This window comes from Mesorhizobium sp. WSM4840, from assembly GCF_055811755.1.
The window spans coordinates 1-56,712 of the sequence record NZ_JBVVQD010000008.1 but is presented as its reverse complement, the minus strand read 5'-3'; the positions used below and the strand labels follow the sequence as shown (position 1 = coordinate 56,712).

Sequence of the window (56,712 nt, the reverse complement as noted above, 5' to 3'; positions counted from 1 at the left end):
TGCCGGCCTAGGGGTCGCTTAGAAAAACGCCTGCAATCCCGTCTGCGCCCGCCCGAGGATCAGCGCATGCACGTCATGCGTGCCCTCATAGGTGTTGACTGTCTCCAGGTTCTGCGCGTGGCGCATGACATGGTAGCCGATCTGGATGCCGTTGCCGCCATGCATGTCACGGGCCTGGCGGGCAATGTCGAGCGCCTTGCCGCAATTGTTGCGCTTGACGATCGAGATCATCTCCGGCGCCATTTTGCCTTCATCCATCAGCCGCCCGACCCGCAAGCTGCCCTGCAACCCAAGCGCGATCTCGGTCTGCATGTCGGCGAGCTTCTTCTGGAACAGCTGCGTGCCGGCCAGCGGCTTGCCGAACTGCTTGCGGTCGAGGCCATATTGGCGTGCCCGGTGCCAGCAATCTTCGGCCGCGCCCATCGCGCCCCATGAGATACCGTAACGCGCCCGGTTGAGGCAGCCGAACGGCCCCTTCAAGCCCGAGACATTGGGCAGCAACGCATCTTCGCCGACCTCGACGCCTTCCATCACCACTTCGCCGGTGATCGAGGCTCGCAGCGACAGCTTGCCGCCGATCTTCGGCGCCGACAGCCCCTTCATGCCTTTTTCCAGGACGAATCCGCGAATCTCGTTGTCATGCGCGGCCGATTTCGCCCAGACGATAAACACGTCGGCGATCGGCGCGTTGGAAATCCACATTTTCGAGCCGGAGAGCTTGTAGCCGTTCGCCGTCTTCTCCGCCCGCGTCTTCATGCCGCCGGGGTCGGACCCGGCATCCGGCTCGGTCAGGCCGAAGCAGCCGATCCATTCGCCTGACGCCAGCCTCGGCAGGTATTTTTTGCGCTGCGCCTCCGAGCCATAGGCATGGATCGGATACATCACCAGCGACGACTGCACGCTCATCATCGAGCGATAGCCAGAGTCGATGCGCTCGACCTCGCGCGCCACCAGCCCATAGGTGACGTAGTTGGCGCCGAGCCCGCCATATTCTTCCGGGATGGTAATGCCGAGCAGACCCGCCTCGCCCATCTCGCGAAAGATCCCGGCATCGGTCTTTTCCTCGAGATAGGCTTCCTCGATTCTGGGGGCGAGCTTGTCGGCGGCGAATGCCGCTGCGCCGTCGCGCACCATCCGTTCGTCTTCCGAAAGCTGGTTCTCGATCAGGAAAGGATCATCCCAGACGAATGCATTCTTGTCAGCGGCCATGGCCTCGGTCTCCCAAACTCTTGCACGTCGCCCAAAGCTTGCCCTCGGGCCTGACCCGAGGGTGTTCGGCGGTTTTGGATAACGGCATGCAAATCTGAATGCCGGCTTATCGGCTTCCAGCTCGAAAAAATCAAACGAAATTGCTTCGGCGATCAATGAGCGTTAGTAATGGATAATGAATGTGCAGCGTCGCCTTTTGCCTGGTATCAGCGCCCTTGCCGCCTTCGAGGCGGTGGCCCGGTTGGGCAGCTTCACCGCCGCCGCGCAGGAGCTTGATCTCACCCAGGGCGCCGTTAGCCGGCAGATCAAGCTTCTGGAGGACCAGTTCGGCCGCCGGCTGTTCGATCGCAACAGCCGCAATGTCAGACTGTCCGTGGCAGGTGAGATTTATGCCGAAGCGGTGCGCGCCGCCCTTGGCCAGCTGCGCGATGCAGCGCTGGGATTGATGAGCAATCGGCATAGTGGCATCTTGAACCTGGCCATCCTGCCGACCTTCGGCACGCGCTGGCTGATGCCGCTCATCCCGGATTTCGTTGAAAACAACCCCGACATCACCATCAATTTCGTCACTCGCATCGGCCGCTTCGACTTCGCCCGCGAACGACTCGATGCCGCCATCCATTTCGGCCTGCCCGACTGGCCGGATGCCGACTCGACGCTGCTGATGCGCGAGAGGGTGGTGCCAGTGGTCTCGCCCGAATTTCTGGCCGGCCGGGATCTTGCCACACCTGCCGATATCGGCCGCCTGCCGCTGTTGCATATGGCGACGCGGCCCGGCGCATGGACCGAGTGGTTCGAGCATCAGGGTTTGAGCGCACCGACCGGACCGGGCATGCAGTTCGAGCAATTCGGCACCGCCGCCCAGGCCTGCATGGCCGGGCTCGGCGTGGCGCTGCTGCCGCAGGTGCTCATATCAGGCGAATTGCAGCGCGGCCAGTTGGTGCCGGCACCAGGCCGGCCGATGCAAAGCCGCAGCGCCTATTATCTCGTCGTGCCGCACGACAAGCGCGGCCATCCGCCGGTCGCCAGTTTTCGCGACTGGCTGCTGGGTCATGTGCCGCCGGAGAAATAGCTACTTACGCTTCAACGCATCGGCCAATGCGGCGCCGAATGCGCCCTGTTGCGCCGGCCGCTCCGGCTGGCGCAGCGGCGCCGGCGTGCGCGGCACCGGTCTGTTGCCGTTGTCGCGCGGCTTCGGTGTACCGCCGTCACCATCCTTGCGCATCGAAAGGCCGATGCGCTTGCGCTTGATGTCGACGTCGACGACGCGCACCTTGACCACGTCGCCGGCTTTCACCACCTCATGCGCGTCCTTGACGAAACGGTCGGCCAGTTGCGACACGTGCACAAGTCCGTCCTGGTGCACGCCGATATCGACGAAGGCGCCGAACGCGGCGACATTGGTGACGGTGCCTTCCAGCAGCATCCCCGGTTTCAAATCCTTGATGTCTTCGACGCCGTCGGCGAAGGTCGCGGTCTTGAAGCCGGGGCGCGGGTCGCGGCCGGGCTTTTCCAGTTCCGCCAGTATGTCTCGCACCGTCGGCAGGCCGAACCGCTCGTCGACGAAGACACGCGGATCGAGCGCCTTGAGAGCGGCACTGTCGCCCATCAGCGAGCGGAGGTCGCGCCCGCAGGCAGCGACGATCTTTTTCGCCACGCCATAGGCTTCCGGATGCACGGCCGAGGCATCGAGCGGTTCGGTGCCGTTGGGAATGCGCAGGAAGCCGGCGCATTGCTCGAACGCGCGGGGTCCGAGCCTCGCCACCTTCAACAGGTCACGGCGGCTGGCGAAGGGGCCCGCCGCGTCACGGTGCGCAATGATCGCCTCGGCCAGCGAGGCGCCGAGACCCGAAACCCGCGCCAGAAGCGGCGCCGAGGCGGTGTTGAGGTCGACGCCGACGGCATTGACCGCGTCCTCGACCACCGCTTCCAGCGACCGGCCGAGCCGATACTGGTCGACGTCATGCTGATACTGGCCGACGCCAATCGACTTCGGCTCGATCTTGACCAGTTCGGCGAGCGGATCCTGCAGCCGCCGCGCGATCGACACCGCGCCGCGCAGCGACACGTCGAGGCCGGGAAATTCCGCCGCCGCCGTTGCCGAGGCGGAATAGACCGAGGCACCCGCCTCGCTGACGATCACCTTGAGCGGCTTCGGCCCGGACTCGGCAGGCATGTCGGACAGCATGTCGGCCACCAGCCTTTCCGTCTCGCGGCTGCCGGTGCCGTTGCCGATGGAAATCAACTCGACCTTATGCAGGCGGATGAGCTTCGCGAGTTCGGCTTGCGTGCCGCGCACATCGTTCTTCGGCGGAAACGGATAGACTGTCGTCGTCGCCAGCAGCTTGCCGGTGCCGTCCACCACCGCCACCTTGACGCCGGTGCGGATGCCGGGGTCGAGCCCCATCGTGGCGCGCGAGCCGGCCGGTGCGGCGAGCAGCAAATCCTTCAGATTGCGGGCGAAGACGTGGATCGCCTCCTGCTCGGCCCGCTCGCGCAGATCCCGCATCAAATCGAGCGTCAGGTGCAGCGACAGCTTTATGCGCCAGGTCCAGCCGGCCACCTCCATCAACCAGCGATCGCCCGGCAACTGGCGGCCGATGGCGTAGGCGTCGGCAATCATCCGTTCGACCGGCTTCACCGGAGACGCGTCGTCTGCATCGACCTCGATGTCGAGCGACAGCACCTCTTCGTTGCGGCCGCGCAACATCGCCAGCGCGCGATGGCTCGGCACGTTGGCCCAGCGCTCGACATGGTCGAAATAGTCGGAGAATTTCGCGCCGGCTTCCTGCTTGCCGTCGACGACGCGCGACCGCATGAAGGCCCGTTCCTTCATGTAGGTCCGCAGTCTGCCGACCAGATCGGCATTCTCGGCGAACTGCTCGGACAGGATGTCGCGCGCGCCCTCGAGCGCCGCCTTGCCGTCGGCCACCTCTTCACTGATGTAGGCCAGCGCCAGTTCGGCGGGCACCGCCGCGCGGTCGGCAAGGATAGCGTCTGCCAGCGGTCCCAAGCCACGCTCGCGCGCGATCTCCGCCTTGGTCCGGCGCTTCGGCTTGTAGGGCAGATAGATGTCTTCGAGTTCCGCCTTAGTGACGGCCGCTGCGATCTTGGTTTCAAGCTCTTCGGTCAGCTTGCCCTGCTCGCGGATCGAACCGAGAATGGTGTCGCGACGCGCGTCGAGTTCGCGCAGATAGGCGAGCCGTTCGGCAAGCAGGCGCAACTGCGTGTCGTCCAGGCCGCCGGTGACTTCCTTGCGGTAGCGCGCCACGAACGGCACCGTCGCACCTTCGTCCAGCAGCCCGATCGCCGCCGCGGCCTGTTCGGGCCGGGCAGTGATCTCGGCTGCGATGATTGCTGCGATGCGCTCGGATGCCATGTCGTTCCCCTGTCGAAAAGAGCGGCGACCATAAGCGCAGAGCGTCGCTCCGCCAACCGCGGCGTCTTCAACCGCCCAATAGCTCCACAGGAAAGCTGCCATCGCGGTCGGCCTGGATCGGCTCAGACCATCCGGGTCAGTGCCTCGAAGAAAGCAATCATGTCGAGATCGAGCGGCTCGTCGACCGGCTCCGGCTGCGACGACATTTTTGCGATGACGACCTCAGCCTTGGGGTTGACGTAGAGCCACTGGCCGTGGATGCCGATGCCGCAGAATGCGCCGCTTGCCGCGCCCGTCTGGTACCATTTGTTGCGGTAGCGGCCTTTCGGGAAGAGGAATGCCATAGTGCCACGCTGCCAAGCCTCGGTGTCTCCGCCTGTGCTGGTCGTGTCACGCACCCAGGCTTCCGCCACGATGCGGCGCCCATTGGCCCTGCCGCCCTGCCGCATCATCTCGCCGACCCGCGCCAGATCGCGCGGCGTCACCGAAATGCCGCCGGCCGTGCGCGCGGTGCCTTCCCTGTCGACCGTCACCGACGCTTCGCTCGTTGCACCAAGCGGCAGCCACAGTTTCTCGCGCATCAACTCGGCGAAGCGCTGGCCGGATGCGCGTTCGAGCAGGATGCCGAGCAGGTCGGAATTGGGCGAGCGGTAGCGGAACGTCCGGCCATGCGGCTCGGCAAGGCGCTGCAGCGTCAGGATGAAGTCGGCCAGGCTTTCCGTGCCGCCGCCCGGATTCCACAGCGTCGCGCGGCGATAGCGGGCAAAGGCGCTCTCCGGATCGAGATAGGCTTCTTCGAAGTCAAGGCTGACGGTCATGTCGAGCACATGCCGCACGCTGGCATCGCCATAGGCCGAGCCGGCAGCTTCCGGCAGATAGCGGGTCACCGGAGCCCGCGGATCAAAGATCCCCTCGCCTTCCAATATGCCGGCCAGAATGGCGGTCAGCGACTTGCTGATCGAGAAGATGATGTGGCGGGCGCCGAACTCCATATGCGGTGCAAACCAGTCGCCGACGATCTTGCCGGCTTTCATGATTGTCAGCGCGTCGGTATCGGAACGCGTGAGAAAGGCCGCAACGGTCTCCGGCCCGCCGGCCAGCGCGACCTTTTCGTCAAGCAGCCCACCGAAATTCTGAACCGGTATTTCGCCACCGCCCGGCACGGCTGCCACGCGTGCGCTTGGCACCAATTCTCCGACATTCTGGAACGACCACCGGCTGAACGGGCTTTCGCGCCAGTTGCCGAGCAGCACCTGGTTGCGGGCAAAGCCATGTCTGGTCTCGAACGCGGTCTTGCCGGTCATGGTGTTTCCTCTCGATTTTTTTAGGAAGTTAGAGACTGTTTCGAAATTCGCTCTGGCGAGTCATATGGTGGTGGTTTCGAGAACCGGCGCGCAGCGGACATTTGGGTCCGTGAGCACCGGAAGCGCAGAAAACGCCATCAGATGGCCGCCAGAGTAGAGTTTCCAAACGGTCTCTTAGGCCAGCGCGGCAGCGATCGCGTGGACGGCTTTCATCGTCGCCACCGAATAGGCGACGTCGGTGAAATCTGGATAGCTCGAAAGCTTCACCACGACCATTCTTGTGTTCCAGTCGATATGGATCAGCTGCCCGAACACGCCCCGACACATCAGCGCGCGTGAGCGCGGATCCTCGATCCAGAACTGGTTGCGGTAGCTGCCTTCCGGCAGGCTGGGATTGAAGTCGGGGCCATGCCCGCCCATGCGCGTCGCCTCGATCCAGTCGGCCGGCACCACCCCGTCGCCATCGTCGAGGATCAGCTGGCCGAAACGGCCATAGTCGCGCAGCGTGGCGTTGAAACCGCCATCGGCGACGGCGTAGCCGGCGCTGTCGACGGTGAAGCAGGCGCTTTCATCCGCCCCGAGCTTTTGCCAGAGCTCCTCGGAAACCAGCTGCGCCAGCCGCTTGCCGGTCACGCGTTCCATGATGAAGGCGAGCACGTCGGTCTCGATCGAACGATATTCGAAGGCGGCGCCATGCGGCCGGCTTGTCTCCTTGAGCCCCAGGATCAATTCGAACATATGCGACGGCCACTCGAAGGCCGGGTCGCTGCCCGGCGGCACCGGTTTCCAGCCGCTGGCGACATCGACCTGACCGATGTCGGAATAGCGGTCGGTGTATTCCTCTGAAAAACGCACGCCTGTCGTCATGTCGAGCACATGCTGCACGCTGGCGCCGGCCCAGCCGGTGGCGCCGAGTTCCGGCAGATAGGTCGTCACCGGCGAGGCCGGATCGATCAGGCCGCGCCCGGCCAGTATGCCGAATACCGAGCCCGTGACCGATTTCGCCATCGACTGCGACAAATGCAGCGTGCGGTCGGTCATGCCGTTGAAATAGCGCTCATAGGCGATCTTGCCGTCCTTGAGCACGAGAAGGCCGTCCGTATAGGTTTCGTCCAGCAGCCCGGCCAGCGTCGTCGGCTGCCCCGTGCTGTCGCTCACCGGCAGCGCATCGAGATCGATTTCAGCTCGCTCGAACCGGCGGCGATGGCCATTGCCGCGCCAGACTTCGACGGTCGGCAGAATTTCGCGGATGTGTTGGAAAGCCCACCGGTTCCAGGGTCCCCTGTCCCAGTCGAGCTTCGGCGGCACCATCTTGGGCGGCGAGGCCTGCATGATCGGCGGCACCTGTTCGGTGTTGCGGTAGGAAGTCATGAGATGCGTCCCGGCAATATGAAAACGGACCCGGCGGCGCCCGCCGCCGGGTCCGTTAACGATGCGATCACTTCTGCAGTTCGGTCCAGATCCTGGTGTAGAGTGCCTGCACGTCGGGCGCGCAGTTCAGCATGAATTTGCCCTTGTCGGCGAACTCGGCGGGGATGTTGACCTCCGGCGCCGTTTTCATGTCCTCAGGCATGAAGGCTTCCGATCCCTTGATGCCGTTGGCGTAGCGCGCGAAAGATGAGATCAGCGCAGCGTTCTCGGGATCCATGATGAAGTTCTGGAACAGCTTGGCGTTTTCGACGTTCTTGGCGTCCTTCAGCACCGCGAGATTGTCCATCCAGATCGGATAGCCCTCCTTCGGATAGCCATAGACGATGTCCTTGTTCTGCAGGCGGGACCGGAAGGACGCGCCGTTCCAGTCGACGCTAGCTGCGAAGTCGCCCTTGGCGAACTTCTCGACCGTGCCGTAGTCCATGGAGATCCATTTCGGCTTTGCCGCCACCAGCGCATCGCGCACCTTCTTCAGCACCTCCTTGTCGCCGGTGCACGGCTCGCCGCCGATATATCTGATGGCGAGATGCATGACGTCGGCCATTTCGGGCACGACATTGACCTTGCCGACCAGTTCCGGCGGCGGGTCCATGAAGATGGCCGAGGTGTTGGGATCACCCTTGTAGACCGAGGTGTTGACCGTGACGCCGGTCGTGCCCCACTGCCACGGCACGGTGTATTTGCGGCCCGGATCGAAGGGAACATCGACCCATTTCGGATCCATGTTCTTGAAGTTCTCCATCTTGTTCGGCTCTGTCTCCAAGAGCAGCCCTTCCCCGATCCAGATCGGCACGAAGCTCGCCGAAGGCACCACGATGTCGAAGCCGCTGCCGCCTTGCCTGATCTTGGCGAGCGCGGTGTCGTTGGAATCGTAGTCGGTGACTGTCACCTTGACCTTGTATTTTTCCTCGAATTTCTTGATGAGGTCGGGGCTGGTGTAGTTGCCCCAATTGTAGATGTTGAGTTCGCCATCGGCGCGGGCGAGACCCGCCGAGGCGAACAGCGCGGCGCTGAGTGCCGTCGCAGTCAGTTTCCACTTCATCGTTTCTCTCCTGTCACTCCTGATCCTTTTTCCTGCTGATGAAAAAGAAGACGGTGACGATCAATATCGAGATCAGCAGGAACACCGTCGAAATCGCGTTGATTTCCGGCGTGATAACGCGCCGGAATTGGCCGAGCATGTAAGTCGGCAACGTGTCCTGGCCGCCGGACTTGACGAACTCCGTGATGACGACGTCGTCCAGCGAGATGACGAAGGCCAGCATCAGCCCGGCAAGAATGCCTGGCCAGAGCAGCGGAAAGGTGACGCGCCGAAAAGCCTTCCAGGGTGTCGCGTAGAGGTCGGCCGCCGCGATCTCCAACGACAGGTCCATGTTCTCGAGCCGCGCCCGGATCGGCAGATAGGCAAAGGGAATGCAAAAGGCCGTATGCGCGGCCATCAGGTAGCCCAGCCCCGAATAGCCGGTCCAGATCTTGATGCGCGAAAAGAAGATCAGCAGCGCCACCGCAGTGACGATCTCCGGCACCATCAGCGGCTGGTTGATGAAGGCGTATTTGAAGCCGAGGCCGGGATATGGCTTCGTCCGGGTCGTGGCGAGTGCAGCCATGGTGGCGACGATCGTGGCAATAGTCGCGGCGACCGAGGCGATCTGCAGCGACCGGATCGAGGCATCGACGACCTGGTCGTTGTTCCAGGCCTGGTAGAACCAGCGCAGCGACACGCCTTCCCAGATCGCGATCGAATTGCCGGCGTTGAAGGCATAGACGACAACCGTGACGATCGGCAGGTACAGCGCGAAAAAGCAGATCATCGCGATGGTCGTGAAGCCGGTCTGCCGGCGAATGTCGAAGCGGCTAGCCATGCGCGCCGTCCTGGCGCCCGGCGGAGCGGACATAGAAGAGCAGCGCGACCATCACGATCGCCATCAGCGACAGCGACAGCGCCGAGCCGAGCGGCCAGTTACGGCCTTGCCCGAATTGCAGCTCGATCAGATTGCCGAGCATCATATTCTTCGACCCGCCGAGCACGCGCGGGGTGACATAGGCGCCCAGCGCCGGGATGAAGACCAGGATCGAGCCGGCGACGATGCCGGGCTTGACCAGCGGGATGATGACCCGCCTCAGCACCTGGAACCGGTTGGCATAGAGGTCGTAACCCGCCTCGACCAGCCGGAAGTCGATCTTTTCCATACTGGCATAGAGCGGCAGCACCATCAGCGGCAGATAGACATAGGTCATGCCGACCATCAGCGCGAAATCGGTGAACATCATCTGGATCGGCTGGCTGACGATGCCGAGCTTGATCAGCACCGTGTTGACGATGCCCTCGTTGCGGATCACCTCCTGGATGGCGAAGGTGCGGATCAGCAGATTGGTCCAGAACGGGATGGTGATCAGGAACAGCCAGATGTTGCGCTGTCGCGCCGGCCGGGTGGCGATGAAATAGGCGGTCGGGAAGCCAAAGAGCAGTGTGAAGATCGTCGTCAGGAACGACAGCTTGGCCGAGCGCCAGAAGATCGACAGATGCGCGTCGGCGAAGGCCAGCGTGTCGTCGAAGATGTCACGCTGCATCAGCACCGACAGCCAGCCGTCCGTGGAGAATTTCCACACCACGTCGCCATAGGGCCCCGGCGTCAGGAATGAGTAGATCACGACGATCAGCAGCGGGCCGGACGCCGCGAGAAAGATGATGATCAGTGCCGGCGCCGACAGCAGCCAGCGATCGCGGATTTCACGGCGTTCGGCGTCCATGGCGACTTCTTCCGCGCTCGCCATCAATCCCTCAGCACTTGCGCGGCGTCGTTGCCGATCGAAATGCCGACCTTGTCGCCCCGCTCGAAGCCGCAGCCGGCGCTGCGCGTGTTCTGCTGGCGCACGGTGAAGGCCTCGCTGCTGTCCAGTCGAACATGGATATGCGTGTCGGTGCCGAAATAGACGATGTTTTCGACCGTGCCTGACAGGTCGCCCTTGCCGCTGGTCAGCTTGGCATGTTCCGGCCTGACCACCACGGTGGCATTGTCCTTCGGCTGAAAGCCCTCAGCCACGGTCGCGTCGATCGTCGCGCCGGATTTGAGCGTTGCGCGTGCCTTGCCGTTGCCCATGCCGGTGATGGCCGCCGTGAGAAAATTGGTTTCGCCGATAAAGTCGGCGACGAAGCGCTCCGCCGGCTTGTCATAGATATCCCAGGGCGTTCCGACCTGCAGGATCTTGCCCGACGACATCACCGCGATGCGGTCCGACATGGTCAGCGCTTCTTCCTGGTCGTGGGTGACGAAGATGAAGGTGATGCCGGTCTCGTGCTGCAGCCGCTTCAGCTCGATCTGCATCTCCTTGCGCAGCTTGAAGTCGAGCGCCGACAGCGGCTCGTCGAGCAGCAGCACTTTTGGCTGCGGCGCCAGAGCCCGCGCCAGCGCCACGCGCTGTTGCTGGCCGCCGGAAATCTGGCTGGTGCGGCGGTTGCTGAGCGCCTCCATCTTGACCAGCTTCAGCATCTCGGCGACCCGCGCCTTGACTTCGGCCTTGGGCTTGCCGAGCATTTCGAGGCCGAAGCCGATGTTCTCGGCCACCGTCATATGCGGGAACAGCGCATAATTCTGGAACACGGTATTGACCGGCCGCTTGAACGGCGGCAGCGGCGCGATGTCCTGGCCATGCAGCAGGATCGCGCCGGCGCTCGGGAAATCGAAGCCGGCGATCAGCCGCAAAAGCGTCGTCTTCCCGCAGCCGGACGGACCAAGCAGCGTGAAGAACTCATTTTCGCGGATCGACACTGAAACCGTGTCGAGGGCGGCGACCTGTGACTCCCCGGTACCGAACACCTTGCGGACGCCACGAACTTCAATTGCACTTTTACCCGGTTGTTCCGGCACGATTACCCCAATCTTGTGTCCGCTCTTAAGGGCGAATCCAGTTCCCACTCGATTGTCAGCACACGGCGCATGGCTTGGCAAGCACACATCCGAATGTCGATTCAGAACGCAATTCCCGTGCCACCGTCAGACCTGATAAGTGACCTTGCCGCCGCAGATCGTCGTCACCGGCCGTACCGTATGCAGCGCTTCCGGTGCGGTCGCCTCGATGTCGCCTGAGAGCACCACGAGATCGGCCATAAAGCCTGATTTCAGGCGGCCCTTGCGATGCTCCATGAACTCGGCATAGGCGCCTGCCACCGTATAGCCCGCGAGCGATTCATGCAGCGAAAAACTCTGGTCGGGATCGCCGTCTGCCCATGGTTTGCGCAGCACTGCCGCCTGAATGCCCAGGATCGGATCGATCGGCGACACCGGCCAATCGGAGGCGAAGACGACGCGCGCGCCGGCATTCTTCAGCGTCCGCCAGGCATAGCTCAGCGGCCAGCGGGCGGACCCGATGCGCGACACCGTCGGCTCCAGCGGCAAGCCCATGCTGCCCGGCGGATGCGGCGGCTGCATCGAGGCAATGGCGCCAAGCTTTGCGAAGCGCGGTATGTCGGCGGCGGTGACCACCTCGATATGCTCGACCCGGTGCCGGCTGTCGCGCCTGCCATTCGCCTTTTGCGCCGCCTCATAGCCGTCGAGCACGGCGCGCACGGCGCCGTCGCCAATCGAGTGCACCGCCATCTGCAGCCCGCGCCTGTCGACGGCCACGGCAAGGTCGATGAATTGCTGCGGCGTGAACAGCGGCTCGCCCACCCAATCCGGACGGTCCGCATAGGGCTCGACCATCACCGCCGTCCATGAATCGAGCACGCCGTCGTAGAACACCTTGACCATGCCCTGACGACAGCCATTCGCCAGCGTAGCGCTCAGCCATATCAGAGGCTTTGTCGAGCATGTCGAGCGTCATGAAATTCTTATAGTGGAACGGCACCTGCACGCGGCACAGCAAGCCGCCCTCGGCCTCGATCTCCGACAGGAGTTCGAGCTGGTGCAAATTGCCGTCCATGTTCTGGATCGAGGTGATGCCGTGCCTGGCACACCATTCCAGCCCGCGGCGCATGATCGCCCGGTCGGAGGCCTGCTCCGCCGGCGTCGGCTTCGGGTCCGGCTCGCCGCCGGTGGCCAGGCCGAGCCGCACGCGATCCTCGCCGGCCAGCGCGATCAGCGGCCCAAAAGCCTCGCCCTCGCGCAATTCGCCACTGGCCAGCCCGTCGTCGCCCATGACGATCTCGTTGCCGGGACCAAGCCGCTTGCCTCTAAGCAGGCCGGCCAGTTCCAGCGCCTTGGTGTTCGCCCACATTGTGGTGGTCGGGCGCTGCCATGACGAGGGGCCGGTCCGGCAGGATGCGGTCGAGGTGATGGCGGCTGACCCGCTCCGTCGCCGACAGGATGGTATAGTCGGCGCCTTGCGCCTGCAGGACGGATAGATCCGGCCGCTTTGCTGCATAATGGCGCACAGCATCGCAAAGCGCATCGAAACCGTGGATGCCCATCAGCTGGAGGTGATCGAGTTCGGCCGCGCCGGCGAAAAGATGCATATGCGCTTCGATGAAGCCGGGGACGACCGAGCCGCGGCCGGCATCGATGACGCGCGTGCCGGGTCCCTTGTGCTCCAGCACGGTCGCGCGATCTGCGATCGCAATGATTTCGCCGCCCTTGACGGCTATGGCTTCGGCGCGGGGAGTATCGGGATCCATTGTCAGTATGCTGGCGTTCTCGACGATCAGATCGGCCGATGGCGGCATAAGTTTCTCCCGTTTGAGCTTAGGCTAGCAGAGTCTTGGCGTCTGGCAAGCTGGCCGCTGCCACTCGCAACAGCGGTCCGGAATGCCTCTTGGCGGCGCTGAAACTCTCTGCCACAAAGCCGTCCGTCAATGACAGATGCGCAACTCGAAGAGCGAGCCGGTCGCCCAAATGAAGACTGTTTTCTCCCCTCTCCACGCCGGTCATGCCGGCAATTTCGAACTGATTTCAGGCGCCATTGTGTCGGCCTTCGAGAAGCCCTCGCGCGCCGAGTTCATCAAGGCGAGGGTGGAGAGCGAAAAGCTCGGCCCGATCCTGCCACCCGAGACCCACGACCTCGCAGCCGCCAGGAAGGTGCATACCAGCGACTACATCGATTTCCTGCCGACCGTATGGCCGCTCTGGGAAGCGTCGGGCCGAACAGGTTCGGCCATCCCCTTCACCTGGCCGACGCGCGGCTTGCGCGGCGATGTGCGCCCCCAAACCATCGATGCGCTGCTTGGCTTTTATTCCTTCGACGGCGGCGCCACCTTCGTCAAAGGCACCTGGGAGGCGATCAAGTCGTCCTATGACGTGGCGCTGACCGCGGCCGCTCTGGTCAAGGGCGGTGAGACGTCAGCCTTCGCGCTCTGCCGCCCGCCCGGCCATCACGCCGGCGCTGCCTTCATGGGCGGCTATTGCTACATCAACAATGCCGCCGTTGCCGCGCAATGGTTCCGCGACCACGGCGCCAAACACGTCTCGATCCTCGATGTCGACTACCATCATGGGAACGGCACGCAGGAGATCTTCTACAGCCGCGGCGACGTTCAGGTGCTGAACCTGCATGGCGACCCGATGACCGAGTATCCGTTCTTCCTTGGCCATGCCGACGAGCGCGGCGCCGGCGCAGGCGAGGGCTTCAATGTCAACTATCCCCTGCCGTTCGGCACCGCATGGGATGCCTGGAATGGCTCGCTGGAAGACGCCTGCGCGAAACTTGCGGCTTACGCTCCCGATGTCGTTGTCGTCTCGCTCGGCGTCGACACGTTCGAGAAGGACCCGATCAGCAAGTTCAAGCTGAAAAGCGCCGACTATCCCAAGATTGGCCGTCGCATCGCCAAGCTCGGCCTGCCGACGCTGTTCGTCATGGAAGGCGGTTATGCCGTCGAGGAAATCGGCATCAACGCCGTCGGCGTGCTGACCGGATTCGAAGATCGGTAATGCATGTCGCCCAAAGGGCTGCCCCGGGGCGTTCGACCCGAGAGAGCGGAGCGGCTTTGGGCAACGACATTCGTAAAAATCTAGGCCGTAGACTCATAGCGCGGAGCCAAAGCCGCATTGAGTTCTCGCCGTCGTGCGCAGCCGTGATACTCTCCATCAGTCGGCCCCACACGCCTGCCTTCCGCCATCGCACGAAGCGGCTGTAGCAGGTGGTGCGGGCCATAGCGCTCGGGCAGGTCGCGCCAAGGCGCACCAGATCGCAGCACCCAGAAGATGCCGTTCAGCATGCGCCGCAATGCGAGTGGTCGGATTAGTTCTGTTGGCAGCCTATGACCGAGGAAGCACATCCTGCCATTCCGGATGACGGTCGATCTGCGCTTTTGCGAACGGACAAAGCGGAATGATATTGACTCCTTCGCGTCGTGCATCCTCGACCGCCTGGCGCACCATTTGCTCGCCGACCTTGCGGCCCCGCAAGGCTGCTGGAATTTCTGTATGGTCGATGATGATCAGTCCCTCGCCGGCGCGGCTATAAGTCATCTCGGCTTCGACGCCATCGATGACCATCCGGTAGCGTCCCTTGGATGCGCCATCCTCCCGTTCAACCTTTTCGTCGGTCGATGAAGGGGCCTTCTTCGGCAGCTCGGCGTGTGGTGGCCGCACCTGCCCCGGCCGCCCTTGCAGGCACTCCAGCAGATCGCGGTCCCATCCTCCGAGATCGGCGGCGGCCTCGTAGGTCGAGACGAGAAACGCCAATAGGGTCTCGTCGCCATCGGCAGCCGACTGCACGGCATCGTAGGGCAGGATGAACTCCGACAGGCCGTCATGCCAGAACGCCGCATCCGGCCGGACCGATGCGCCTCGAAAGCCGTTCGGCGTTGGATAGGCGTAAGCGTAGAAGGCGGGATAATCGATGCCGCCGCCGCCCGGCCCTGCCGAGGAGACCTCGCGGTCGTAGGCCTCCTGCGTCACGTGGTCCGGCAATGCCGGAATTCCGCCCGGATGGAGAGGAGCACGCCTCCCTGAGAAGCGCGTGACGGCCAGATCGAGAGCGCCCCAGAACAGGTGAACCGGGCTGGACTTGCCGAGAAAGGAGGTCCGGAACGTTTTGAAGACCCTGTCGACCGCCATCGACGCGTGATGGAAGCGTTGAACGGCGTCGCGGTCATAGGGCCGTTCGCGATGATCCTCGTTGAACGGCACCGGGTTCGGCACTTCGTTCGGTTGGCCGTTGAAGGTCGGCGTGCCGCCGAGTTCGGAAACCAGCCGGACGAAGCTGGCGTGGAACGCCGCGACCGTAGTCGGCCCGAGCGCAAAGGACGCCTTGCGGCCGTCGCCGCTCGCGCCAATCACCATGTGGTCTCGAAGGTCGAACAGGATCTCGATGCCAGGGCCGTCGGGGATCGGCGAGGATGTCAGGCCGTTAGGCGTGACATAGAAGGTCGCGTTCCAGGAATGGTTGAGCCACGGGGTATGAGCCAGCCGATACTTGCCGGCGATCTGCAAGTATAGATGCAGTGCGGAACACGTCTCGCGCCAACTGAGGTAGTCGAGGTGGGGCCACTTGTTGCTCATTTTCGCTGTCTCCATCCTGCATTCAACGGCACGCGACATCGTTCATGTCGTCGTCGACCGCCCGAGCCGCGTCCGCGCGATCATCTTATCAGCGCCGGTCAGTCCGGAAGAGAAATATGCGGTCATCGATCGGGAGATCGAAGCGTCCCTTGCCCCAGTTCTCAGCGCGCCATTCGACCTTGGCCTCTTCGATTCGCTCCCGGGACGAGGCGACGAAGTTCCACCATATATAGCGCGGTCCGCTGAGCGTTGCGCCGCCGAGCATTATCAGTTGCGCGCCTTGGCGGCCGGCCGCGACCGTGATCCTGTCGCCCGGGCGAAGACCATCATCTGAGGTGCCTCGTAATCCTGGCCGGCGATCGATATCGAGCCTTCGACGATGTAGATGCCTCGCCGAACCTCGAAACCGCCAAGGTCGCGGGAACGCGGAACGATGAGGGTTTCGATCGCGTCGAGGCCAACCTCATCGGGGCAGCCTCGCCCCTCGCCGATGAGAAGGCGCATGCCCGGTCTCCGCCAATCTGCACAGCGTGAGCGGGTCGAGTGCTGCCCACCCGACGACGGCCCGAACTAGCGAGCGGCCGTCTCCGCAACTAGCCACGCAATGCGCCAAGCTGTGTCGCGGAAAGTGGAACGTGCAGGCAATAATGCCGCCGAGGCCGGTGGCCCGCAGGCGAGCGCGTCGTCTGCCAAGGCTTCGCGGATGTCAGTGCTTTAACGGTCGAGACCCCAGAGGTGGGGATTTCGTTCGAAATGCTTGATCAGCATTTCGGTGACTGTGCGTATCTTGCGTGCCGGGTGCTGCCCCGGCGGTCGGATGACATATGCACCCGCCGGCGGTGGCGGATAGCGTGACATGATCGGAACGAGCGCGCCGGAGGCCACATAGTCATAGGTGATGCAATCGGGGAGCCAGGCGATGCCGAGTCCTGCTGCTGCGGCGGCGGCGAGCGCCGTAGCGTTGTCGGCCTTGAACCTGCCCTGCGGCTGAACCGTGACGATCTTGTCGCCATCCATGAGTTGCCAGGCTTCGGTTCCCTGCATGAGGGACTGATGGGCAGCGAGCTCAGCCGGCGTCTCAGGGGAACCGTGCGCACTGATATAGTCCGGGCTGGCGACCAGTTTCCCATAGATCGGCCCGACACGTCTCGCGATCAGGTTGGAATCCTGAAGGTAGCCAACCCGGATCGCACAATCAAAACCTTCGGTGATGAGATCGACGAAGCGATCGCTGTAGGAGGCATGGATGTGGAGGTGCGGGTGGTGTCGCGCCATGTCCGCGAGCACGGGGGCGAAGTGAGTCGGGCCGAAAGAAAGCGGCATGGCAACTCTCAGGCGGCCGCGCAGCTCACCTGTCGGGAGGATCGTTTCCCTGGCTGTGTCGATCTCGGCGCTGGCTCGGGCCGCATGGTCCCTGAACGTGATCCCTGCTTCCGTAAGCGCTGCCCCGCGTGTCGTTCGTGCAAGCAGTTGGACGCCAAGCTCCGCTTCGACCCGAAAGAGTCGCCGGCTGACGATTGACTTGGAGACGCCGAGCCGGCGCGCGGCGGCCGATACGCCCCCTGCATCGGCCACTGCGACGAATGTTTGTAGATCTTCGATGTCCAATTCAGTGTTCCTGTTTCTGCGACACAGCTTGGCACAACGGAGCACTATCGCATCCCGTATAGGAACGGCAATACCACCTCCAGACAGCGCCGCAGTCGGCGCATGTCTCTTGGCGAACCAATCTCACTCAAAATGGCAGCAGAGGTACTCATGACTTTTCGTAACGGCCTGGATTCGCTTCTTCGTCCCGAAGATTCGGTACTCGTTCTCATCGACCACCAGCCTTACCAGCTTGCGAACCTGAACAGCCACGATCCACAGATGGTGGTGAACAATTCAACGGCGCTGGCGAAGGCAGCCAAGGCCTTCGGCGTCCCCACCATCCTGACCAGCGTGATTGCCGACCGGGGCGGTCTGCTCTTCCCCCAGATCACCGATGTGTTTCCTGGACAGGAGGTGATCGACCGGACGTTCATCAACACCTGGGAGGATAAGAAGGTCGTGGACGCGGTCAAGGCGACCGGCCGCAAGCAGCTCATCATCGCCGGCCTGTGGACCGAGATCTGCGTCGCCATGCCGGTGATCCAGGCGCTGGGCGAAGGCTGGGATGTCACGGTCATCACTGACGCCTCGGGCGGCACGTCGGTCGAAGCGCACGAGGTCGCCATCCAGCGCATGATCGCGGCCGGCGCGAACATGATGACCTGGCTGGCGCTGGCATCGGAGTGGCAGCGCGACTGGGCGCGCACCGAGCACGCCAGCGAGCTGACGGAGGTGCTTAAGCAGCACGCCGCGGGCAGCGGCATCGCGTACCTCTGGGAACAGCAGCTGCTCAACACGCCGGTGCCGAGCGCCGCGAGCTAATCTGAATAGGGATGAAGAGCATTCAGAACGATGCGTCGCAAGGAAGTTGAACACGCATCGGGCCTCGTCATCCCACGGCACTTGCCATTCAGATATAGAAGCGATGAACGGAAAACCTGCACCCGCTGGGCCCGGCTGGCCTGAAATCATCGTTTGTCCCGTCTGCCTGACCATACTGGCTATCGGCGGGGTGACTGCCTGGTTCGGCTGGATCTTGACCCGGTGGTGCTTGGCTTGATTCTGACGGCGCTTTCAGGCGTTGGCGGCATGGCTGGCTTTTTCGCGGCCTTCCTGCTGCGCATCCGGTCCTGGACGGCCTTCGGCGTGCGTCGCACGACCTAGCGCTGGATCGTGATCGGTGCCGGGGTCGGCGTCGTCGCCTTCTTCGCGAAACTGGCTCTCATGGTCCTTACAAGTGCGGCCACATGATCAAGTTCAGGATCATGGCGGAAAGTGCCTATCGGTTTGTTGAGTAGCAACGGCTGGATCACGCGCCATTCGAAGTCTGTCAGGTAATATCGGCTCATGGTGAGCCCTGAATCAGAATCCGGCGCGATGTGAAAGCAGCTAGTCGGCAACGCCCCCAATTCAGCTGTTCCGAGCTGGCCGCGCCAAACCTATAAGCGGTCAATCACAATTTAAGGTGATGGCAGCTACGCCCCTTGGCCGTCGATCGTCTGGAGCGCGCCGCTTCCCCAGGACCTCCCATTTCGACAAGCCTAGTTGACGGGAAAGAGCGGATCGATCGTCATTGTCTGCTCTCCGGCGCGTAATGGAGGATGACAACACCTGACTTGAGCGTCTTCGTCTCCAGATGCTTCAGGGGTATCCGGTTCGGGCCGCCCTTGAAGAGCGGCGTGCCTCTCCCGAGAATGACGGGGTTGATCCCGAGGTGATACTCGTCGATCAAGCCGTGCTCCATCAGGGTCGCCGTCAGGTCGGCGCTGCCGAACACGAAGATGTCTCCGCCGTCCCTGGTCTTCAGCTTGGAGACTTCTTCCGCGACATTGCCGTTGAAGAGCTTCGTGTTGTTCCAGTCGGCGCTTTTCAGCGTGCGCGAGAAGACCACCTTCTCGATCTTGTTCATGAAGTCCGCGATCCAGCCTTGCTCGGACGGCCAATAGGCTGCCATGAGCTCGTAGGTCACGCGGCCGAAGATCAGAGTGTCGGCCTTTTCCTGGGTCTCACGAATGTAGTTCTCGAGTTCTTCTTCGAAGACGAACCAGCTGATGTCCCTGTCCGGACCTTCGAAGAAGCCGTCGACGGTCACCATGTCCCATATGATCAGTTTTCTCATAGAACCCTCCTCTTCGTGTATCCCTTTGTGAACTCTCGGCCCTATCCCGCGAAGCGGAAGCGCATGTTGGTGATCTGCCCCGCTTCCGAGACCTCGGTCTTCTCCAGCCTGACCGGCTCCATGCCCTCCTGACTGAAGAGGCGGATGCCGTCGCCGATGAGGACGGGCGCGACATGGATGAGGACCTCGTCCATAACCTAATTCGGGCCGACGGGAAGTCGCAGCATTTCAGCGGGATGAGACGAAGCGTTCCAGTTTGCCCAGAGTTTGCAGTCCCAGTTCCACGGCACCGAAGCCCTTCGCCTCCTGGAACTCGGCAGCCGTGCTGAATACCATGCCCAGCGTTACCTTCGTTGCCCCGTCCTGATCCTCGAACGAGGCCCAGGCGTCGGCATGTTTCGGCCCGTTTTCGCCCCAATGCAGCGTATAGCCGATCCTCTCCTCGGGCCGGACCTCGTTATAGAGATGGTGGTTCGGGAAGACCGTGCCGTCAGGCGCGATCATGTCGAATACCCACTCGCCGCCCGCTCGCAAGTCGATCCTCTTCGTTCGACAGGAGAAGCCTTCCGGCCCCCACCATTGCGGCAGCGTTTCAGAGTTCATCCAGGCGCCCCACACGATGGATCGCGGCGCCTGAATCACCCGCTGCAACACCATGGTTCGTTCAGCCGCGCCCGCGAGGTTGTCTAGTCCCGCGCCGAAGCCTTCTCGATAGCCTGCCTCCATGTCCTCAGCCAGCGAGGAAAGCTGCACCGTCACGACCAGCCGGCTGCGCTCGTGCGTTCCCGAGATATCCGCCGTCACCAGCGCGACCGATTGCGTTACGCCTTCGGATGAGATCACCTCGTAGTTCACGCTGCACAGCGCCGGCTGCAACGCCAGCCAGCCGCACTCGCAGCGGATGTCCGGATGGCCCTCTACCTTGCAGAGCGAGACCTCGCGTCCACCCACCCTGGTATCGGCCTCCAGGAACTCCACGGTGACCGAGGGTGATGGCGCAGCCCAGATCGCCCGCGCGGCCGGCGCCGTCCATGCCTCCCACAGCACGGCCAATGGCGCGGCCACATCCCGTTCGAAGGTGAGCGTCGCAAAGCGGCCCTTCCTATCATCAGGCACCGCACGGGTCGCACCGTTTGTAGCGAGGTTCTGTGTCATTCTTCGCCTTCCTTCATCACATTCACCACAAATGCATCCAACCGGTCGAGCCGAGCCTCCCAGATGGCGCGCTGTTCATCGAGCCATGTCCGCACCGGATCCAGGGCCTCGGGCACGATGGCGCAGGTGCGTATCCGCCCGTCCTTGGACGTGGTGATCAACCCTGCCTCCTCCAGCACGGAAAGGTGCCGCATCACCGTGGGCAGCCGTAGTCCCGTGGGGCCAGCCAAATCCGTCACCCGCGCAGGTGTTTCGGCGAGCCTGGTCAGGATCGACCGGCGGGTCGGATCAGCGAGCGCATGGAAGAGCAACGAGAGAGCAGGATCATGCTTAGCCATGTCGCTAACTATCGCCGAATTTGCCGGTGGCGCAAGCGAAAACTTCGTCAAGTCGCTAAGTTTTTTTGCCCAACGCGCCGAGTTCTTGGAGCAGGCGTCTGTTGCCGAGTCCGCTGAGAAGTTGCTCGCAGCGATGCTCGCACAGGCCGATGCCTGCAATCGAAGACAAATTCCTGAAGCCGCCAGTCCGCTCCCCACCAATCTCAGCCGTTCGCGTTTTATGGGTTCACGGCAGAAGGCAGCGGGGCGCGGCGGGCGGAAAGTCGGCCACCTTACCGAAGCGCTTCACGCGGCCTGCAAGAATGGCCGCTGACCTGTTCCAGCCACCGCTATCTTATTGTTGGACCATGATCTTCTTTGAAAAGGCGTTCGCCCTTTGCGAAGTCATGCTCTACTTCTAGGGGACGGCATGAGGGCACCGATTCTGGAAGAACGCAGCATTTGAAGTCGGGGAAGCATCCATGATCGACGACGAGCCGGACAGCGAACGCGTCTCGGCGCTGGCGCCGTTCCGGCACGGCATTTTCCGCGCCGTATGGTCCGCCAGTCTGGTTTCGAATTTCGGCGGCTTGATCCAGGGCGTCGGCGCCGCCTGGATGATGACCACGATCGCCACCTCGTCCTATCAGGTTGCGCTGGTCCAGGCGTCGACCACCTTGCCGATCATGCTGTTTGCGCTCGTTGCCGGCGCCATCGCCGACAGCTTTAACCGGCGCAAGGTCATGCTGATTGCCCAGATCTTCATGCTGGTCGTCTCGGTTCTGCTGACCGTGTTCACCTACCTTGGCTTGATGACGCCGTGGACGCTGCTCGCCTTCGCCTTCCTGATCAACAGCGGCACCGCGCTTTACAACCCGTCCTGGCAGGCTTCTGTCGGTGACATGGTGCCGCGCGCCAAGCTGCCTGCGGCCGTCGCGCTCAACTCCTTGGGCTTCAACCTGACGCGCAGCGTCGGCCCGGCGATCGGCGGCATCATCGTTGCCGCCGCGGGTGTTGCAGCGGCCTTTGCCGCCAATGCGCTGAGCTATGTTGCGCTTATGATCGTGCTTGCCCGCTGGAAGCCGGACCTGCCGGCCTCGACACTGCCGCGCGAGACGCTGGGCGCGGCGATGGGCGCCGGCCTGCGCTACGTCGCCATGTCGCCCAATATCGGCAAGGTGCTGGTCAGGGGTGCGGCTTTCGGCTTCAGCGCCGGCGCGGTTCTGGCGCTGCTGCCGCTGGTGGCGCGCGATGTCGTCAAGGGCGATGCCTTGACCTACGGCATCATGCTCGGTGCGTTCGGCATCGGTGCCGTCGGCGGCGCGCTGATCAGCGTCCGGCTGAGGCAGATCCTGTCCAGCGAGACGATGGTGCGCATGGCATTCGCCGGCTTCGCGCTCTGCGCCTTCAATGCCGCCGTCAGCGAACACGCCTGGCAGACGTCGCTCGGGCTGCTCATCGGCGGCGCCTGCTGGGTGATCGCGCTATCGCATTTCAACGTCACCGTGCAGATGTCGACGCCGCGCTGGGTGGTCGGCCGGGTGCTCTCGGTCTATCAGACGGCGACCTTCGGCGGCATCGCGCTCGGCAGCTGGATTTGGGGTGTCGTCGCCGATGCGCATGGCGCCGAATTCGCGCTGATCGCGGCCGCTGTCGCGATGCTGGCGGGCGGCGCGGTTGGCCTTTTGTTGCCGTTGCCGCAGCAGGCGGTGCTCAACCTCGATCCGCTGAACCGTTTCAAGGAGCCGCATCTTGCGCTCGACCTAAAACTGCGCAGCGGCCCCATCGCCATCATGATCGAGTACATTATCCGCGAGGAGGACGTGCCGGAATTCCTAGCCACCATGGCTGAACGCGGCCGCATCCGCCGCCGTGACGGCGCCCGCAACTGGACGCTGGCGCGCGATCTCGAAAATCCCGCAATATGGATCGAGCACTATCACACGCCGACATGGCTCGAATACATCCGCCACAACAAGCGGGCCACCCATGCCGACGCTGTAATCGGCGAGCGCGTACGGGCGCTGCACAGCGGCGACGAGCCGCCGCGCGTCCGTCGCATGATCGAGCGTCCGACAACCGCCGGCACCACGATCGTCATGCCGAAAGGACCGATCGAGCATTAGGCCGTGCCGGTGTGTCCAGTTGGATGAACACATGACGCTCCAATCCATGCGCCAAGCTGATGGGTAACACCGTACACTAGTCGGCGCAGCCCCCACCCACGCCTTAGGATGCAGCGCGCAGGCTCGTACGGACGCGCCGCCTGCTTGTGGCGCGGGTCTTCTCCGCCACGACACCGGTGATCTCGACCACGCCGTTCTCATGCGGCCTGGCGTTTGTGACCTTGTGGAGACGCTCATAGGGCAACAGTTCCTTGACCCGAGCATCGAGCAACGCGACTTCGGCTCGCAGATCCTCGCATTCCTGCCTCTGGACATCGAGCTGTATCTGTTCGGATGCCTGCTGCAGGGAAAGCTGCGAAAAATTCGCGCTCACCGTCGAGAGGTGCATCTTGTCGTTTTCGTTCTCCTTTCTGAGAGCGGACAACCTTTCCTCCGCAATTTGCTTTTCGGCCACAGCGTCGCTGCATTGAGCCTTGAGATTGGCGATCTCGCTGGCGGCTTGACTGTTCTCGTTCGAGGCAACTTCCAATCGTGATTGGAGGTTGCGAATTTCAGAACGCAGGCCGCCGATCTCCGTGAAACTGCGCGTACGCTCGGCTTCCCTGTCACCTTCCATGATACGGGCCGCTTCCGTCATTTCCGACAGCTTCGCTTGCGCGACATCGAGCGATTTCTGCAGCCGCATTTCCTCTTTCTCGCTCTTGCCAAGCGCAGCCAGCAGTTCCGAAAGTCGCGCCGCGTCATTGGCATGAATCGTCGAGAGTTCATCCAGCCTGTGCCGCGCCTCAGCTTCCCGTTTCAGCGCCTTGTCGAGATCGATCGACAGGCTGACATGTTTTTCCCTCAGTATCTCGTTCTCGCGTGCGCATCTGTTGGCCTCGGCCGTTCTGGCCGAAAGCGTCTTGACGAGGTCGCCGAACTCCGCTTCGCGTTCTGCGCTCGCATTGCCTGCCCTGACGAGTTCCAGCCTTGCTGCAGCCAGCGCACCGCGAAGTGCCTCCTTGTCGTCGACCAGGCTTATCTCGCGCTGCTGCAGGGCCTCGACAGCGCTTTCACCTTCGCGCTGCTTTCTGGTCGCGTCGTGGAGCTGCTCCGACAGCACTCTTTGCTGTGTGGTCAGGCTGACATTTGCCAGTTCCAGCTCGTTGGCGCGAAGAATGTCCCCGTGAAGCAGCTTCAGGAATTCGCCTGTCAGATGATGCGAGGTCGCGATTTCCGACAGTTTCGTGTTGATCTCCTCCAGATACTCCCGTGCATCGTCAAAGAGCCCATCAACGGCATTTAACGCAGCCAGTCGGGTTTGTGTATGGGAAGTCAGCCGTAATGCGATCTCGGGAGTGTCCGCATCGTCCTCAGGCTGAGAGTTGTCATTCTTTGCCGCGAGATTCTCATCCGGGACGTCATTCAACGGCGATTGGTAGTCTAGGTTCAGACACTCATCGAATGCATCCGCCAAATCGGCTTCGAGCTCCTTGAATGCTCTGTCCACCTTCTCGGCACGCTTGATCAGACTTTTGATTCTCATGACTGAACGTCCCCCCCTTCTAGCGCCACCACGGAGTCTTGATCCTCGCCTGCCGGATACGGGTTCATCCTACCTCCCCTGACGCGGTCGCCGCGTGAGACGACCGCTCTTGAACCTGCTGTCATGGTCCCGTTTACACCACCCTGAGCGCAAGAGGCCGAGTCCACGCTAGGGACAGGCTTGGCCACTGTCCTCGTCTGTTTGAATGATGCAAACTGTAACTGCCCTGATTGCCGCCGGCTTTCGGGCAAACAACAACCTCCGGAGGAACGTCCGCCGGAGTTCAAGACCTTGGGTACCGACAGCTACTGACCGCGCATCCGCGATCATCGTCGTGCCGCTATCGGGAGAGGACGCGAATGCGGCTCTGAAACTCACCCCGATCGACATAGCATCCCCGCAGATGTCTCAGCCCGTGTTTGGGTTGAACGATTGGCGGCCGTGAAGCACCCGGCGATTGTCGAGGACCGCCATTTCGCCGGCCTTGAGGGCGGTAGACTTCTGATAGAGCGTTCGCGGATGTTGCTGGAGCTGAATGACGAAATATTCGCGACCTTGCACGCGCGGGGCACGCACGGTTCGGTCCGCCTCGGGGCCCCCGAAGCCTACGCGCATCTCTTTGTGCCACAGGTTCTCGCCCGTTTCGCGGCGACCAACCCCACAATGACAATCGAACTTTCTCATGCGCCGTCGTGCCAGCTCGTACCCCAGCTCAAGGCAGGTAACATCGATTTGCTGCTCTGTGTCGGGGGCCACGAGCCACGCCAGTGGCCGGTCTCCGAATTGTGGCGCGGTCCGTTGAAGTGGATCATGTCCGCACAGCATTCGGCCCATTTGCAAGACCGCTCCCGTTGGCCCTTTCTCCAGGGGACTGTCCATGGCTGCCACCATGGCTGGATGGGTATTTGTGGCGCGGCACCGCTCTTCGCGCTCTTGAACGAGCCGGCCGGCGTTACAAAATCGTGTCTACGGCCACAACAGTCGAAGGTCAGCAGGCTGCTGCCTTGGGGGGTCTCGCCGTGGTGATCTTGCCGGAAGCAACGCTGGTGCCCGGACTGCGGGCTGTAGGGAGCGACGAGGGCCTGCCCGACCTGCCGGAGACTGCCGTCTTGTTAGTCAAGGCACGGGAGGCTCGCCAGCCCGAAACAGACACGCTTGCTACAGTGATCATGGATACATTCGAAACGATAAGGGCCGCCGCACGACGAGAACCTGTTGGGCAGCCGAAATCCTCGTAAAACAGGTAATGCCCTGCGCGACCTTATCTCTCCAGCCACGCAAACGCGCACCGGGCAGCATCGACGGGGCAGCTTCGCTGCGGCGATAAAACCCATTCTCATCTCGGGGAACCGCGTTGACGTAAACGTCAACCCAAAGCTATATGCGCCAGCGACCGTGATCGCGAAATGCGCAAGACGGCGACTTCGGCCAGACCGAAGTGCCAATCTGCGACAAACGCAACGAGACGAGGAGAACGGCCATGGGCGTTCAGGAAATTGCCGACAAGATCAGTGCGCGCGTGGCGAGTGCCGGGTTCGATCGTTCGGTGAAATTCGATACCGGCGGCGACGGTGTCATTGTCATCGACGGCGCCACCATCTCGACCACCGACGCGCCGGCCGACTGCACCATAAAGCTTTCGCTCGACGACCTGGAGTCGCTGATATCAGGCGATCTCAACCCGACCATGGCGTTCATGTCCGGCAAGATAAAGGTCGAAGGCGACATGAGCGTCGCCATGGCGCTGAGCCAGTTGATCGGCTGATCCAACCAATCGGGATGGAAACAAGCCGCCGCCCGATGGGCGGCGGCTTGTTTCCGATCCGTCAGGCCGCGAGCGGCAGTCGCTGTGACTTCAGCTTGCGCCCCGTCGCCTTCAGCGTGCCCTGCGCGCCGGCGAGTACGCCTTCCACCAGCTCCAGCGCCAACAGGCGGTGCCGCTCATAAGGGCCCGGCATGGCAAGCGAGCCGGTTTTTTTCGCCGAGAACCCGAAGCGCTCATAATAGGGCGCGTCGCCGACCAAAAGGATCGCGGCGTGACCGAGACGCGCGGCTTCAGTGATCGCATGGCGCATCAGCGCCGAGCCGATGCCGGCATTCTTGATTGTGGGATCGACGGCGAGCGGGCCAAGCAAAAGGGCTGCCCGACCGCCCTCGCCCAGCACCACGTCCCAGAGCCGTACGGTGCCGGTGACGGCACCCGTCGCATCACGTGTGACAAAGGCCAGGCCTTCCGAAGGCCGGCGGCCGCGCCGCAGCTTTTCCGACGATTTTTTCCGGCGCTTCGGCCCCATGGCGCGATCGAGCAAAGCCTCGCGCGCCGAAACGTCAGCAGCGGTTTCGGCGGCGATGACGAAAGCGCCAGCAATCTCCCCCCTCGAGGGGGAGATGTCGCCAAGGGCGACAGAGGGGGTCGCCGCGCGTGAAGCGCCGGCCCCACACAGTCCGAGAGAGGTCGCGACAGCTGAGCCGACCCTCTCTGGCCGCTTTGCGGCCATCTCCCCCACAAGGGGGGAAATTTGCCGGCTCACGCCGCCCTCAACAATGAAATCCAAAACGTCCATTTCCGCGATCCTTCACGAGCGGATTGTTCCACAGGCGAACCGAAGCGGGCGATCTCGTCGCCCGCACCGGGTGATCTGACCGGCTCTTGCGAGCCGTCAGATCACGTAGGATCGGAGAGGCTCAAAGCCGTTGAAGGCGACCGAGGCGTAGGTCGTCGTGTAAGCGCCGGTGCCCTCGATCAGCACCTCGTCGCCGATGGTCAGCGACAGGGGCAGCGGATACGGCGTCTTCTCGTACATCACGTCGGCCGAATCGCAGGTCGGGCCGGCGAGCACGCACGGAGCAGTCTCGGTGCCGTCATGCGCGGTCACGATCGGGTAGCGGATCGCCTCGTCCATCGTCTCGGCGAGACCGCCGAACTTGCCGATGTCGAGGAAGACCCAGCGCACATTGTCGTTGTCGGCCTTCTTCGAGATCAGCACGACTTCCGATTTGATGACGCCGGCATTGCCGACCATGCCACGGCCCGGTTCGATGATCGTCTCGGGAATCGCGTTGCCGAAATGCTTGCGCAGTGCCGAGAAGATCGCCTGGCCATAGGCCTGTGCCACCGGCACATCCCTGAGGTAACGGGTCGGGAAGCCGCCGCCCATATTGACCATCTTGAGCACAATGCCTTCCTCGGCGAGCGTCGCGAACACCTTTTTGGCGTCACCGAGGGCGCGGTCCCAGGCGGTCAGGTCGGTCTGCTGCGAGCCGACATGAAACGACACGCCATAGGCGTCGAGGCCGAGCGTCCTGGCATGGCGCAGCACGTCGACCGCCATCGCCGGCACGCAGCCGAACTTGCGCGACAGCGGCCATTCGGCGCCTTCGCCGTCGGTCAGCACGCGGCAGAACACACGGGCGCCGGGTGCAACGCGGGCGATCTTCTCGACCTCCTCGACGCAGTCCACCGCGAACAGCCGGATGCCGAGCTGATAGGCGCGCTGGATGTCGCGCTCCTTCTTGATGGTGTTGCCGAAGGAGATGCGGTCCGCCGGCGCACCGGCGTCCATCGCCATCTCGACTTCGGCAACGGAAGCGGTGTCGAAGGACGAGCCCATCGCAGCAAGCAGGCGCAGGATTTCCGGCGCCGGATTTGCTTTCACCGCATAGTAGATTTTCGAATCGGGAAGCGCCTTCTCGAAGGCGCGGAAATTGTCGCGCACGACGTCGAGATCGACGACGAGGCAAGGGCCGTTCGGACGTCGGGTGGCGAGGAAGTCAAGGATGCGCTGGGTAGCCATCGGGGTCTCTCCATCAGCGCCTTTCGGCGCGCACAAAGGCTGCGGGACGCGGGTCATCGACCTCGCGAACACGCGGTGGACAAAGGCGGGACGTCAATCCATGGAACCAGCCGGTGGAGACCCCGGAACCATGAAGCGCCGTCTCGCGGCGGTGAACCTTGGCCTTGCCCGGCCTCGGTTCGCTTTGTCTGCCTTGGCTTGGATGGGAGACCCGTCCGCACTGCCGGCAATGAAGGTGTGCCTCTTCAGTAACCCCGGTCTTTGGACGACCGGCAGAACACCAGAAAGGCCCGCACCGTCGTTGCTTCAAGGTGTCCTCGGTCTGGCGGTTGGCCGCTAAACCGACTGGAGGGGTTAGCTCCAGTTACCTTACCGATATCCCTCACCATTTTGAGGATCGGCGGACACCCACAGGCACGTGCGACTTTGGGCAAGCGCGATATAAGAGCGAAGGGTTTCACAATCAATAAAAATCGTATGGCAGGTTGTAAAATTCCTGGCACCGAACAATGTTGCAACAACTGTATCCGGATATCGAACGCATGACAGGCACTCGCGGCCCCCTGAACGCTTTTCTCGACCTCGACGATATCCCGGTATCCAATGCGCAATCCGGCCTGCTTGCCGGCCTGCGGCTGGCCGTCAAGGATATCTACGACGTGGCCGGCTACCGCACCGGCTGCGGCAATCCACAGAAATACCAGGAGGCTTCACCCGCTTCGGCGACAGCGCCGGCCGTCCAGGCGCTGCTTGATTCGGGCGCGCGCTTCGTCGGCAAGACGCAAACCGACGAGTTGGCCTTCTCCCTGATGGGGCTGAACGCGCATTTTCCGTCGCCGGTCAATCCAGCAGCGCCGGACCGCATCACCGGCGGCTCGTCCTCCGGTTCCGCCGCCGCGGTCGCCGGCGGGCTGGCCGACATCGCCATCGGATCCGACACCGGCGGCTCGATCCGCGCGCCGGCAAGCTTTTGCGGCCTGATCGGCCTCAGGGTCACGCATGGCCGCATCTCGCTCGACGGCACCATGCCGCTGGCCCCCTCCCTCGATACGTTCGGGTGGTTTGCCAAGGATATGGCCACCTATGACAAGGTCGGCGCGGTGCTGCTTGGCAATGATCTGCATCGCGACGAATTGCAGAGTCCGCTCGCCCTGGATGTGCTGGACGGGCTCGTGCTCGGCCCGCGGGAGGCGGATGAATACCGCGGCATGGTCCGCCATGTCTCTTCGGTAATGGGCACGCCGCGGGTCATTGCGCCGCTCTCGCATTCCACCGACGAACTTTACTGGTGCTTCCGCACGCTGCAGGGGTACGAGGCGTGGCAAAATCATGGTGCCTGGATCTCGCAGGGTGACCGGATGCTCGGCCCCGGCGTCAAGGGGCGTTTCGAGCATGGCGCGACCATCGACGTCGCAATCGCGCAACGTGAAACGGAACGTCGCGTTTCGTTTCGTCTTGAACTTGTCGACCTGCTTGGCGATGACGGCGTCCTTGTGCTGCCGACCGTTCCGGGTGCCGCCCCGCTCAAGACCGATTCCTTCGATGATTTGCAGACCTATCGCGAACGCGCGCTAAGGCTGCTGTGCCTCTCCGGCGTGTCGGGCTTTCCGCAGATCACCCTGCCGCTGGGCCATGTCGACGGCGCCCCTTTCGGCCTCTCGCTGCTCGGACCTGAGAACAGCGACCGGCAGTTGATGGCGCTTGCCGCGCGCATCCTTTCAGCCCACCAAAGGAGCGCATGACATGGATACGCTGACCCGCATGCGCGCCTTCATCGACGTGGTCGAGGCCGAAGGTTTTTCGGCGGCAGCGCGCAAGATCGGCCGCTCCAAGGCGCTGCTGTCGAAATATGTGCGCGAGTTGGAGGACGAGCTCGGCGCGTTGCTGCTCAACCGCACCACCAGGCAGTTCTCGCTAACCGAGGCCGGCCACACCTATTACCGCCGCGCCTCGGAAATCGTCCGCGAGGTCGACAGCCTGGCCGATGCGGTGCGCGAATCCTCCGGCGACGTGCGCGGCAGGATCAAGCTGTCGGCACCGCGCACTTTTGCCGACGCACCGATCGGCCAATCGCTGATCGACTTCGCCAAGCAACATCCCGACATCGTGCTCGACATTCATCTCGACGACCGCTTCGTCGATCTGGTCGAGGAAGGTTTCGATCTCGCTGTGCGCATTTCGCGGCTGGAAAGCTCCTCGCTGATCGCCAGGCGTCTGGCGCCGTTCTCGGTGCGGCTCTGCGCATCGCCCGAGCTGATTGCCAAGCACGGCATGCCGGTGCGGCCGCAGGACCTTGGCCGCGTGCCCTGCATCATCGACACCAATGGCCGCTGGCTGACCAACTGGCCGTTCAAGGGCGACAGCGGCGACACGGTAACCGTTTCGGTCTCCGGTCCGATCGAGGTCAACAGTCCGATGGCGGCAAGGGCCGCCGCCGTGGCGGGATTGGGATTTTCCATCCTGCCGGATTTCATCGCCGCGCCCGACATCGAAAGTGGCCGGCTAGTGACCGCGCTGAATGACCGCATCCTGCCGGGTGGCGGCATCTTCGCCGTCTATCCGCACCGACGCTATTTGCCTGCGAAAGTTCGCGTCTTTGTCGATTTCCTGGTGCAGTGGTTCAAGACGATTGACAATGCATGAGCTTTTAGCCGCCGGGAGTCCCATTTTCGCCCCCTTTCTGGTAACTCTCGATATTTACCCAAGCTGATGGAATCGCGACCGAGAATGCACCTGAAACGGCAAGCAATCATGATGGCTTCGGCCATGGCGGCGACATTTGCCACGGTCGGGCCAGCAAATGTGCATCCCCACGTCTTCGCCGAGGCTCGCCTCGAAGTGATCCTCAGCCCGGATCACCAAAGTGTGAAGGCCTTGCGCCATGTCTGGCGCTTCGACGATTTGTTTTCGAGCACGGTGATGATGGAGTTCGATAAGAATTCCGACCTGAAGCTCGACGACAAGGAGCTGAAGGAAGTCGCCGACACCGTCCATGCTTCGCTGGCGGAGTTCAATTACTTCCAACTCGTCACCGTCGACGGCAAGGACGAGGCGATGAACCCGCCGCCGCAACTGATGGCAAATTTCGACAACGACCAGCTCATCATCCTGTTCGAATCCGAACCGAAGGCGCCGACCAGGCTGGCCGGCAAGATCGATATCGGCGTCTATGACCCGACCTTCTACACGGCGATCGATTTCACCGAGGACGCGAATCTGCAGGTCGCCGGCTTGCCGTCGACATGCACGAGCAAGGTCGTTCGTCCCAACCCCGACGAGGCGCTCGCCGAGAACCAGAAGACCCTGACGGACGCCTTCTTCAACGATCCGACAGGCACCGATATGAGCAAGATCTTTGCGACCAAGCTCGAACTGAACTGTCAGCCAGAAGGATAATCCGGTGACGAAACCGTCCCTGCGTTTGGCTTTCGGCCTTTTGGCAGCCGCCCTTGTGATGACGCACGTCCTCGGCTCCGCCCACGCACAGAGCTCGCTCGGCATCGGCACCAATGACGGGATAGCTCCCACCACCGGGCCGTTCGCCCATATCCTGATGTGGATCAATCTGCGTCAGCAGGAATTCTACCGCGCGCTTGCCGGCGCGATGAAGGCAATGCGCGAGGATGGCGGCAAGCTGTGGTTGCTTATCGGCCTGTCCTTCGCCTACGGCATTTTCCATGCCGCCGGCCCCGGTCACGGCAAGGCGGTGATCTCGTCCTACATGGTGGCGAACGAAGTCGCGCTCAAGCGCGGTATCATGCTGTCCTTCGTCTCGGCCCTGCTGCAGGCGCTGACGGCGATCCTGGTAATGATGCTCGCCTACTTCGTCCTGCGCGGCACCACCATATCGATGACCGACGCGGCATGGTTCCTCGAAGTCATGAGTTTTGTCTTCGTCACCCTGTTCGGCGCCTGGCTTTTGTGGCGCAAGGCCGGCCCCGCTATCCTTCGCCTGTTCGGCGCGAACCCTGCCTACAGCCTGTCGGCGGCCCATGCCGGCCATTCGCAAACAGGCCACTCACATTCCGCCGATGCTCATTCGGCGCATTCCCATGCGCTTCACGCACATGGCCATGATGGCCACAACCATGATCATGGCGCACACGACCATCACCATGACCATGGCGGGCACGATCATCATCACCATGCGGGCGAGGTCTGCGAGACGTGCGGACATTCACACGCGCCCGACCCGGCGCTGCTTTCCGGCGACCGCTTCGACTGGCGCACCGCCTGGTCGGCGGTGGCTGCGGTCGGTATCCGCCCCTGCTCGGGCGCGTTGATCGTGCTGAGCTTTGCCATGCTCAACGGGCTGTGGTTCGGCGGCATCCTGTCGGTGCTGGCGATGGCGCTCGGCACCGCGATCACGGTCTCGATCTTGGCGACGCTGGCGGTGACGGCCAAGAACTGGGCAGTCTATTTCGCCGGTGACGGCCGCATGGGTAACCGCATCCATTCGATCGTCGAGATCGGCGGCGCAGCCTTCGTGTTTTTGTTCGGGTTGCTGCTGTTGTCGGCCAGCCTGACTGGCGGATAGCGCCTCGATCGGACGCGCAGCCTCCAAACTGAACCAGGAATTGTCGACCTCGGCGCCGCCCCTCATCGCCCTGCCGGCAACGCCGGCCATTGGCGAAATCACCGATGAGAGCGCCCCTCGCCCCGTTTACGGGGAGAGGATGCCGGCAGGCAGGTGAGGGGCAGCGCCGAGATCGGCAATTTGTGTGTCGCCGCTGGCCCGAATATCGACACCTAACCCGCGATCTTCCCATCCAGCTCGTCCTCGATATGGGCGCGGATGATGTCGTCGAAGCTGGTTTCGGCGGCAAAGCCAAGCTCCCTCGACCGCCGCGCCTCGAACCGTGTCGGCCAGCCCTTGACGATCGCCCAGATCGTATCGTCGGGCTCCTCGCGGATCAGTTTCACCGCCTTGGCGCCGGCAATGCGTTCCAAGGCCTCGATCTGCTCGCCGACCGTGACGGCGACGCCGGGCATCGTCAGATTGCGGCGCGGCCCGACGGCGCTGCCGTCGATCCCTGCTGCGTGGATCAAAAAATTCACCGCCGAGCGCGGGCTGGCGTGGGTGTGCACGACAGAGCGCGGCACCGGCAATATTGCTTCCTGGCCGCTCAACGGCTCGCGGATGATGCCGGAGAAGAAGCCCGAAGCCGCCTTGTTGGGCTTGCCCGGCCTGACGCAGATGGTCGGCAGCCTGATGCCGATGCCGTCGAAGAAGCCGCGCCGCGTATAATCGGCGAGCAATGCTTCGCCCATCAGCTTCTGCGTGCCGTAGGAGGTTAGCGGCGTCGGGTGGAATTCGTCGGGGATGATGTCCGGAAACGGTGCGCCGAACACGGCGATCGACGAGGTGAAGACGACGCGCGGCGCAAACCCCGCCAGCCTTATGGCATCGAACAGCGCCCTTGTGCCGTCGAGATTGACGCGATAGCCGAGATCGAAATTGGCTTCCGCCTCGCCCGACACGACGCCGGCGAGATGGAAGATCACGTCGGGGCGCGACGCGACCAGCCGTTCCATCCCGCCCGCCGCGGCGAGATCGCCTGTATGGATGGTGACGCCGACGCCTTCCAGCGCCGGCGCCTGCGGCGGCACGATATCGTGAAGGTCGAGCGCGGCGATCTTCCGGCCGCTGAGCGTTCCGTCCTTCGCCAGCCGGGCGATGAGCTTGCGGCCGACCATGCCTGCCGCGCCGGTAATCAAAATACGCATATCAATGATCCTTTTTGCGCTGGCTGCGGCCACGCAGCCAAAACACGACGAAAATGGCCACCATGAAGACAGCGGCAATTACAGCGGCAAGAATGGTCGAGACGCGGCCGGCCGCCAGCATCACGGTTGGCAAATAGTAGGCGGCGATGCCGAACAGCAGCAGCACCCAGAGGGCGCCTATCGCCGCGTTGCGCGTGTCGCGATCCATCACGCGGCCCTGACGCGGCAGGAATTCATAAAGTTCGTTACCAATGCCATGGAACTAACTCCCGCAGTCAGTGATGGTGGCCATGATGCGGAGCCGCATCGTGCGCGTGGTCGTGCTCGCCATCGTGGCCATCATGGCTGTCGGCGCAATGGCCGAATTCCGGTTCTACGGTGGCGTGGGCAATGCCATGCTCGACGGCAAGCCGCTTCTTGATGGCGCTGACCGCTTTGTGGGCATCGACGCCATCGTAGAGGCAAGCATGCAAGGTCGCCATGTTGCTTGACCCGTCGAGCGACCAGACATGCATGTGATGCACCTCGCGCACGCCCTTGACTGCCCCCTCTATGTCCCTGGCGATCAGGTCGCGATCGAGGCTCGCCGGCACGCCTTCGAGCAGGACATGGGCTGCTTCGCGCATCAGCGACCAGGCCGTGGACAGGATCAGCAGCGAGACGAGGACGGACAGGATCGGATCGATAGGCGTCCAGCCCGTTGCCAGGATGACCAGCGCAGCTATGATCGCCGCCGCCGAGCCAAGCAGGTCGCCGAGCACGTGCAGGATGGCACCGCGCATGTTCAGGCTGTCGCGGTCGCCGCCATGCAGCACGAAGAAGGAGCCGATATTGACCAGCAGACCGGCGATCGCGACGACCAGCATCGGCCCGCCGAGCACGGGCGCAGGCGTCAGCAGGCGTTCCCAAGCCTCATAGATGATCCACAGCGCAATGACGAAGATGGCGATGCCGTTGGTATAGGCGACCAGCGTTTTGACCCGGCCGAAACCATAGGTGAGGCGAACGGTGGCCGGCCGGCCGGCCAGATGAAAAGCATACCAGGCGAGACCGAGCGCGATACAGTCGGCGAGCATGTGGCCGGCATCCGCCAGCAGCGCCAGCGATCCGGTGAAGAGACCGCCAAGCGTTTCCACGACCATGAAGCCGGCGGTCAGGCAGGCTGCGATCAGCACCCGTTTCTTGTCGGTCGAGCCGTGCACATGACCGGCGCCGTCGCTGTGGTCATGCCCTTGCGAACCATGGTCATGCGCCATCTGCAAACTCCTGTTAGAGCCTGATCCATCCCGGCAGAATCAGGATGGAGGCTCAATCTCGTTTGACCATGATCTTGCCCGAATCCGGCCTCCACTTTTCGGGATCATGATCCGTCTTGTTTGACCATGATCTTATCCGAAAACCGGCCTCCACTTTTCGGGATCGTGGTCAGGCGCCGAACTCGGCGCGGAAATACTCGAGCCGTCGCTTCTGGCGACCGTCGCCATCGAAATTGGCCGGATCGAGCCATGCCTCATAGGCTCTGCGCAGTGCCGGCCACTCCTTGTCGATGATCGCGTACCACGCGGTATCGCGGTTTTCGCCCTTGACCACAAGATGCTGGCGGAAAATGCCCTCGAACTTGAAGCCGAAACGCTCGGCCGCGCGCTTCGACGGCTCGTTGCGGTTGTTGCATTTCCATTCGTAGCGGCGATAGCCAAGCTCATCGAAAATGTATTTCATGAACAGGAACTGCGCTTCCGTCGCCGCCGGCTTGCGCGAGATCAGCGGCCCCCAATAGATGTTGCCGATCTCGATCACGCCATGGGCCGGATCGATTCGCATCAGCGTCTGGCGTCCGGCGACCTTGCCGCTGGCCTTGTCGATGACCGCGAAGAACAGCGGGTCCTCGCTGGCTTCGGCCTTGTCCAGCCATGGCTGGAAGGCGGCGCGGGTCTGCGGTGGATAGTCGAACAGCCAGGCGAAACGACCATCGACGTCAGGCACCGACGACGCCTCGAACAGGCCGTCGCCGTGCTTTTCGGCGTTGAGCGGTTCCAGCCTGGCATAGCGCCCCTCCAGGACTTTGCGTTCGGGCCGCGGGCGCGGTTGCCAATTCTTGAGGTTTTCCGACACCCAAAGCTCCAATCCGTTTGACTTTTGCGAAAGGACGCTCACAAAAACGCTCGCTCGGTGAAAGAACCACACGGACGGGAAAAATGCTCCACACGATTTCGGCCTTCGATCGTCTCGGCGAGGAAAACGCCTTCGCGGTGCTGGCTCGTGCCACCGCGCTCGCCCATCAGGGCCGCGATATCGTCAATCTCGGCATCGGCCAGCCCGACTTCAAGACGCCGCAGCACATCGTCGAGGCGGCGATCAAGGCGCTGCGCGACGGCCACCACGGCTATACGCCGGCTAACGGCCTGCTGGCGACACGAGAAGCGGTGGTGCGCCGCGCGCTGACCACCACCGGCGTCGAGGTTTCGCCCGAGGCGGTGATGATCCTGCCCGGCGGCAAGCCGACCATGTTTGCCGCGATCCTGATGTTCGGTGAACCGGGCGCCGAGATCCTCTATCCCGATCCCGGCTTTCCCATCTATCGCTCGATGATCGAGTTCACCGGTGCTGCTCCGGTACCGGTGCCGATGCGCGAGGAGAACGGCTTTGCCTTCTCGGCGCAGGAGACGCTGGCGCTGATCACGCCGAAGACCAGGCTGCTGATCTTAAACTCGCCGGCCAACCCGACCGGCGGGGTCACCCCCCGCGCCGAGATCGAGAAGCTGGTCAATGGGCTGGAAGCGCACCCTGATGTCGCCATCCTCTCCGACGAGATCTACGACGTGATGACCTATGACGGCGAGACGCATTGCTCGCTGCTCAACTTTCCCGAGATCCGCGACCGGCTGATCGTGCTCAATGGCTGGTCGAAGACCTGGGCGATGACCGGCTGGCGCATGGGCTGGTCGATCTGGCCGAACGGCGACAAGGGCGCCCACCTCTACGATAAGGTGCGCAAGCTCGCGGTCAATTGCTGGTCATGCGTCAACGCGCCGAGCCAGTATGCCGGTATCGCGGCCATCGACGGTCCGCAGGACGACGTCGACAAGATGATGCGCGCCTTCGACCGCCGTAGGAAGATCGTGGTCGAAGGGCTGAACGCCTTGCCGGGCGTTTCCTGCATCACACCGAAGGGCGCGTTCTATGCCTTCCCCAATGTCTCAAAAACCGGCTGGAAGGCCAAGAAGCTGGCGTCTGCCCTGCTTGAGGATGCCGGCGTAGCGCTGATCGGCGGACCCGATTTCGGCATCCTGGGCGAAGGCTATATCAGGTTGTCCTACGCCAATTCCGAAGAGAACATCCTGCGCGCGCTGGAGCGGATCGAGGCGTTTCTGGGCAAGTGAGAACAAGCGCATTACCCCGAAATCGGAATCGATTTTCGCGGAGGCGCAAATCAAAGTGCTACGGCGTCCTTTGCGCCCGATAGAACGCGCGGCACTGTCTCAACGAGGAGATCGCTGTCGTCGGCGATAGAATTCACGACCGAAGAAAGGTGACGTCAGATGTTTTATGCCATCCTCGCCTATCACGTTGAGGAAGTGATCACTGCGCTGACTCCGGACGAGGATGCGGCGCTGATGACCGACCTGCTCCAGATAAACGAACGGCTATACCGCGAAGGCACGCTTGGCCCGGCGGCGCGGCTCGGGGCGACCCAAGACGCCTGTACCTTGCGCGGGCCGGGCGCCGGAATGGTCATTGACGGACCCTTCGCCGAGACCAAGGAACAATTGTTGGGGCTCTACGTCGTCGACTGCGCCACGCGCGATGCCGCGATTGCGCGCGACCTTCGCCGCGTCAATCCGACCGCCGTCTACGAAATCCGCCCCATTTCGCTGTATCTTCCCGGCGTGCCGCTTTCGGTTATGCAGTCCTAGCCAAAATTGATCGCGGCCCGGCCGGGTCCCCGCTGCTGCGCAGCGTCCAGGCGTTCGCCGGCCTTCATCGTGCCACTGGCACGATGAATTCGCTTACGCGAACCAACCGCTCACCCTCGCCCGACATACGGCATCTTCGTCGCCATCACTGTCATGAACAGCACATTGGCGTCGAGCGGCAGGCTGGCCATATGGACGACGGCATCGGCGACCTGCTGGACATCCATCACCGCTTCGGCGGCGATAGAGCCATTGGCTTGCGGTACCCCGACCGTCATCGCCTGCGCCATGTCGGTCAAGGCGTTGCCGATGTCGATCTGGCCGCAGGCGATGTCATAAGGCCGGCCGTCCAGCGCCAGCGTCTTGGTCAGCCCGGTAATAGCGTGCTTGGTCGCGGTATAGGGCACTGAGCCCGGACGCGGCGCGTAGGCAGACACCGAGCCGTTGTTGATGATGCGGCCACCCATCGGCTGTTGCCTGCGCATGGCGCCGAAGGCGGCGCGGGCGCACAGGAACGAGCCGGTGAGATTGACCCCGACAACTTCGTTCCACACCTCGACGGGAATCTCGTCGATCAATGTCGACTTGTAGCTTGTGCCGGCATTGTTGAAGAGCAGGTCGACACGGCCGAAGGCCGCCGCCACCGTCTCGAACATCTCGTCGACCTGATCGGCCTTGCTGATGTCGCAGGCGACCGCCAGCGCCTTGGCTTGTGTAGATCCGGCATCGGCGATCGCCTTGTTCAGCACCGGCTTGCGGCGTCCGCAGAACACCGTGTTCCAGCCGGCCCTGAGCAGCGCCGTAGCGACGGCTTTGCCGATGCCGGTGCCGGCGCCAGTGACGATGGCTGTTTTGTAGTCTGTCATAACTGTCCTCCTGCAGCGCCGCGTGTCCGCAAAGGACGCCATAGCACCTTGATATCGAGCAATTTGATTTTGTGCATGATCGCTTCCAAAAATCGATTCCGATTTCGGCTCATGCGCTAACGGCATCGACAAAAGGGCGGCCATTGGCGGCCGCCCTGATCTGAACCGGCTTGGGAGGAGGAAAGCCGATCCGACTACCTAAAATCATGCGCTTCCTAGGTAAACGAGACATTAACGCGAGAGCGGTGCCCGGATTCCCGCTCTCCGCGGCCCGGAAGCCTACCAGCGCGAACCGGCGGTTGCCTTTCCCGACGCCGGCACCCCTGACTCCGGCACCTCTGGCGCCGGCACTTTTGCCGCCGACACCGTCGCCTCGACATGGTCGAGCAGTGCATCGGGCAAGCTGAGGCGGCCGGCGAGCAGATCGAGATAGCCGCGTTCGGCACGTGTATCCGGATCGATGGCGAGGCGCGAGGCGGTGTAGAGCTCGAGCTTCTGCGCGTCGGTTTGGGCGCCGGCGACCAGCGTATCCAGGTCGAGCGGCGTCTCCAGTTCCGACATCAGGAATTTCTCCGCGTCGGAGTCGATGCCCGCGAGGCTGAGCTTGCCTGCGATCTTTTGCCGTTCGTCGTCATCGATATGGCCGTCGGCCTTCGCCGCCGAAATCATAGCGCGCACCAGCGTCAGCGTGAATTCGTCCTCGCCTTGCGGCGCCTGCGAGGGATGGAAGCTGGTGTCGGCGGGCGGCGGCAGCAATTCCGGTTCGCCGGCAACTTGCGTTTCAGCCGGCGCCTTGCCGTTCTTGTAGTTCTGGTAGGCCTTGTAGGCGAGGCCGCCGACCACGGCCAGGCCGCCGAGCTTCACCGCAGTGCCGGTGATCTGACGGCCAGCGCCGGTTCCGAGCAGCACCGCGGCCAGCGCGCCGGCCGCCAGCGGATTGTCCTTGGCCATCTGCACGGCCTGACCCCCTTTGTCGCGGACGGTCGACCCCGTTCCGGGAATTTGCGAGCCGAGCAGATCGTCGAGGAGCTTCTTGGGATCGAACATCAATGCCTCCAGAATTGGCCCGGCCGAACGTGGACGGGCAGGTTTTCGGACGTTGAAGAGGTAGGCCCCGCACATTGACATTACAATGACGGATGAGCGCTTTGCCAATGATGGCGAAAACAAGTGATGTCAGGATCTGCAGTGTCGGCCCGAAAATCGGAATCGATTTTCGGAAAGCACGATGCGTAGATTCGATGCGTAGATTCAAAGTGTTAGAGCGTACTTCGTGCGTCCAAGTGCGTCCAAGCGGACGCACGTCGTTCTGACGTCCGACGTGCGGAGCCCTGCCTTGCGCTTCTGCAAGCTCGACCTGGCGCTGACGCTCGGCGTAGCGCGCGCGATCCTCGTCGGAACGGGCATCGAAGCAATGCGGACATGAGATGCCGGCGGCGTATTTCGGCGATAACAGGTCCTGCCCGATCAGCGGATGCCGGCAGGCGCGGCACAGTTCCGCCTCACCCTCGACCAGCCCGTGCGACACCGAGACGCGCTCGTCGAAGACGAAGCACTCGCCCTGCCACAGGCTCTGTTCGGCGGGCACCTCTTGCAGATATTTCAGGATACCGCCCTTGAGATGGAACACATCCTTGAAGCCGAGCGACTTCACATAGGCCGTTGCCTTCTCGCAGCGTATGCCGCCGGTGCAGAACATGGCCACCTTCCGGCCGACGAGCTCGGCTTGGTGCTGCTCGACCCAGGCCGGGAATTCGCGAAAGCTCGCCGTAGCGGGATCGACCGCGCCCTTGAAGGTGCCGATCGATACCTCGTAGGCATTGCGCGTGTCGATGACGATCGTGTCCGCATCCGAGATCAACGCGTTCCAGTCGGCCGGTGCGACATAGGTGCCGGCGCTTGCCGTCGGATCGATATCCCTAACGCCCATGGTGACGATCTCGCGCTTCAGCCGCACCTTCATGCGGTGGAACGGCATCTGCGTGGCGCTGCTGTACTTGACCTCGAGACCGGCGAGACCTTCGATGGATCCGAGATGATCGATGAGCGCGGCGATGTCAGCTTCGCTGCCGGCGACCGTGCCGTTGATGCCCTCATGCGCCAGAAGCAGCGTGCCCTTGATACCGCGTCCGCAGCAGAAGGCGGCGAGCGGCGCGCGCAATGCCTCGAAGTCGTCGAGACGGGCAAACCTATAGAGCGCGGCAACGCGGAAAGGTTGATTGGGCAGTGTCATCGCCGAAGCCACTAAACGCTCATGAAAGCCGATTCAAGGCTGACGCGTGGAACTGCCTCTTCTTGTTGTCCGGGCTGCCGGAATTGCCGGCAGTGCGTGACATCGCGACACGCTTGGTTTCGTGGACAGAAAAACGGCCTTCTGCTAACCGGTTGAACGGATCAATACCGGAGAGACGACAAATGCCCAGCAAGACCGAAAAGCTTCTGTCGCTCCTCAACGGCCAACCGGTTATCCCGGTGCTGAAGGTCGCCAACGTCGCCGATGCCGTGCCGCTGGCGCGTGCCCTGGCGCGCGGCGGCCTGCCGGCGATCGAGATCACGCTGCGGACAGCTGACGCGCTGGAGGCGATCCGGCTTGTGGCAAGCGAAGTCGAGGACGCCATCGTCGGCGCCGGCACCATTCTGGACGCCCGCCAGTTCGGCGAGGCGGCAGCAGCCGGCTCTAAGTTCATCGTCAGCCCCGGCATCACCTGCGAGCTTCTGGCGGCGGCGAAGGACAGCGACGTTCCCTTGCTGCCCGGCGCCATCACGCCGGGTGAGATCATGGCCGCCCGCGAGGCAGGCTTGCGTTTCCTGAAATTCTTCCCAGCGGAACAGTCGGGCGGCATTGCGTCGCTCAAGGCATTCGCCTCGCCGCTCGCCGATGTGCAATTCTGCCCGACCGGCGGCATCACCGGCAAGAACGCCGCCGACTATCTGAGCTTGCCCAACGTCATCTGCGTCGGCGGCTCCTGGGTGGCGCCGGACGATTTGGTCAAGGCCGGCAGGTGGGACGAAATCGAGGCGTTGGCGCGCGCGGCGAGCAAGCTCGGGCGGTAGAGAAACTCTTATCCCCAAGTGGACTGGCAGCATCGCGGCGTGTTTGTTTGCGAACAGCAAAAAGCCGCGCGGGTTACCCGGCGCGGCTTTGTATTGCTGGTCGATCCGCTACTTGGTCTGGAAGCGGGCGACCGACAGGAACTTGACGGCATTGCCGGTGAACCGGTTGGCTTCGGCCAGTTGATCGTTCGACTGGAAGCCGGCGGTGTAGACCTCGGTCGGCGGCGTGTGCACGATATTGTAGGCATAGCGCGGTGCCGTCGTCGCGCTGGAGACGGTGGCGACATTCTCGTCGCTGTTCAACGCCCAGCGCGCCGCCTGAGGCTCGGCGGCGACGACTACGGACTTGGGACCAGGCTTCAGGTCACGGGCGGTTGCCCTGGCTGCCTTGCGGGTGGTCTTCACACCCGCACCGATCGCTGCGGCCGGATCGGAGCCCGGCGGGCGGGCAAAGACAGCCTCGCGCGGCGATGCAGCGTTGATGTTCGCCGGATCGCTGAGGACCGAACTCGGCTGGGACAGCGAAGCGACCTGGTACTCGTCGGTTGCGCTGACCCGCTCGAGGACGGCCTTGACCGCATCGGGTTGGGCCGCGTCGGACTGGACCTGGTCGGGCTGGACCTGGGCGGGCTGCACCAAGTCGGGCCGAGCCGAGGGCAGCACCGAGAACGCATCGGTAGCGGTCTTGCCGTGGCCGGCCGTATCCGCGAGCGCCAAAAGCACAGCCTTGTCCTGCGGCGCAAGGTCGGCCGCTGCAAGGTCGGCCGGCAGCGAGTGATCGGGACGCCAGGTCGGCAACGGAATGTCGTTGGCTGCAACCTGCGCCGCATCGGCGACAGTGGACGGTTCGGCCATGCCGAAGGGAGCCGGCGCTTGTTCGGTGGTGGCGGTGGCATCCGCCACGCCGAACGGAACGTTTTCGGGCGGCTGAGCGCCGACATCGGTCTTCGGACGCGGGGCGAAATCAGGCAGCGGCACGCTGCGCGCCGGCAGCGCCGCAATGATCGTTTCCGGCGTGTCCTCCTCCGGTTCCGGAGCAGGCGCATCGGGGATTTGCGGAATCTCGGCGCGTTTTGCATCCTCAGGCGACACGATGGCAATGCCCGGAAGCTTGCTGCTCTTGGCGGCCGGCGCCGGCTTCGCGTTCGCCAGCTTCACGTTCGCCGGCTTCACGTTGGTTGACTTCGGCGTTGGCGCGGCTGCGACATCGGCGCTGTCATCCGCCTCGTCCTCACCGCCGCCGAAGAAAGCCGCCAACAGACCGCCAGATCTTTTGGAACCGCCACCTGCGCTGGCCAGTTCGATGGCGGGAGCGCCGGCGCCCTTGCGCGCCTTGTAGGAGGCGAGCGCCTGTGAATAGCCGGGCAGCGGCTTGCCGTCGCTCGGCACATGCAGCGTCTTGCCATTGGGGAACACACGCGCCAGTTCCTGGCGGCTGATGCCCGGCCAGTGGCGCACATTGCCGACATCCATGTGGACAAAGGGCGAGCCGGATCTCGGATAATAACCGACGCCGCCGCCCTGCATCCGCAGACCGATGTCGCGAAGTTTCTTCAGAGGCACGCCGGGAATGTAGAAGTCCATGGCCTTGCCGAGCATATGCTGGCTTTTCTTGGCGACGCCCCTGCTGCGGCTGCGCAGCATCGAGTTGGTGGATGACGAGCGATAACCACACACGACCTGGATATAATCGGTGGCGCCGCTCTGCCGGTAAGCCTCCCAGATCAGGTCCAGCAGGCGCGGATCCATCTTGGTCGGCTCGTTGCGGCGCCAGTCGCGCAGGATGACGTTGATCTTTTTCAGACCCGCCTGGTCGTAGCGGCCGCCGCGCTTGAAGACGATCTCTGCCTTCTCTTTGGTGTGGAGGTTATAGAGTTTCAGCGAACGCGTCTGGGCGCTGGCGCCGGTCGCAGCCGCTGTAAGGAAGCCAAAGGCGAGGATCACCGCTGCCAGCCATCTCGGCCAGACGCTCATGTGATAATGCCGCCCGTTTGTGTGTCGTTCGACTTTGTTCAAATCAAAAGGCCTTGCAGGCTGCCGTTTGTCCCCGGATTTGACCAACGGATGCGGTGGTGTTCGCATCCGAATATCGATCCTAATGGTTAATCATCGCTTATTGAAGCCGAAATGCGGTAACACCGTGGCGATATCCCGTCAAAAATATTGCGCAGGGTTTCTTGGTAAACTGCTGGTTTAGATCATGTTTCGGCCTTTGCCATGAACACGATCTGTTACCGGTCGCCTCAATGCGTGAACACCGCCGCAAGCGCGTCGCCCGACACACGTCACGCCCGATCGATGACTGTCGATTGTCCTGATGCCAGGCTGACAAGCTGGTCCGCACTTGCTTTGTCAGGAAGCAAGCCGGTCGATACGGCCTGTTTCCGGATCGATGCCGTATTCCTTGAGCTTCCTGTAGAGCGTAGAGCGGCCGATGCCGAGGCGGCGGGCAACTTCGCTCATCTGGCCGTTGTAATGGTCGATGGCGAGCTTGATCATTTCGAGTTCGACATCGGCCAGCGCCCGCACATTGCCGCGTTCGTCGAGTGCCCGCAGCGTGCCGAAGCGGGGCTGCGGCCAGGCCGGCGGATCGCGCTCGGTCGCAGCGATGCCGTTATTGGCCGGGGCGTCCTCGCCAGGCGGCTCGATGACCAAAGGCGAGGCGGGCAACGCGCCATCCGCATCGAGGTTGACGGTGCCCTCGACCTGCGCCCGGATCTGCGGAAACTCCTCTTCGGTCAGCACATCGCCTTCACAAAGCACTGAGGCCCGGAAGACGGCGTTTTCCAGCTGCCGGATGTTTCCCGGCCAGTCGTAGGCCTGCAGCATGGCGAGCGCCGCAGCCGAAATGCCGTGCAGGCGGTGACGTGGATCGGTGGGCGCAACCTTCTCCAGGAAGTGCTCGACCAAATACGGGATGTCGTCGCGACGATCGCGCAGCGGCGGCACGAAGATAGGATAGACATTCAGGCGATAGAACAGATCCTCGCGGAACTTGCCGTCCTTGACCTGCTGCAGAAGATTGCGGTGTGTCGCCGAGATCAGCCTGATGTCGACCCTGACGGTCGAACGCCCGCCGACCGGGTCGACCTCACCGTCCTGAACGGCGCGCAGCAGCTTGACCTGCACGTCGAGCGGCAGGTCGCCGATCTCGTCGAGGAAGAGCGTGCCCGAATGCGCCTCGACGAACTTGCCGGTGTGTTTTTCAGTGGCGCCGGTGAACGAGCCCTTCTCGTGGCCAAACAGGATCGATTCGACCAGATTGTCGGGGATGGCGCCGCAATTGACGGTAACGAAGGGTTTTGAGCGGCGATCGCCGCTGCCCTGGATGGCGCGCGCCACCAACTCCTTGCCGACACCGGATTCGCCCTCGATAAGGATCGGGATGTTGGACGCGGCCGCCTTCTGGCCGAGACGGATCACCCGGTCCATCGCCGGGCTGTGGGTGACCATGTCCTTGAAGGTCAGATGGCCGCCGCGCCGCCGCGACGTGCGTTTCACTTCGCCCTCGACCGCTTCGACCTTGAGCGCATTGCCGATCGATGCCTGCAGCCTGTCGGGAGAGGCCGGCTTGACGACGAAATCGAAAGCACCGTGACGCATGGCCGAAACGACGGTCTCGATGCCGCCCTGGGCGGTTTGTACGATGACCGGAACTTGGATGCCGCGCTCACGCATCGCCTTCAGCACGCCGATGCCGTCGAGGCCCGGCATGACGAGGTCGAGGATGACCACCGACACGTCGCGCGCATTGGGCCCGTCGAGGGCGTCGAGACCGGCCTCGCCGCCATCCGTGATGATCGCGCTGTGGCCGAATTTCGTCACGGCCGCCTCGAGCAGCCTGCGCTGCACGGGATCGTCATCGACTATGAGTATGGAACCTGTCATGACTGGTTCAACGATGCTCGCCCAATATGCCCACCCAAGGGCAATCCACCCTATGGATCATCCTGGCACAGGGTTCTAAATAAGGTTTCAAAAAACCCGGTGAACGAATTCCTTAGGATTTGAGCGGCTTTCTCATCCCCCTCTTGAATCTTTGAGTCTGGCCGTTTGGGTCCCGCAATCTGGAAAGTATCGGCAATGCGCATGGTTTTTGGTCGGCAGCTTGCGGCGGCGGCGTCCGGTCAGGGCGCGGCGGAGCTTGGCAATCTGCCGGAATGGGATCTCGCCGATCTCTATTCTGGCATGGACGCCCCCGAGCTGAAGCGCGACATCGCCAGGGCGGCGGCCGATGCCATCAGCTTCGAGAGCCGCTGGAAAGGCACGCTCGCCGCCGAGGCGGAGCGTGCCGACAGCGGCAGGCTGGGCGAGGCGCTTGCCGCCTATGAGGCGCTGGAGGAACTGATCGGCCGGATCGTCTCCTATGCCGGACTGATCTATGCCGGCAACACCGCGGATCCGCAGCGCGCCAAGCTCTATGGTGACATTCAGGAGAAGATGACTGACGCCAGCGCGCATCTTCTGTTTTTCGCGCTCGAACTGAATCTCATCGATGATGCCGCGATCGAAACCGCGCTCGCTGCCGATCCCGCCTTCGCTCACTACCGGCCGTGGGTGCTCGATCTGCGCATGGACAAGCCCTATCAGCTCGAGGATCGGGTCGAGCAGCTTTTCCACGAGAAGTCGATTACCGGACGCGGCGCCTGGAACCGCCTGTTCGACGAGACGATGACCGATCTGCGCTTCGACATCGATGGCGAGGAGCTTACCCTGGAGCCGGCGCTGAACCGCCTCCAGCACGCCGACGGCGAGGTGCGCCGCCGGGCCTCTGAAGCGCTGGCCGCAACCTTCCGCAAGAATCTGCGCACGTTCACGCTGGTCACCAACACACTGGCCAAGGACAAGGAGATTTCCGACCGCTGGCGCGGCTTCGAGGACATCGCCGATTCGCGCCATCTCGCCAACCGCGTCGAGCGCAGCGTGGTGGATGCGTTGGCCTCAGCCGTTCGCGACGCCTATCCGCGCCTGTCGCACCGCTACTATGCGATGAAGGCGCGCTGGCTCGGCGTGGAGGTGATGAACCACTGGGACCGCAACGCGCCGTTGCCAGAAACCCCGCAAGCGATCATCGGCTGGGACGAGGCCAAGAACACGGTGCTTTCCGCCTATCAGCGCTTTTCACCTGACATGGCGGAGATCGCCCGGGTTTTCTTCGACCGCAACTGGATCGACGCGCCGGTCAGGCCGGGCAAGTCGCCGGGCGCCTTCGCGCATCCGACTGTGCCGTCGGCGCATCCCTATGTTCTGCTCAACTACATGGGCAAGCCGCGCGACGTGATGACGCTGGCGCATGAGCTTGGCCACGGCGTGCATCAGGTTCTGGCCGCAGGCCAGGGCGCGCTGATGGCTTCGACGCCGCTGACGCTGGCCGAGACGGCATCCGTCTTCGGCGAGATGCTGACCTTCCGCTCGCTGCTGGACCAGACCACGGACAAGCGCGAGCGCAAGGCCATGCTCGCCCAGAAGGTCGAGGACATGATCAACACGGTTGTGCGCCAGATCGCTTTCTACGAGTTCGAGCGCAAGGTGCATGCCGAGCGCAAGAACGGCGAACTGACATCCGACAGGCTCGGCCAGTTCTGGCTGGAAGTGCAGGCGGAAAGCCTCGGGCCGGCGATCAAGCTGCGCGAAGGTTACGAGGTCTTCTGGACCTATATTCCACACTTCATCCATTCGCCCTTCTACGTCTACGCCTATGCTTTCGGCGACTGCCTGGTGAATTCGCTCTATGCGGTCTATCAAAATGCGGAGCGTGGCTTTCAGGAGAAATATTTTGCCATGCTGCGCGCCGGCGGCACCAAGCATCATTCCGAGCTCCTGGCACCCTTCGGTCTTGACGCCACCGATCCTGCCTTCTGGCAGATCGGACTTGGCGTGATCGGCGGGCTGATCGACGAGCTCGAAGCTTTGGACAATTGACGCACAGCGCTGAACATCCGGGGCTGACAGAACAGTTTAGCCGCTATGCATATTGAGGCCGTTCTATTCTTGCCCTAAATATCTGTTCTTAAATAACTCTCCGTGGAATTTTTCCGTTAGCTTTCCGGAAGCTGTATGATAGCGTCCCGCCTCAAGCTCAGTCTGGCGCGGGGCTCAGGCCAGGAAAAAATCTTCGGCCGGTCACGGCGCTTCGGCGAGTGCGACAGCGGCCGTTGGCCATGGCAGGAAAAGCCGGTCGCCGACAGCTCGATCTAAGCCGGCTGTTCCGCGAACAGCGGAGCCACCATTGAATGGTCCTTGTGCCAAGGTCACCACTCCAGGCCGTGGCAGATGGATCGGACTGGAGAGAGAGACAATGGGCACTTTTTTCTACATGCTCCTGGCGTTCCTGGTAGGTGTGTTGGTTGGCTGGTTCATCTGGGGACGCCTGCGTGGCGAGCTCGACAGCCTGCGCGGTGACATGGACCGCACGCGCAGCGAGCGCGACAGGCTGCGCGCCGACGCCGACCGCCTGACCGGCGAGCTGGAAGTATGCCGCGGCGCCCGCGCCGACCTGGAGCGCCAGTTGACCGAGGCACAAGGCGCCAAGACCGGCGCGACAAAGGCAGCAATCCCGGCACCGTCGGCATTGATGTCGACATCCGCGCCGGCCAAGCCCACGCCGGCCAAGCCCACGCCGGCCAAGTCCGCGCCAGCAAAGACTGCGCCGGCCAAGTCGACACCGGCCAAGACCGCGTCCAAGAAACCGGCGGCCGCCAAGGCGGCAGCCGGGCCAAAAGCCAGTGCGTCGAAAGCGGCCGCGTCGGAAACGAGCGCCACAGCCAGGAAGGCTGCGCCGGCGGCAAAGAAGGCCACCGCCGGCACGGCAACAGCGGCGGCAGCAGCTGATAAGACCGACAGTCTGCGTCGCTTGATCGGCATCGGCCCGGTCAACGAGCGGAAGCTGCACGGCCTGGGGGTTAGAACCTACGCTCAGATCGCCGCCTGGACGGCGGCGGATATCAAGCGGATCGAAGACGTTCTCCAGTTCGACGGCCGCATCGAGCGTGAGCGCTGGATCGAGCAGGCGAAACTGCTTGCCGCCGGCGACGAGAAGGAATTCGCGCGCCGCTTCCCGACCGCGGGGACCGCGAGCAACACCTGAATTGCCTGCCAGCATCGAGCACTAGCGGCGCCTTGAGGTGCCGCCAGTTTGCTTTTGCACCAAGCCTGCCTTTGCGTCCTGAGACGCCGCGCTCTCGATTGCGCCCGATCGAGCCCCCATATAGAGCGATAGCTGGCGTCATCGACCGCAGCATCCGAGTCCCATGTCCCTGCCCTCTGCAATTTTCCGGAATGACGAGCGCGCCCATCAGCTCGTTTTCGACCGCCCGGCCGGCATCATCGTGGCGCACGAGGCAGAGGATTTCCTGCCGGCGCTGGAAATTGCGCAGGCCGCGCATGACGCCGGCAAATGGCTGGCCGGCTATTTCTCCTACGAGGCCGGCTACCTGCTCGAACCGAAGCTCGTTCCGCTGCTGCCGGGCGGACGCCGCGCCCCGCTCGTCTGCCTGGGGATCTTCGACGCGCCTGTCGAACAGGCGGTCGTGCCCAGCAACGCGGCGGCGACCAACGGTCCGATCTTCGATGCAAGGGCTTCCTGGTCTTCAGAAGACTACGCAAAACGCTTTGCGCGGCTCCACAATCACATTCGCAAGGGCGATTGCTATCAGGGCAATCTGACCTTTCCGGTTCATGCGCAGTGGTCGGGCGATCCGCTGGCCGCCTTCGACGCGCTGACCGAGCGCCAGCCTGTGAAATACGGCGCGCTGATCGCGCTCGGCGATCCGGTCGTTTTGTCGCGTTCGCCGGAACTGTTCTTCGAGGTCGACGCCGAAGGCATGATCGAGACCCATCCGATGAAGGGCACCGCCCCGCGCGGCGCGACCAAGGCGGAGGACAAGCGGCTGAAGGCGTTCTTGCTAAATGATGAGAAGAACCAGGCTGAGAACCGGATGATCGTCGATCTGCTGCGCAACGACATCTCGCTGATCAGCGAGGTCGGCACGCTGGAGGTGCCGGAGCTTTTCCGCATCGAGAGCTACCCGACCGTCCACCAGATGGTGAGCCGTGTGCGGGCCAAGCTCTTGCCCGACCTCACCATCCGCCAGATCTTCGCTGCGCTGTTTCCATGCGGATCGATCACCGGCGCCCCAAAAATCCGCGCTATGGAAATCCTGCACGATCTGGAAGCCACACCACGCGACGTCTATTGCGGCGCCATCGGCTGGATCGCGCCCGGCGGCACGATGCGCTTTTCGGTTGCGATCCGCACCATATCGCTCTTTTCCAGTGGCGAAGCCGTCTACAATATCGGTGGTGGCGTCGTCTTCGATTCGACGGCCGAGGAGGAGTATCAAGAGTGCCTGCTGAAAGCGCGCTACGCGACGGGAACACCGCCGATTTCGAGTTGATCGAAACCATGCGTTGGCAGCCGGGCCAGGGCTTCCTCCGTTTCGACCGCCATTTGGCTCGCCTTTATGGCTCGGCAGCCGAACTGGGTTTTGCCTGCGATCCACAAAAGGTCGGCGAGATGCTCAGGAACGCCGTCGACCGGCCGGACATAGCCTTGCGCACACGCCTCGTCCTGTCGCGCAGCGGCAAGGTGACGGTCTCGGCGCTGCCTTATGAGCCGCATGCAGCCGACAAGGTGTGGAGGCTGCAACTGGCGCGGGTGCGGCTCGATTCAAGCGACACGCTGCTGCGCCACAAGACGAGCCGCCGGGACACCTATCAGCGGGCGCGAGCCGAATATCTGATCAGCCGGGCCGACGAGGTGCTGCTGGCCAACGAGCGTGGCGAAATCTGTGAGGGCACGATCACCAATCTCTTTGCCGATTTCGGCGACGGCGCGCTGGCGACGCCGCGGCTCGATTGCGGCCTGCTGCCGGGCGTATTGCGTGGCGAATTGCTGGACGAAGGCCGCGCCCACGAGGCAATCTACAGCTTGGATGATCTGAAGTCGGCCAAAGCGCTGTTCGTCGGCAATTCCCTGCGCGGATTGATCCCGGCGCGGCTGGGCTGAAATGCAACCGAAAAGATATCGACGACACGCCCTTGGCTGTGTCTCAAGCATGGTTTTCCCCTTGCGAGCTGGAGAAGATGCGTCCGGCCCGAGAAAGAATGGGCCGGACGCGCGGCAGCCGCTTGGGAGGAGCGACTATTCGCCTTCGTGGGTCTGACCGGAGCCGCCGACGGAAACGATGTTGAAGGGTTTGCCTTCGACGGCAACGTCGCCGGTTTTCTCGAACGACGTCACGTCAACGAGATGCAGCACACCTTGCAGAGGATCCGTAACCACGATCCTGTCGCCGGCGACCGCAACACGCGGCCTCGGCTCGCTCCAGTGACCATCCATCGAATAGGGGTCGGTCAGCTTGAGCGAGTTTGCGATCTCCCCCTTGACCACGTCGAGCTGGTGAAGCTGGCCGTCCTCAGTGAAGACGTAGGCGAACTTCGGACGAACCGGATCGATCGCGAAATGCACGCGGCGCGTCGGAAGGCTGATCAGCCGGAATGCGTCGCTTTCGACCGTCGGATCGATCAGCACCACCTTGTCGGCGCCGTAGTTGCCGAGGAAATATTGCAGGCCCTGCCGCCGATCAGCGTCGTCGTTTTGCCATCCGGCAGGCTGTCGGCATAGGGCAGATGACGGATCGCCGGGGTGCCGTCGCCATGGCTGACGACAAGCAGGCCGGTCGCGCAGGCGAAAGCCAGGATATTGGCGGAAGACGCCTCGCCGTGGAGGTCGGGGCAGGCGTGGATGCCGCCGATCGGCGCGCCGGCTTCGTCAGCGACCCTGATGCCGACCGGGAGTTCGTCCGGCTTTTCCCTGTTCGGCTCCGAGAGGAGGACATGGGAGCCATAGGCAACTGCGACGCCGTGCTGCGGCGCGTCCGTCTTCACTTCCCTGAAGTCCGATTTGCCTTCCAGGACGACCTTCTCAGAGATGATACGCGCGACACCTTCGCCGTCGAAAAAAGCGGCGAAGTCTCCGTCATGCTCGACGAAATGCGACGGCTTCTTGCCTGTAATCTCGACGCCGGCAAGCTTCGGCGCTTCGACGTCGATGTCGCCGTGTTCGCCGTGGTCCTCGAAGGAAATGCCGCTCGCGATCCCGGTAACGACGCCGGCCGAGCCCTGCACGGCGAACACGGTCCGGCCGCTTTCGCTGCGATGGAGCGACGTCGGCCCTTTGATCTTAAACGTGTCGAGCTTTCCGCCATCGACCGCATCGATTACGATCACCTTCGGATCCGCGTGATCCGAGATGAAGAGGCGCCAGGCGGTCACCTCCTCGGCAAGGGCCGCACTTGTTGATAGAGACAGATGCAGCGCGATGGCCGTGGCTGACGCCAAATTTGTCTTCACGGTATTCTCCCTTGGATGTTATTACATAACTGATTGCGGTCGACGAAAGGCGGATTGCTCCGCCTTTCCGTCGTGGCGCGGCGATCAGCTTCCGAGGATCGCGCCTTTGATCGCCGTGATGTTGTGCCGCATCATCTCAAGATAGGTCGCCGCCGGGCCGTTCTCGTCCGACAGGGCGTCGGAGTAGAGTTCACCGCCGATTTTCAGACTCGTCTCGCTGGCGATCTGCTCGATCAGGCGGGGGTTGGTGACGTTTTCAACGAAGATTGCCGAAGCCTTGTCTTGCCTGATCTGTTTGATGAGGGCCGCGACGTCCGCGGCTGAGGCCTCAGATTCGGTGGAGACGCCCTCCGGTGCGAGGAATTTTATGCCGTATTCGTGCTCGAAATACCCATAGGCGTCGTGGGAAGTGATGATCGTGCGCTTGTCCTCGGGGATCTCAGCTACAGCAGCCTTGATCTCCTCTTCCAGTGCCTCGAGCTGCTGGCCGTATGATTCGGCATTGGCCCGATAAGTGTCACAGCCGGCCGCATCGGCGGCACAGAAGGCATCGGCGATGTTCTTCACATAGAGTTCGGCATTGTGCACTGACTGCCATGCATGGGGATCGGACTCGCCGTGATGATGGTGCCCTTCCTCATGGCCCTCTTTCGCCTCCGCGGCGTGCCCTGCCTCGCCCTTGGCGGCTTTATCCTGATCGTGGTGACCTTCTTCCTCGGTGTTGCGCAACACCTCGCCGCCTTTGGTCAATTCCACGACCGGCGCTTTCGTCGCGCTCGCTTCGACGAGACGCTGGAGGAAGCCCTCGAACTGGAGGCCGTTGACCAGCACCACGTCGGCAGAACCGACAGTGGCCGCGTCGGCCGGCTTCGGTTCGTAGACATGGGCGTCACCATTCGGGCCGACCAGCGTGATGATGTCGACACGGTCACCGCCGACATTCTTGGCGAAATCGGCAATGATCGAGAAACTGGCGACAACCTTGAGGTTCTCGGCCGCGGCCACCGACGGGATGATTGGCAACGATGTTATGACGCCCATCACGGCGGCGAGCTTCAGCGTCCTGGACATTCGATCAACTCCTTTGTTCAAGCGGTTCTGTGGGAGATGTGCCGGACTCGTGGCGAGCAGCCGCGCATCCCGGCAGAGATGGAAGAAAACGTAGATCGCGCCCGCCGACAGATGATCGTCGGGCCGGCCGATCCCATCGAGGTGATGCACGGCGGGATGGCTGTTGTGGCCCAGCGTCAGGTCTTGAAAGATCACACAGGCAGCCATTCGATCCATCTCCGCGGGAGCCATCAAAGTCAGCCCAGCTCTTGACGATCCGTTATGTTATGTTATCACGTTCGTCAATCGAAAACGTTATATTATAACTAACGGTCACCGTTGTTGGAACACGAGGGAACAGTGGATGCCTGGACGCAACCAGCAGTTGGTGCTCGACGCGTTGACGCGCTCCGAGAGGCCGATGGGGCCTACGAACTGCTTGAACTTCTTCGCCAGGAAGGGCTCCGCTCACCGCTACAGATCTATCGCGCTCTGGATCGGCTCATCGAGGAGGGCCTGGTTCACAGGATCGAGAGCCTGAGCGCGTTTGCGCTCTGCCTCCCCAGCGAATGCGGCACCCACGGGCGCGCCGCTTTTGCAATCTGCGCGAATTGCGGGCGGGCAAGTGAAGTTCATGACCCGGCATTGGAGCGGGTGCTGCGCCGGATTGCCCGACGGCAGGGCTTCAGAACCAAGTCGGCCACGGTGGAGCTTTCGGGTCTCTGCGAGGCTTGCGCGCATGCATAGCGCAAAGCGAGAGGGTCCGCTTCGACGGATGGTCGATAAAAAGGCCCAAGTTCCATCCGCCAGCTTCCGGTGCATCTCCCGGTGATGCACTTCAATCGGCTCGCCATTTTGATCCACTCCCTTTGATTTGGCATTGCGATCACGTCATCGCGAGTCGCCGGCAATCTTTGAGGAGAGCCTTGCTTGAGCTTCGCCATCCACGATTTTGGCCTTAACCACGTAGCCAACTGAGCGTAGCCGAGGTTGGCGCTTTTCGCTGGTTTATGACAATGATCTGTGGTTGTAGCGCGTGGCGGTCGGGCAAAAAAATGCTCCGCTTTGCGTCTGTTTGCCCGGCTTTTCAGCCTATCTGAGGGAGTAATCGATAAAATGGCGAATGAAAACTGGCCCGTTTACGGTGAGATCACCGGCCCTGTCGTGATGATCGGCTTCGGCTCGATCGGACGGGGAACGCTGCCGCTGATCGAGCGCCATTTCAACTTCGACAAGTCGCGCATGACGGTCATCGACCCACGCGATACCGACCGCAAGCTGCTCGACGAGCGCGACATCACCTTCATGCAGGATGCGGTGACCAAGCAGAACTACAAGAAGCTGCTGACGCCGCTGCTGACCAAAGGTGGCGGCCAGGGCTTTTGCGTCAACCTGTCGGTCGACACCGGCTCAGTGGATTTGATGCGGCTCTGTCGCAAGCTTGGTGTGCTCTACATCGACACCGTCGTCGAGCCATGGCTCGGCTTCTATTTCGACCCCAAGGCCGACAATGCCAGCCGCAGCAACTACGCGCTGCGTGAATCCATGATCGAAGAAAAGCAGGCGCATCCCGGCGGGGCGACCGCAATCTCCACCTGCGGCGCCAATCCAGGCATGGTCTCGTGGTTCGTCAAGCAGGCGCTGGTCAACCTCGCCACCGATCTTGGCCTCGAGTTCTCAGAGCCCGCGCAGCACGATCGCGAAGGCTGGGCCAGGCTGATGAAAAAGGCCGGCGTCAAGGGCATTCACATCGCCGAGCGCGACACACAGCGCACCAAGAAGCCGAAGCCGATGGATGTGTTCTGGAACACCTGGTCGGTCGAAGGCTTCATCTCGGAAGGCCTGCAACCGGCAGAGCTCGGCTGGGGCACGCATGAAACGTGGATGCCGAAGAACGCCAAGGAGCACAAGCATGGCTCGAAGGCCGCGATCTACCTGGAGCAGCCGGGCGCCAACACGCGTGTGCGCAGCTGGTGCCCGACGCCCGGACCGCAATACGGATTCCTGGTGACGCACAACGAGTCGATTTCGATCGCCGACTTCTTCACCCTGCGCGGCAAGAAGGGCAAGGTTCAATATCGCCCGACCTGTCACTACGCCTACCATCCCTGCAATGACGCCGTGCTGTCGCTGCACGAGATGTTCGGCGCCGCCGGCAAGGCACAAGCCGTACATCACGTGCTCGATGAGAACGAACTGGTCGACGGTGTCGACGAGCTCGGCGTGCTGCTCTACGGCCACGACAAGAACGCCTATTGGTACGGCTCGCAACTGTCGCTGGCGGAAGCGCGCAAGCTGGCGCCTTATCAGAACGCCACGGGCATGCAGGTCACGTCGGCAGTGCTGGCGGGCATGGTCTGGGCGCTGGAAAATCCCGAGGCCGGCATCGTCGAGGCCGACGAGATGGACTACAGGCGCTGCCTGGAAGTGCAGTCCCACTATCTCGGGCCGATCAGGGGCTACTACACCGATTGGACGCCGCTCGATAACCGCCCTGGTCTTTTCCCGGAAGACCTCGACAAGAACGACCCATGGCAATTCCGCAACATCCTCGTTCGATAGTGCAATATCCTCGTTCGATAGCAATGTCTCACTGCCTTGCAATCGCCTGGAAATCGGGCGATTGAAGGAAGGTGGGCCAGAGCGACGTGCGTCCATTTGGACGCACAAAGCGCGCTCCAGCGCTTGAAATGTACGCATCGTGCTTTCCGAAAAATCGGATCGATTTTCGGGCCGATGCGAGAGGAGAGGATTTTGATGATGACGATTGCGCGTAAATTGCTTTCGGCCGGCATTGTCGCGGCATCTGCTGCCTCGGCGGCGTGCACCACCGCCGGCCCGGGCGGGCCGCCCTTGGCCACGCGGAGCCCGGTCGAAGGCTCATGGATCGACGCGCAAGGCACGGGCCTGTCGACCTTCGCCGGCGGCAGCTTCAACACCGTCGCGACCGACACCGGCCAGAAACTTGCCGACGGCAGCTACACCATGACCGGCGGTACCTCGGTCGAGATCCAGGGCACTTCGCTGATCCGCCAGACGCCGATCAGCTTCAACTGCTTGTTGATCTCCACCTCCCAGCTTAATTGCACCAGCGCGAGCGGGCAGAACTTCGTGCTGACGCGACGCACCTGAGCCCATACTGATTGCTTTTGCAAAGGACGGCGGCTTGAGGCCGCCGTCCTTTTTGCGCCGGCAAAGCTGTCCCCGATTCCGCTTGCTGAAACGCGATGTGTATATGGGCAAAAGCTGGCTGTTATGCTCCAGTCAAGCAAAGGCGTTAAACACCAGGGCAACGAGTTCAGGTTAACGACGGCGTGTAATTTGTGGCCCGCCGCAGGTTAGCGTGATTCAAAGAGGCTTC

The 56,712-nt window shown here is 62.8% G+C and carries 49 protein-coding genes and 6 pseudogenes; 23 read left to right on the top strand and 32 right to left on the bottom strand.

The window, feature by feature from the left end; genetic code table 11:
• Positions 1-18: 18 nt before the first annotated feature.
• The gene (locus AC0L3I_RS13275) at positions 19-1,209 is read right to left on the bottom strand and encodes an acyl-CoA dehydrogenase (RefSeq protein WP_473527171.1); all 1,191 of its coding nucleotides are present in this window, start codon (positions 1,207-1,209) and stop codon (positions 19-21) included.
• A gap of 175 nt (positions 1,210-1,384) precedes the next feature.
• On the opposite strand from AC0L3I_RS13275, the gene AC0L3I_RS13270 reads away from it, so the two are divergent.
• A complete protein-coding gene (locus AC0L3I_RS13270) occupies positions 1,385-2,281 on the top strand; it encodes a LysR family transcriptional regulator (RefSeq protein WP_473527170.1) in 897 nt (298 codons plus the stop codon).
• On the opposite strand, the gene AC0L3I_RS13265 is transcribed toward AC0L3I_RS13270, so the two are convergent.
• The 8 genes and pseudogenes from AC0L3I_RS13265 to AC0L3I_RS13230 all read right to left on the bottom strand — a co-directional run bounded on the left by AC0L3I_RS13265 (position 2,282) and on the right by AC0L3I_RS13230 (position 12,985).
• A complete protein-coding gene (locus tag AC0L3I_RS13265) occupies positions 2,282-4,588 on the bottom strand; it encodes a Tex family protein (protein WP_473527169.1) in 2,307 nt (768 codons plus the stop codon). It lies immediately after the preceding gene.
• 122 nt (positions 4,589-4,710) lie between these two features.
• A complete protein-coding gene (locus AC0L3I_RS13260; RefSeq protein ID WP_473527168.1) occupies positions 4,711-5,892 on the bottom strand; it encodes a serine hydrolase domain-containing protein in 1,182 nt (393 codons plus the stop codon).
• 174 nt (positions 5,893-6,066) lie between these two features.
• A complete protein-coding gene (locus AC0L3I_RS13255; protein ID WP_473527167.1) occupies positions 6,067-7,263 on the bottom strand; it encodes a serine hydrolase domain-containing protein in 1,197 nt (398 codons plus the stop codon).
• Positions 7,264-7,330: 67 nt separating this feature from the next.
• Positions 7,331-8,365, bottom strand: coding sequence for an ABC transporter substrate-binding protein (locus AC0L3I_RS13250; RefSeq protein ID WP_473527166.1), 1,035 nt, complete (start codon positions 8,363-8,365; stop codon positions 7,331-7,333).
• 13 nt (positions 8,366-8,378) lie between these two features.
• The gene (locus tag AC0L3I_RS13245) at positions 8,379-9,185 is read right to left on the bottom strand and encodes an ABC transporter permease (protein WP_473486461.1); all 807 of its coding nucleotides are present in this window, start codon (positions 9,183-9,185) and stop codon (positions 8,379-8,381) included.
• Positions 9,178-10,098: an ABC transporter permease gene (locus tag AC0L3I_RS13240; protein ID WP_473527165.1), complete on the bottom strand. Its 921-nt coding sequence runs from the start codon at positions 10,096-10,098 to the stop codon at positions 9,178-9,180. The genes AC0L3I_RS13245 and AC0L3I_RS13240 overlap by 8 nt, the downstream gene beginning before the upstream one ends.
• Positions 10,098-11,192 carry an ABC transporter ATP-binding protein gene (locus tag AC0L3I_RS13235; RefSeq protein ID WP_473527164.1) on the bottom strand — a complete coding sequence of 365 codons (1,095 nt, stop codon included), beginning with the start codon at positions 11,190-11,192 and terminating at the stop codon, positions 10,098-10,100. Before AC0L3I_RS13235 ends, AC0L3I_RS13240 begins: the two co-directional genes overlap by 1 nt.
• A gap of 126 nt (positions 11,193-11,318) precedes the next feature.
• Positions 11,319-12,985 (bottom strand): annotated as a pseudogene (locus AC0L3I_RS13230) (amidohydrolase).
• Between the two features lie 169 nt (positions 12,986-13,154).
• Between AC0L3I_RS13230 and AC0L3I_RS13225 the strand changes: the two are divergent.
• Positions 13,155-14,186 (top strand): histone deacetylase family protein, encoded by a 1,032-nt coding sequence (locus AC0L3I_RS13225; RefSeq protein WP_473527163.1) that lies wholly within the window; start codon positions 13,155-13,157, stop codon positions 14,184-14,186.
• A 124-nt stretch (positions 14,187-14,310) separates the two neighbouring features.
• Here AC0L3I_RS13225 and AC0L3I_RS13220 read toward each other — a convergent pair.
• The 4 genes and pseudogenes from AC0L3I_RS13220 to AC0L3I_RS13205 all read right to left on the bottom strand — a co-directional run.
• Positions 14,311-14,479: pseudogene (locus tag AC0L3I_RS13220) on the bottom strand (transposase); the annotation flags it as partial.
• A 34-nt stretch (positions 14,480-14,513) separates the two neighbouring features.
• Entirely contained in the window at positions 14,514-15,761 is a 1,248-nt protein-coding gene (locus AC0L3I_RS13215) for a DUF5996 family protein (protein ID WP_473527162.1), read from the bottom strand.
• Positions 15,762-15,849: 88 nt separating this feature from the next.
• Positions 15,850-16,154, bottom strand: a pseudogene (locus AC0L3I_RS13210) (pirin-like C-terminal cupin domain-containing protein); the annotation flags it as partial.
• A 321-nt stretch (positions 16,155-16,475) separates the two neighbouring features.
• A complete protein-coding gene (locus AC0L3I_RS13205; RefSeq protein WP_473527161.1) occupies positions 16,476-17,369 on the bottom strand; it encodes a LysR family transcriptional regulator in 894 nt (297 codons plus the stop codon).
• A 150-nt stretch (positions 17,370-17,519) separates the two neighbouring features.
• Here AC0L3I_RS13205 and AC0L3I_RS13200 point away from each other — a divergent pair, with 150 nt between their 5' ends.
• Both AC0L3I_RS13200 and AC0L3I_RS13195 read left to right on the top strand, forming a co-directional pair.
• Complete coding sequence (locus AC0L3I_RS13200; protein WP_473527160.1) at positions 17,520-18,173, top strand: hydrolase; 654 nt, start codon at positions 17,520-17,522, stop codon at positions 18,171-18,173.
• A gap of 153 nt (positions 18,174-18,326) precedes the next feature.
• Positions 18,327-18,515 (top strand): hypothetical protein, encoded by a 189-nt coding sequence (locus AC0L3I_RS13195; protein WP_473527159.1) that lies wholly within the window; start codon positions 18,327-18,329, stop codon positions 18,513-18,515.
• A gap of 98 nt (positions 18,516-18,613) precedes the next feature.
• Here the strand turns inward: AC0L3I_RS13195 and AC0L3I_RS13190 are convergent.
• The 5 genes and pseudogenes from AC0L3I_RS13190 to AC0L3I_RS13170 form a co-directional block, all read right to left on the bottom strand.
• Positions 18,614-18,700, bottom strand: a pseudogene (locus AC0L3I_RS13190) (IS5/IS1182 family transposase); the annotation flags it as partial.
• A 221-nt stretch (positions 18,701-18,921) separates the two neighbouring features.
• Positions 18,922-19,470: a dihydrofolate reductase family protein gene (locus AC0L3I_RS13185; RefSeq protein WP_095492706.1), complete on the bottom strand. Its 549-nt coding sequence runs from the start codon at positions 19,468-19,470 to the stop codon at positions 18,922-18,924.
• Positions 19,471-19,511: 41 nt separating this feature from the next.
• Positions 19,512-19,664 carry a hypothetical protein gene (locus AC0L3I_RS13180; RefSeq protein ID WP_473527158.1) on the bottom strand — a complete coding sequence of 51 codons (153 nt, stop codon included), beginning with the start codon at positions 19,662-19,664 and terminating at the stop codon, positions 19,512-19,514.
• 34 nt (positions 19,665-19,698) lie between these two features.
• A complete protein-coding gene (locus AC0L3I_RS13175) occupies positions 19,699-20,625 on the bottom strand; it encodes an SRPBCC family protein (protein WP_473527157.1) in 927 nt (308 codons plus the stop codon).
• Positions 20,622-20,963: an ArsR/SmtB family transcription factor gene (locus tag AC0L3I_RS13170; protein ID WP_473527156.1), complete on the bottom strand. Its 342-nt coding sequence runs from the start codon at positions 20,961-20,963 to the stop codon at positions 20,622-20,624. Before AC0L3I_RS13170 ends, AC0L3I_RS13175 begins: the two co-directional genes overlap by 4 nt.
• Between AC0L3I_RS13170 and AC0L3I_RS13165 the strand changes: the two genes are divergently transcribed.
• Positions 20,962-21,276 (top strand): hypothetical protein, encoded by a 315-nt coding sequence (locus AC0L3I_RS13165; RefSeq protein ID WP_473527155.1) that lies wholly within the window; start codon positions 20,962-20,964, stop codon positions 21,274-21,276. The genes AC0L3I_RS13170 and AC0L3I_RS13165 overlap by 2 nt on opposite strands.
• Positions 21,277-21,424: 148 nt before the next feature.
• Complete coding sequence (locus tag AC0L3I_RS13160) at positions 21,425-23,068, top strand: MFS transporter (protein ID WP_473527154.1); 1,644 nt, start codon at positions 21,425-21,427, stop codon at positions 23,066-23,068.
• Between the two features lie 103 nt (positions 23,069-23,171).
• On the opposite strand, the gene AC0L3I_RS13155 is transcribed toward AC0L3I_RS13160, so the two are convergent.
• A complete protein-coding gene (locus AC0L3I_RS13155) occupies positions 23,172-24,593 on the bottom strand; it encodes a coiled-coil domain-containing protein (RefSeq protein ID WP_473527153.1) in 1,422 nt (473 codons plus the stop codon).
• Between the two features lie 519 nt (positions 24,594-25,112).
• Between AC0L3I_RS13155 and AC0L3I_RS13150 the strand changes: the two genes are divergently transcribed.
• On the top strand, positions 25,113-25,619 hold the full coding sequence (locus AC0L3I_RS13150) for a LysR substrate-binding domain-containing protein (protein ID WP_473527270.1): 507 nt from the start codon (positions 25,113-25,115) through the stop codon (positions 25,617-25,619).
• A gap of 454 nt (positions 25,620-26,073) precedes the next feature.
• Entirely contained in the window at positions 26,074-26,358 is a 285-nt protein-coding gene (locus AC0L3I_RS13145; protein WP_095492699.1) for an SCP2 sterol-binding domain-containing protein, read from the top strand.
• Positions 26,359-26,419: 61 nt separating this feature from the next.
• Here the strand turns inward: AC0L3I_RS13145 and AC0L3I_RS13140 are convergent, their stop codons facing one another.
• Both AC0L3I_RS13140 and odc2 read right to left on the bottom strand, forming a co-directional pair.
• On the bottom strand, positions 26,420-26,983 hold the full coding sequence (locus tag AC0L3I_RS13140; RefSeq protein ID WP_473527269.1) for a GNAT family N-acetyltransferase: 564 nt from the start codon (positions 26,981-26,983) through the stop codon (positions 26,420-26,422).
• A 270-nt stretch (positions 26,984-27,253) separates the two neighbouring features.
• The gene (odc2, locus tag AC0L3I_RS13135) at positions 27,254-28,387 is read right to left on the bottom strand and encodes an ornithine/lysine decarboxylase (protein WP_473486448.1); all 1,134 of its coding nucleotides are present in this window, start codon (positions 28,385-28,387) and stop codon (positions 27,254-27,256) included.
• A gap of 542 nt (positions 28,388-28,929) precedes the next feature.
• On the opposite strand from odc2, the gene AC0L3I_RS13130 reads away from it, so the two are divergent.
• From AC0L3I_RS13130 to AC0L3I_RS13115, 4 genes are all read left to right on the top strand, one after another.
• Positions 28,930-30,129: an amidase gene (locus AC0L3I_RS13130; RefSeq protein ID WP_473527152.1), complete on the top strand. Its 1,200-nt coding sequence runs from the start codon at positions 28,930-28,932 to the stop codon at positions 30,127-30,129.
• Position 30,130: 1 nt separating this feature from the next.
• Entirely contained in the window at positions 30,131-31,030 is a 900-nt protein-coding gene (locus AC0L3I_RS13125; protein WP_473486446.1) for a LysR family transcriptional regulator, read from the top strand.
• Positions 31,031-31,114: 84 nt separating this feature from the next.
• Positions 31,115-31,783, top strand: a complete 669-nt coding sequence (locus AC0L3I_RS13120) for a DUF1007 family protein (RefSeq protein ID WP_473486445.1) — start codon at positions 31,115-31,117, stop codon at positions 31,781-31,783.
• Positions 31,784-31,787: 4 nt separating this feature from the next.
• A complete protein-coding gene (locus AC0L3I_RS13115) occupies positions 31,788-32,924 on the top strand; it encodes a nickel/cobalt transporter (protein ID WP_473527151.1) in 1,137 nt (378 codons plus the stop codon).
• Positions 32,925-33,136: 212 nt separating this feature from the next.
• Here the strand turns inward: AC0L3I_RS13115 and denD are convergent, their stop codons facing one another.
• The 4 genes from denD to AC0L3I_RS13095 form a co-directional block, all read right to left on the bottom strand.
• On the bottom strand, positions 33,137-34,114 hold the full coding sequence (gene denD, locus AC0L3I_RS13110; protein WP_473486443.1) for a D-erythronate dehydrogenase: 978 nt from the start codon (positions 34,112-34,114) through the stop codon (positions 33,137-33,139).
• Position 34,115: 1 nt separating this feature from the next.
• A complete protein-coding gene (locus tag AC0L3I_RS13105) occupies positions 34,116-34,322 on the bottom strand; it encodes a hypothetical protein (protein WP_123149641.1) in 207 nt (68 codons plus the stop codon).
• Between the two features lie 67 nt (positions 34,323-34,389).
• On the bottom strand, positions 34,390-35,370 hold the full coding sequence (locus AC0L3I_RS13100) for a cation diffusion facilitator family transporter (RefSeq protein WP_473527150.1): 981 nt from the start codon (positions 35,368-35,370) through the stop codon (positions 34,390-34,392).
• A gap of 169 nt (positions 35,371-35,539) precedes the next feature.
• Positions 35,540-36,226 carry a GNAT family N-acetyltransferase gene (locus AC0L3I_RS13095; RefSeq protein ID WP_473486441.1) on the bottom strand — a complete coding sequence of 229 codons (687 nt, stop codon included), beginning with the start codon at positions 36,224-36,226 and terminating at the stop codon, positions 35,540-35,542.
• A gap of 83 nt (positions 36,227-36,309) precedes the next feature.
• On the opposite strand from AC0L3I_RS13095, the gene AC0L3I_RS13090 reads away from it, so the two are divergent.
• Together AC0L3I_RS13090 and AC0L3I_RS13085 are read left to right on the top strand one after the other, a co-directional pair.
• Positions 36,310-37,494: a pyridoxal phosphate-dependent aminotransferase gene (locus AC0L3I_RS13090; protein ID WP_473486440.1), complete on the top strand. Its 1,185-nt coding sequence runs from the start codon at positions 36,310-36,312 to the stop codon at positions 37,492-37,494.
• A gap of 159 nt (positions 37,495-37,653) precedes the next feature.
• Positions 37,654-38,028, top strand: coding sequence for a YciI family protein (locus tag AC0L3I_RS13085; RefSeq protein ID WP_473527149.1), 375 nt, complete (start codon positions 37,654-37,656; stop codon positions 38,026-38,028).
• A 110-nt stretch (positions 38,029-38,138) separates the two neighbouring features.
• On the opposite strand, the gene AC0L3I_RS13080 is transcribed toward AC0L3I_RS13085, so the two are convergent.
• The 3 genes and pseudogenes from AC0L3I_RS13080 to trhO all read right to left on the bottom strand — a co-directional run.
• Positions 38,139-38,894 (bottom strand): SDR family oxidoreductase, encoded by a 756-nt coding sequence (locus tag AC0L3I_RS13080; RefSeq protein WP_473486438.1) that lies wholly within the window; start codon positions 38,892-38,894, stop codon positions 38,139-38,141.
• Between the two features lie 279 nt (positions 38,895-39,173).
• Positions 39,174-39,941 carry a tellurite resistance TerB family protein gene (locus AC0L3I_RS13075; RefSeq protein ID WP_473527148.1) on the bottom strand — a complete coding sequence of 256 codons (768 nt, stop codon included), beginning with the start codon at positions 39,939-39,941 and terminating at the stop codon, positions 39,174-39,176.
• Between the two features lie 268 nt (positions 39,942-40,209).
• Positions 40,210-41,127: pseudogene (gene trhO / locus AC0L3I_RS13070) on the bottom strand (oxygen-dependent tRNA uridine(34) hydroxylase TrhO); the annotation flags it as partial.
• 182 nt (positions 41,128-41,309) lie between these two features.
• Here trhO and AC0L3I_RS13065 point away from each other — a divergent pair.
• The gene (locus AC0L3I_RS13065) at positions 41,310-41,948 is read left to right on the top strand and encodes a 2-dehydro-3-deoxy-phosphogluconate aldolase (protein ID WP_473486435.1); all 639 of its coding nucleotides are present in this window, start codon (positions 41,310-41,312) and stop codon (positions 41,946-41,948) included.
• A gap of 108 nt (positions 41,949-42,056) precedes the next feature.
• Here AC0L3I_RS13065 and mepK read toward each other — a convergent pair whose 3' ends face one another.
• Positions 42,057-43,922, bottom strand: a complete 1,866-nt coding sequence (gene mepK / locus AC0L3I_RS13060; RefSeq protein WP_473527147.1) for a peptidoglycan L,D-endopeptidase MepK — start codon at positions 43,920-43,922, stop codon at positions 42,057-42,059.
• 378 nt (positions 43,923-44,300) lie between these two features.
• Positions 44,301-45,836: a sigma-54-dependent transcriptional regulator gene (locus AC0L3I_RS13055; protein WP_473527146.1), complete on the bottom strand. Its 1,536-nt coding sequence runs from the start codon at positions 45,834-45,836 to the stop codon at positions 44,301-44,303.
• 195 nt (positions 45,837-46,031) lie between these two features.
• Here AC0L3I_RS13055 and AC0L3I_RS13050 point away from each other — a divergent pair, with 195 nt between their 5' ends.
• The 5 genes from AC0L3I_RS13050 (at position 46,032) to AC0L3I_RS13030 (ending at position 50,955) form a co-directional block, all read left to right on the top strand.
• Positions 46,032-47,870, top strand: a complete 1,839-nt coding sequence (locus tag AC0L3I_RS13050; protein WP_473527145.1) for a M3 family oligoendopeptidase — start codon at positions 46,032-46,034, stop codon at positions 47,868-47,870.
• 135 nt (positions 47,871-48,005) lie between these two features.
• Entirely contained in the window at positions 48,006-48,146 is a 141-nt protein-coding gene (locus AC0L3I_RS13045) for a hypothetical protein (protein WP_473527144.1), read from the top strand.
• Positions 48,147-48,246: 100 nt separating this feature from the next.
• Positions 48,247-49,035 (top strand): proton-conducting membrane transporter, encoded by a 789-nt coding sequence (locus AC0L3I_RS13040; protein ID WP_473527143.1) that lies wholly within the window; start codon positions 48,247-48,249, stop codon positions 49,033-49,035.
• 163 nt (positions 49,036-49,198) lie between these two features.
• Positions 49,199-50,344: an aminodeoxychorismate synthase component I gene (locus tag AC0L3I_RS13035; RefSeq protein WP_473527142.1), complete on the top strand. Its 1,146-nt coding sequence runs from the start codon at positions 49,199-49,201 to the stop codon at positions 50,342-50,344.
• Positions 50,293-50,955: an aminotransferase class IV family protein gene (locus tag AC0L3I_RS13030; RefSeq protein WP_473486429.1), complete on the top strand. Its 663-nt coding sequence runs from the start codon at positions 50,293-50,295 to the stop codon at positions 50,953-50,955. Before AC0L3I_RS13035 ends, AC0L3I_RS13030 begins: the two co-directional genes overlap by 52 nt.
• A 135-nt stretch (positions 50,956-51,090) precedes the next feature.
• On the opposite strand, the pseudogene aztD reads toward AC0L3I_RS13030, so the two are convergent.
• Positions 51,091-52,301: pseudogene (aztD, locus tag AC0L3I_RS13025) on the bottom strand (zinc metallochaperone AztD).
• Between the two features lie 84 nt (positions 52,302-52,385).
• Positions 52,386-53,372: a zinc ABC transporter substrate-binding protein AztC gene (aztC, locus tag AC0L3I_RS13020; RefSeq protein ID WP_473527268.1), complete on the bottom strand. Its 987-nt coding sequence runs from the start codon at positions 53,370-53,372 to the stop codon at positions 52,386-52,388.
• Between the two features lie 339 nt (positions 53,373-53,711).
• Between aztC and AC0L3I_RS13015 the strand changes: the two genes are divergently transcribed.
• From AC0L3I_RS13015 to omp10, 3 genes are all read left to right on the top strand, one after another.
• The gene (locus tag AC0L3I_RS13015; RefSeq protein ID WP_473527141.1) at positions 53,712-54,098 is read left to right on the top strand and encodes a Fur family transcriptional regulator; all 387 of its coding nucleotides are present in this window, start codon (positions 53,712-53,714) and stop codon (positions 54,096-54,098) included.
• Positions 54,099-54,467: 369 nt separating this feature from the next.
• A complete protein-coding gene (locus AC0L3I_RS13010) occupies positions 54,468-55,913 on the top strand; it encodes a homospermidine synthase (protein ID WP_473527140.1) in 1,446 nt (481 codons plus the stop codon).
• Between the two features lie 198 nt (positions 55,914-56,111).
• Complete coding sequence (gene omp10 / locus AC0L3I_RS13005; RefSeq protein WP_473527267.1) at positions 56,112-56,483, top strand: outer membrane lipoprotein Omp10; 372 nt, start codon at positions 56,112-56,114, stop codon at positions 56,481-56,483.
• Positions 56,484-56,712: the final 229 nt, after the last annotated feature.

Excerpts from the sequence above, each read along its gene's own strand:
- AC0L3I_RS13275 (WP_473527171.1), bottom strand. The coding sequence starts at position 1,209 with ATGGCCGCTGACAAGAATGCATTCGTCTGGGATGATCCTTTCCTGATC.
- AC0L3I_RS13270 (WP_473527170.1), top strand. The coding sequence starts at position 1,385 with ATGAATGTGCAGCGTCGCCTTTTGCCTGGTATCAGCGCCCTTGCCGCC.
- AC0L3I_RS13265 (WP_473527169.1), bottom strand. The coding sequence starts at position 4,588 with ATGGCATCCGAGCGCATCGCAGCAATCATCGCAGCCGAGATCACTGCC.
- AC0L3I_RS13260 (WP_473527168.1), bottom strand. The coding sequence starts at position 5,892 with ATGACCGGCAAGACCGCGTTCGAGACCAGACATGGCTTTGCCCGCAAC.
- AC0L3I_RS13255 (WP_473527167.1), bottom strand. The coding sequence starts at position 7,263 with ATGACTTCCTACCGCAACACCGAACAGGTGCCGCCGATCATGCAGGCC.
- AC0L3I_RS13250 (WP_473527166.1), bottom strand. The coding sequence starts at position 8,365 with ATGAAGTGGAAACTGACTGCGACGGCACTCAGCGCCGCGCTGTTCGCC.
- AC0L3I_RS13245 (WP_473486461.1), bottom strand. The coding sequence starts at position 9,185 with ATGGCTAGCCGCTTCGACATTCGCCGGCAGACCGGCTTCACGACCATC.
- AC0L3I_RS13240 (WP_473527165.1), bottom strand. The coding sequence starts at position 10,098 with ATGGCGAGCGCGGAAGAAGTCGCCATGGACGCCGAACGCCGTGAAATC.
- AC0L3I_RS13225 (WP_473527163.1), top strand. The coding sequence starts at position 13,155 with ATGAAGACTGTTTTCTCCCCTCTCCACGCCGGTCATGCCGGCAATTTC.
- AC0L3I_RS13215 (WP_473527162.1), bottom strand. The coding sequence starts at position 15,761 with ATGAGCAACAAGTGGCCCCACCTCGACTACCTCAGTTGGCGCGAGACG.
- AC0L3I_RS13200 (WP_473527160.1), top strand. The coding sequence starts at position 17,520 with ATGACTTTTCGTAACGGCCTGGATTCGCTTCTTCGTCCCGAAGATTCG.
- AC0L3I_RS13185 (WP_095492706.1), bottom strand. The coding sequence starts at position 19,470 with ATGAGAAAACTGATCATATGGGACATGGTGACCGTCGACGGCTTCTTC.
- AC0L3I_RS13180 (WP_473527158.1), bottom strand. The coding sequence starts at position 19,664 with ATGGACGAGGTCCTCATCCATGTCGCGCCCGTCCTCATCGGCGACGGC.
- AC0L3I_RS13175 (WP_473527157.1), bottom strand. The coding sequence starts at position 20,625 with ATGACACAGAACCTCGCTACAAACGGTGCGACCCGTGCGGTGCCTGAT.
- AC0L3I_RS13165 (WP_473527155.1), top strand. The coding sequence starts at position 20,962 with ATGTCGCTAACTATCGCCGAATTTGCCGGTGGCGCAAGCGAAAACTTC.
- AC0L3I_RS13170 (WP_473527156.1), bottom strand. The coding sequence starts at position 20,963 with ATGGCTAAGCATGATCCTGCTCTCTCGTTGCTCTTCCATGCGCTCGCT.
- AC0L3I_RS13160 (WP_473527154.1), top strand. The coding sequence starts at position 21,425 with ATGATCGACGACGAGCCGGACAGCGAACGCGTCTCGGCGCTGGCGCCG.
- AC0L3I_RS13155 (WP_473527153.1), bottom strand. The coding sequence starts at position 24,593 with ATGAGAATCAAAAGTCTGATCAAGCGTGCCGAGAAGGTGGACAGAGCA.
- AC0L3I_RS13150 (WP_473527270.1), top strand. The coding sequence starts at position 25,113 with ATGTTGCTGGAGCTGAATGACGAAATATTCGCGACCTTGCACGCGCGG.
- AC0L3I_RS13145 (WP_095492699.1), top strand. The coding sequence starts at position 26,074 with ATGGGCGTTCAGGAAATTGCCGACAAGATCAGTGCGCGCGTGGCGAGT.
- odc2 (WP_473486448.1), bottom strand. The coding sequence starts at position 28,387 with ATGGCTACCCAGCGCATCCTTGACTTCCTCGCCACCCGACGTCCGAAC.
- AC0L3I_RS13130 (WP_473527152.1), top strand. The coding sequence starts at position 28,930 with ATGACAGGCACTCGCGGCCCCCTGAACGCTTTTCTCGACCTCGACGAT.
- AC0L3I_RS13125 (WP_473486446.1), top strand. The coding sequence starts at position 30,131 with ATGGATACGCTGACCCGCATGCGCGCCTTCATCGACGTGGTCGAGGCC.
- AC0L3I_RS13120 (WP_473486445.1), top strand. The coding sequence starts at position 31,115 with ATGCACCTGAAACGGCAAGCAATCATGATGGCTTCGGCCATGGCGGCG.
- denD (WP_473486443.1), bottom strand. The coding sequence starts at position 34,114 with ATGCGTATTTTGATTACCGGCGCGGCAGGCATGGTCGGCCGCAAGCTC.
- AC0L3I_RS13105 (WP_123149641.1), bottom strand. The coding sequence starts at position 34,322 with ATGGATCGCGACACGCGCAACGCGGCGATAGGCGCCCTCTGGGTGCTG.
- AC0L3I_RS13100 (WP_473527150.1), bottom strand. The coding sequence starts at position 35,370 with ATGGCGCATGACCATGGTTCGCAAGGGCATGACCACAGCGACGGCGCC.
- AC0L3I_RS13090 (WP_473486440.1), top strand. The coding sequence starts at position 36,310 with ATGCTCCACACGATTTCGGCCTTCGATCGTCTCGGCGAGGAAAACGCC.
- AC0L3I_RS13085 (WP_473527149.1), top strand. The coding sequence starts at position 37,654 with ATGTTTTATGCCATCCTCGCCTATCACGTTGAGGAAGTGATCACTGCG.
- AC0L3I_RS13080 (WP_473486438.1), bottom strand. The coding sequence starts at position 38,894 with ATGACAGACTACAAAACAGCCATCGTCACTGGCGCCGGCACCGGCATC.
- AC0L3I_RS13075 (WP_473527148.1), bottom strand. The coding sequence starts at position 39,941 with ATGTTCGATCCCAAGAAGCTCCTCGACGATCTGCTCGGCTCGCAAATT.
- AC0L3I_RS13065 (WP_473486435.1), top strand. The coding sequence starts at position 41,310 with ATGCCCAGCAAGACCGAAAAGCTTCTGTCGCTCCTCAACGGCCAACCG.
- mepK (WP_473527147.1), bottom strand. The coding sequence starts at position 43,922 with ATGAGCGTCTGGCCGAGATGGCTGGCAGCGGTGATCCTCGCCTTTGGC.
- AC0L3I_RS13055 (WP_473527146.1), bottom strand. The coding sequence starts at position 45,836 with ATGACAGGTTCCATACTCATAGTCGATGACGATCCCGTGCAGCGCAGG.
- AC0L3I_RS13050 (WP_473527145.1), top strand. The coding sequence starts at position 46,032 with ATGCGCATGGTTTTTGGTCGGCAGCTTGCGGCGGCGGCGTCCGGTCAG.
- AC0L3I_RS13045 (WP_473527144.1), top strand. The coding sequence starts at position 48,006 with ATGATAGCGTCCCGCCTCAAGCTCAGTCTGGCGCGGGGCTCAGGCCAG.
- AC0L3I_RS13040 (WP_473527143.1), top strand. The coding sequence starts at position 48,247 with ATGGGCACTTTTTTCTACATGCTCCTGGCGTTCCTGGTAGGTGTGTTG.
- AC0L3I_RS13035 (WP_473527142.1), top strand. The coding sequence starts at position 49,199 with ATGTCCCTGCCCTCTGCAATTTTCCGGAATGACGAGCGCGCCCATCAG.
- aztC (WP_473527268.1), bottom strand. The coding sequence starts at position 53,372 with ATGTCCAGGACGCTGAAGCTCGCCGCCGTGATGGGCGTCATAACATCG.
- AC0L3I_RS13010 (WP_473527140.1), top strand. The coding sequence starts at position 54,468 with ATGGCGAATGAAAACTGGCCCGTTTACGGTGAGATCACCGGCCCTGTC.
- omp10 (WP_473527267.1), top strand. The coding sequence starts at position 56,112 with ATGACGATTGCGCGTAAATTGCTTTCGGCCGGCATTGTCGCGGCATCT.